The 57,671-nt window shown below is 63.2% G+C and carries 49 protein-coding genes (2 of these 49 running past the window's edge); 33 read left to right on the top strand and 16 right to left on the bottom strand.

The features are described 5' to 3' along the window. From ftsW to dnaE, 13 genes are all read left to right on the top strand, one after another. On the top strand, positions 1 to 1,188 hold the 3' portion of the coding sequence (gene ftsW / locus ACIPY3_RS13025; RefSeq protein ID WP_400334651.1) for a putative lipid II flippase FtsW. The gene continues 123 nt to the left of window position 1, outside the view; only the last 1,188 of its 1,311 coding nucleotides appear in the window; its start codon lies beyond the left edge, outside the window; the stop codon is at positions 1,186 to 1,188. Then, positions 1,185 to 2,303 carry an undecaprenyldiphospho-muramoylpentapeptide beta-N-acetylglucosaminyltransferase gene (gene murG / locus ACIPY3_RS13020; RefSeq protein ID WP_400334649.1) on the top strand — a complete coding sequence of 373 codons (1,119 nt, stop codon included), beginning with the start codon at positions 1,185 to 1,187 and terminating at the stop codon, positions 2,301 to 2,303. Before ftsW ends, murG begins: the two co-directional genes overlap by 4 nt. Continuing rightward, a complete protein-coding gene (gene murC, locus ACIPY3_RS13015; protein ID WP_400334646.1) occupies positions 2,300 to 3,670 on the top strand; it encodes a UDP-N-acetylmuramate--L-alanine ligase in 1,371 nt (456 codons plus the stop codon). Before murG ends, murC begins: the two co-directional genes overlap by 4 nt. Further along, complete coding sequence (locus ACIPY3_RS13010) at positions 3,663 to 4,634, top strand: FtsQ-type POTRA domain-containing protein (RefSeq protein WP_400334644.1); 972 nt, start codon at positions 3,663 to 3,665, stop codon at positions 4,632 to 4,634. Before murC ends, ACIPY3_RS13010 begins: the two co-directional genes overlap by 8 nt. A 216-nt stretch (positions 4,635 to 4,850) precedes the next feature. After that, entirely contained in the window at positions 4,851 to 6,071 is a 1,221-nt protein-coding gene (ftsZ, locus tag ACIPY3_RS13005; RefSeq protein ID WP_400271631.1) for a cell division protein FtsZ, read from the top strand. A 20-nt stretch (positions 6,072 to 6,091) separates the two neighbouring features. Then, positions 6,092 to 6,805: a polyphenol oxidase family protein gene (locus tag ACIPY3_RS13000; RefSeq protein WP_400334642.1), complete on the top strand. Its 714-nt coding sequence runs from the start codon at positions 6,092 to 6,094 to the stop codon at positions 6,803 to 6,805. After that, positions 6,792 to 7,547 carry a YggS family pyridoxal phosphate-dependent enzyme gene (locus ACIPY3_RS12995; RefSeq protein WP_400334640.1) on the top strand — a complete coding sequence of 252 codons (756 nt, stop codon included), beginning with the start codon at positions 6,792 to 6,794 and terminating at the stop codon, positions 7,545 to 7,547. Before ACIPY3_RS13000 ends, ACIPY3_RS12995 begins: the two co-directional genes overlap by 14 nt. Positions 7,548 to 7,633: 86 nt before the next feature. After that, positions 7,634 to 8,167: a cell division protein SepF gene (locus ACIPY3_RS12990; RefSeq protein WP_397322879.1), complete on the top strand. Its 534-nt coding sequence runs from the start codon at positions 7,634 to 7,636 to the stop codon at positions 8,165 to 8,167. A 109-nt stretch (positions 8,168 to 8,276) separates the two neighbouring features. After that, positions 8,277 to 8,564 carry a YggT family protein gene (locus ACIPY3_RS12985; RefSeq protein ID WP_397322878.1) on the top strand — a complete coding sequence of 96 codons (288 nt, stop codon included), beginning with the start codon at positions 8,277 to 8,279 and terminating at the stop codon, positions 8,562 to 8,564. Positions 8,565 to 8,718: 154 nt separating this feature from the next. Beyond that, complete coding sequence (locus tag ACIPY3_RS12980; protein WP_400334638.1) at positions 8,719 to 9,429, top strand: DivIVA domain-containing protein; 711 nt, start codon at positions 8,719 to 8,721, stop codon at positions 9,427 to 9,429. 97 nt (positions 9,430 to 9,526) lie between these two features. Continuing rightward, a complete protein-coding gene (gene lspA, locus ACIPY3_RS12975) occupies positions 9,527 to 10,117 on the top strand; it encodes a signal peptidase II (protein WP_400334636.1) in 591 nt (196 codons plus the stop codon). Then, entirely contained in the window at positions 10,110 to 11,036 is a 927-nt protein-coding gene (locus tag ACIPY3_RS12970) for an RluA family pseudouridine synthase (protein WP_400271637.1), read from the top strand. The genes lspA and ACIPY3_RS12970 overlap by 8 nt, the downstream gene beginning before the upstream one ends. A gap of 70 nt (positions 11,037 to 11,106) precedes the next feature. Next, positions 11,107 to 14,664, top strand: a complete 3,558-nt coding sequence (gene dnaE, locus ACIPY3_RS12965) for a DNA polymerase III subunit alpha (RefSeq protein ID WP_400334634.1) — start codon at positions 11,107 to 11,109, stop codon at positions 14,662 to 14,664. A 13-nt stretch (positions 14,665 to 14,677) separates the two neighbouring features. On the opposite strand, the gene ACIPY3_RS12960 is transcribed toward dnaE, so the two are convergent. Then, positions 14,678 to 15,217, bottom strand: a complete 540-nt coding sequence (locus ACIPY3_RS12960; RefSeq protein ID WP_400334632.1) for a flavin reductase family protein — start codon at positions 15,215 to 15,217, stop codon at positions 14,678 to 14,680. Positions 15,218 to 15,296: 79 nt separating this feature from the next. Between ACIPY3_RS12960 and ACIPY3_RS12955 the strand changes: the two genes are divergently transcribed. The 3 genes from ACIPY3_RS12955 to nrdR all read left to right on the top strand — a co-directional run bounded on the left by ACIPY3_RS12955 (position 15,297) and on the right by nrdR (position 17,870). Beyond that, complete coding sequence (locus ACIPY3_RS12955; RefSeq protein ID WP_400334630.1) at positions 15,297 to 15,830, top strand: hypothetical protein; 534 nt, start codon at positions 15,297 to 15,299, stop codon at positions 15,828 to 15,830. A 4-nt stretch (positions 15,831 to 15,834) separates the two neighbouring features. Next, the gene (hisD, locus tag ACIPY3_RS12950; protein WP_400334628.1) at positions 15,835 to 17,199 is read left to right on the top strand and encodes a histidinol dehydrogenase; all 1,365 of its coding nucleotides are present in this window, start codon (positions 15,835 to 15,837) and stop codon (positions 17,197 to 17,199) included. A 167-nt stretch (positions 17,200 to 17,366) separates the two neighbouring features. Continuing rightward, complete coding sequence (gene nrdR, locus ACIPY3_RS12945; RefSeq protein WP_400334626.1) at positions 17,367 to 17,870, top strand: transcriptional regulator NrdR; 504 nt, start codon at positions 17,367 to 17,369, stop codon at positions 17,868 to 17,870. A 93-nt stretch (positions 17,871 to 17,963) separates the two neighbouring features. Here the strand turns inward: nrdR and ppgK are convergent, their stop codons facing one another. Both ppgK and map read right to left on the bottom strand, forming a co-directional pair. Beyond that, positions 17,964 to 18,782, bottom strand: coding sequence for a polyphosphate--glucose phosphotransferase (gene ppgK, locus ACIPY3_RS12940; RefSeq protein WP_400334624.1), 819 nt, complete (start codon positions 18,780 to 18,782; stop codon positions 17,964 to 17,966). Between the two features lie 56 nt (positions 18,783 to 18,838). Continuing rightward, complete coding sequence (gene map / locus ACIPY3_RS12935; RefSeq protein WP_400334623.1) at positions 18,839 to 19,717, bottom strand: type I methionyl aminopeptidase; 879 nt, start codon at positions 19,715 to 19,717, stop codon at positions 18,839 to 18,841. Positions 19,718 to 19,825: 108 nt separating this feature from the next. Here map and ACIPY3_RS12930 point away from each other — a divergent pair, with 108 nt between their 5' ends. Next, the gene (locus ACIPY3_RS12930; RefSeq protein WP_387438536.1) at positions 19,826 to 19,990 is read left to right on the top strand and encodes an SPOR domain-containing protein; all 165 of its coding nucleotides are present in this window, start codon (positions 19,826 to 19,828) and stop codon (positions 19,988 to 19,990) included. On the opposite strand, the gene panB is transcribed toward ACIPY3_RS12930, so the two are convergent. Beyond that, positions 19,987 to 20,892 carry a 3-methyl-2-oxobutanoate hydroxymethyltransferase gene (panB, locus tag ACIPY3_RS12925; protein WP_400334622.1) on the bottom strand — a complete coding sequence of 302 codons (906 nt, stop codon included), beginning with the start codon at positions 20,890 to 20,892 and terminating at the stop codon, positions 19,987 to 19,989. The genes ACIPY3_RS12930 and panB overlap by 4 nt on opposite strands. 188 nt (positions 20,893 to 21,080) lie before the next feature. On the opposite strand from panB, the gene glnA (ACIPY3_RS12920) reads away from it, so the two are divergent. Together glnA (ACIPY3_RS12920) and ACIPY3_RS12915 are read left to right on the top strand one after the other, a co-directional pair. After that, on the top strand, positions 21,081 to 22,421 hold the full coding sequence (gene glnA / locus ACIPY3_RS12920) for a type I glutamate--ammonia ligase (protein WP_397322864.1): 1,341 nt from the start codon (positions 21,081 to 21,083) through the stop codon (positions 22,419 to 22,421). Positions 22,422 to 22,429: 8 nt separating this feature from the next. Next, on the top strand, positions 22,430 to 25,441 hold the full coding sequence (locus ACIPY3_RS12915; RefSeq protein ID WP_400334620.1) for a bifunctional [glutamine synthetase] adenylyltransferase/[glutamine synthetase]-adenylyl-L-tyrosine phosphorylase: 3,012 nt from the start codon (positions 22,430 to 22,432) through the stop codon (positions 25,439 to 25,441). On the opposite strand, the gene ACIPY3_RS12910 is transcribed toward ACIPY3_RS12915, so the two are convergent. Then, positions 25,429 to 26,913: an arylsulfatase gene (locus ACIPY3_RS12910; protein ID WP_400334618.1), complete on the bottom strand. Its 1,485-nt coding sequence runs from the start codon at positions 26,911 to 26,913 to the stop codon at positions 25,429 to 25,431. The genes ACIPY3_RS12915 and ACIPY3_RS12910 overlap by 13 nt on opposite strands. A 91-nt stretch (positions 26,914 to 27,004) precedes the next feature. On the opposite strand from ACIPY3_RS12910, the gene ACIPY3_RS12905 reads away from it, so the two are divergent. Genes ACIPY3_RS12905 through ACIPY3_RS12895 form a run of 3 tightly spaced genes read left to right on the top strand, consistent with a single transcriptional unit; the run spans position 27,005 to position 28,093 of the window. After that, complete coding sequence (locus tag ACIPY3_RS12905; RefSeq protein ID WP_400334616.1) at positions 27,005 to 27,544, top strand: GNAT family N-acetyltransferase; 540 nt, start codon at positions 27,005 to 27,007, stop codon at positions 27,542 to 27,544. 52 nt (positions 27,545 to 27,596) lie between these two features. After that, positions 27,597 to 27,812, top strand: a complete 216-nt coding sequence (locus ACIPY3_RS12900) for an AsnC family protein (RefSeq protein ID WP_397322859.1) — start codon at positions 27,597 to 27,599, stop codon at positions 27,810 to 27,812. 53 nt (positions 27,813 to 27,865) lie between these two features. Continuing rightward, positions 27,866 to 28,093, top strand: a complete 228-nt coding sequence (locus tag ACIPY3_RS12895; RefSeq protein WP_400334614.1) for a hypothetical protein — start codon at positions 27,866 to 27,868, stop codon at positions 28,091 to 28,093. A 361-nt stretch (positions 28,094 to 28,454) separates the two neighbouring features. On the opposite strand, the gene glnA (ACIPY3_RS12890) is transcribed toward ACIPY3_RS12895, so the two are convergent. Further along, complete coding sequence (gene glnA / locus ACIPY3_RS12890) at positions 28,455 to 29,879, bottom strand: type I glutamate--ammonia ligase (RefSeq protein ID WP_397322857.1); 1,425 nt, start codon at positions 29,877 to 29,879, stop codon at positions 28,455 to 28,457. Between the two features lie 311 nt (positions 29,880 to 30,190). Here glnA (ACIPY3_RS12890) and ACIPY3_RS12885 point away from each other — a divergent pair, with 311 nt between their 5' ends. After that, a complete protein-coding gene (locus ACIPY3_RS12885; RefSeq protein WP_400334612.1) occupies positions 30,191 to 30,628 on the top strand; it encodes an RDD family protein in 438 nt (145 codons plus the stop codon). 74 nt (positions 30,629 to 30,702) lie between these two features. Here the strand turns inward: ACIPY3_RS12885 and ACIPY3_RS12880 are convergent, their stop codons facing one another. Continuing rightward, positions 30,703 to 31,464 (bottom strand): DUF4191 domain-containing protein, encoded by a 762-nt coding sequence (locus ACIPY3_RS12880; RefSeq protein WP_400334610.1) that lies wholly within the window; start codon positions 31,462 to 31,464, stop codon positions 30,703 to 30,705. Between the two features lie 196 nt (positions 31,465 to 31,660). Between ACIPY3_RS12880 and ACIPY3_RS12875 the strand changes: the two genes are divergently transcribed. Both ACIPY3_RS12875 and ACIPY3_RS12870 read left to right on the top strand, forming a co-directional pair. Continuing rightward, entirely contained in the window at positions 31,661 to 33,685 is a 2,025-nt protein-coding gene (locus ACIPY3_RS12875) for a CDP-glycerol glycerophosphotransferase family protein (protein ID WP_400334608.1), read from the top strand. Next, a complete protein-coding gene (locus tag ACIPY3_RS12870; protein WP_400334607.1) occupies positions 33,682 to 35,583 on the top strand; it encodes a hypothetical protein in 1,902 nt (633 codons plus the stop codon). Before ACIPY3_RS12875 ends, ACIPY3_RS12870 begins: the two co-directional genes overlap by 4 nt. Before the next feature lie 94 nt (positions 35,584 to 35,677). Here ACIPY3_RS12870 and lipA read toward each other — a convergent pair whose 3' ends face one another. After that, on the bottom strand, positions 35,678 to 36,685 hold the full coding sequence (gene lipA, locus ACIPY3_RS12865; protein WP_400334605.1) for a lipoyl synthase: 1,008 nt from the start codon (positions 36,683 to 36,685) through the stop codon (positions 35,678 to 35,680). Continuing rightward, positions 36,682 to 37,350 (bottom strand): lipoyl(octanoyl) transferase LipB, encoded by a 669-nt coding sequence (gene lipB / locus ACIPY3_RS12860; RefSeq protein WP_400334603.1) that lies wholly within the window; start codon positions 37,348 to 37,350, stop codon positions 36,682 to 36,684. The genes lipA and lipB overlap by 4 nt, the downstream gene beginning before the upstream one ends. Before the next feature lie 148 nt (positions 37,351 to 37,498). On the opposite strand from lipB, the gene ACIPY3_RS12855 reads away from it, so the two are divergent. Continuing rightward, complete coding sequence (locus ACIPY3_RS12855) at positions 37,499 to 39,250, top strand: serine/threonine-protein kinase (protein WP_400334601.1); 1,752 nt, start codon at positions 37,499 to 37,501, stop codon at positions 39,248 to 39,250. A gap of 17 nt (positions 39,251 to 39,267) precedes the next feature. Here the strand turns inward: ACIPY3_RS12855 and ACIPY3_RS12850 are convergent, their stop codons facing one another. Then, positions 39,268 to 40,167: a TIGR01777 family oxidoreductase gene (locus ACIPY3_RS12850; RefSeq protein WP_400334599.1), complete on the bottom strand. Its 900-nt coding sequence runs from the start codon at positions 40,165 to 40,167 to the stop codon at positions 39,268 to 39,270. 85 nt (positions 40,168 to 40,252) lie between these two features. On the opposite strand from ACIPY3_RS12850, the gene ACIPY3_RS12845 reads away from it, so the two are divergent. Next, positions 40,253 to 43,744 (top strand): S41 family peptidase, encoded by a 3,492-nt coding sequence (locus ACIPY3_RS12845; RefSeq protein ID WP_400334597.1) that lies wholly within the window; start codon positions 40,253 to 40,255, stop codon positions 43,742 to 43,744. Between the two features lie 102 nt (positions 43,745 to 43,846). Here the strand turns inward: ACIPY3_RS12845 and ACIPY3_RS12840 are convergent, their stop codons facing one another. After that, the gene (locus ACIPY3_RS12840) at positions 43,847 to 44,275 is read right to left on the bottom strand and encodes an OsmC family protein (protein ID WP_400334595.1); all 429 of its coding nucleotides are present in this window, start codon (positions 44,273 to 44,275) and stop codon (positions 43,847 to 43,849) included. A 133-nt stretch (positions 44,276 to 44,408) separates the two neighbouring features. Between ACIPY3_RS12840 and ACIPY3_RS12835 the strand changes: the two genes are divergently transcribed. Continuing rightward, on the top strand, positions 44,409 to 44,789 hold the full coding sequence (locus ACIPY3_RS12835; protein ID WP_400334593.1) for a VOC family protein: 381 nt from the start codon (positions 44,409 to 44,411) through the stop codon (positions 44,787 to 44,789). Positions 44,790 to 44,859: 70 nt separating this feature from the next. Here the strand turns inward: ACIPY3_RS12835 and ACIPY3_RS12830 are convergent, their stop codons facing one another. The 4 genes from ACIPY3_RS12830 to ACIPY3_RS12815 all read right to left on the bottom strand — a co-directional run bounded on the left by ACIPY3_RS12830 (position 44,860) and on the right by ACIPY3_RS12815 (position 50,432). Continuing rightward, positions 44,860 to 45,213: a hypothetical protein gene (locus ACIPY3_RS12830; protein WP_397322838.1), complete on the bottom strand. Its 354-nt coding sequence runs from the start codon at positions 45,211 to 45,213 to the stop codon at positions 44,860 to 44,862. A gap of 129 nt (positions 45,214 to 45,342) precedes the next feature. Continuing rightward, the gene (gene sucB, locus ACIPY3_RS12825) at positions 45,343 to 47,115 is read right to left on the bottom strand and encodes a 2-oxoglutarate dehydrogenase, E2 component, dihydrolipoamide succinyltransferase (protein ID WP_400334591.1); all 1,773 of its coding nucleotides are present in this window, start codon (positions 47,113 to 47,115) and stop codon (positions 45,343 to 45,345) included. 114 nt (positions 47,116 to 47,229) lie between these two features. After that, positions 47,230 to 48,612, bottom strand: coding sequence for a dihydrolipoyl dehydrogenase (lpdA, locus tag ACIPY3_RS12820; RefSeq protein ID WP_400334589.1), 1,383 nt, complete (start codon positions 48,610 to 48,612; stop codon positions 47,230 to 47,232). 296 nt (positions 48,613 to 48,908) lie between these two features. Continuing rightward, the gene (locus tag ACIPY3_RS12815) at positions 48,909 to 50,432 is read right to left on the bottom strand and encodes a leucyl aminopeptidase (RefSeq protein ID WP_400334588.1); all 1,524 of its coding nucleotides are present in this window, start codon (positions 50,430 to 50,432) and stop codon (positions 48,909 to 48,911) included. A gap of 335 nt (positions 50,433 to 50,767) precedes the next feature. On the opposite strand from ACIPY3_RS12815, the gene ACIPY3_RS12810 reads away from it, so the two are divergent. From ACIPY3_RS12810 to ACIPY3_RS12795, 4 genes are all read left to right on the top strand, one after another. Continuing rightward, positions 50,768 to 51,706, top strand: a complete 939-nt coding sequence (locus tag ACIPY3_RS12810; protein ID WP_397322834.1) for a proteasome assembly chaperone family protein — start codon at positions 50,768 to 50,770, stop codon at positions 51,704 to 51,706. Positions 51,707 to 51,741: 35 nt separating this feature from the next. Beyond that, positions 51,742 to 53,100, top strand: coding sequence for a nitrate/nitrite transporter (locus ACIPY3_RS12805; RefSeq protein ID WP_400334586.1), 1,359 nt, complete (start codon positions 51,742 to 51,744; stop codon positions 53,098 to 53,100). 92 nt (positions 53,101 to 53,192) lie between these two features. After that, entirely contained in the window at positions 53,193 to 54,542 is a 1,350-nt protein-coding gene (locus tag ACIPY3_RS12800) for a DUF4192 domain-containing protein (RefSeq protein ID WP_400334584.1), read from the top strand. 246 nt (positions 54,543 to 54,788) lie between these two features. Then, complete coding sequence (locus ACIPY3_RS12795) at positions 54,789 to 56,108, top strand: RNA polymerase sigma factor (RefSeq protein WP_400334582.1); 1,320 nt, start codon at positions 54,789 to 54,791, stop codon at positions 56,106 to 56,108. A 287-nt stretch (positions 56,109 to 56,395) separates the two neighbouring features. On the opposite strand, the gene ACIPY3_RS12790 is transcribed toward ACIPY3_RS12795, so the two are convergent. Then, positions 56,396 to 56,617: a hypothetical protein gene (locus ACIPY3_RS12790; protein WP_021473125.1), complete on the bottom strand. Its 222-nt coding sequence runs from the start codon at positions 56,615 to 56,617 to the stop codon at positions 56,396 to 56,398. Positions 56,618 to 56,873: 256 nt separating this feature from the next. On the opposite strand from ACIPY3_RS12790, the gene ACIPY3_RS12785 reads away from it, so the two are divergent. Then, positions 56,874 to 57,671, top strand: partial view of a type IIA DNA topoisomerase subunit B gene (locus ACIPY3_RS12785; protein WP_400334580.1) — the 5' end (the start) only. 1,311 nt of this gene lie beyond the right edge of the window; the window shows 798 of its 2,109 coding nt (coding positions 1–798); its start codon is at positions 56,874 to 56,876; its stop codon lies beyond the right edge, outside the window.

Genomic DNA, 57,671 nt, shown 5'->3' with positions numbered 1-57,671 from the left:
CTGGAAGGCAAGAGCAAGGCCCCCAACAGTTCCACGTATTACCTCATCCTCGGCTGCGCCATGGCGTTGACGGCAATTGGCGTGATGATGGTGTTGTCGGCCTCCAGCGTCGAAGCCATCTCGGAAGGCAAGTCGCCGTATGCCGACGCCCTGAAGCAGGCGATGTTCGGCGTAGTGGGGCTCGTTGCCATGTACGTCATTTCGCGGACCAACGTGAGCTGGATGAAGAAGCTGTCCTGGTGGGGACTCGGCGCTGTCGTGATCCTGCTGATAGCTGTGCAGGTGTTTGGACGCAGCGCCCTGGGTAACCAGAACTGGCTGGACATCGGTGGCATCAGCATCCAGCCCTCGGAAATTTCCAAACTGGTGCTCTGCGTGTGGATCGCGGCGGTTCTGGCGCGCAAGGAAAAGTACCTGGACCGCTGGCTGCACGTCATCATCCCGGTTGTTCCGGGGGCCGGTTTGGTTCTGGGCTTGATCCTCATCGGCAATGACCTTGGCACGGCGATAGTGGTCATGGCCATCATCGCGGCTGGACTCTACTTCGGCGGCGTTCCTGGCAGGATGCTGGCGATTGCGGGCGCCGTCGGTGCCCTCGGCGCCACTGCGATGACCGTGATCAGCCCCAACCGCATGTGCCGCGTGACCGCTTGGCTGGGAGTCGCGGGTGACTCCTGTACGGCGGACTCGGACTTCAGCTACCAATCCACCAACGGCATGTACGGACTGGCGCAAGGCAGTTGGACAGGGCTGGGCCTGGGCCAGAGCCGGCAAAAGTACAACTGGCTCCCCGAAGCACACAACGACTTTATTTTTGCCATCATCGGCGAAGAATTGGGGTTGGTGGGCACCATTGTGGTGCTGGTCCTTTTCGCTGTCCTGGGCATCGCGATCTTCCGCGTGGTGGTCCGCCAGACGGACCCGTTCCAGCGCACGCTCGCGGGCGGCATCATGGTGTGGCTGCTCGGCCAGGCCAGCATGAACATGGCGGTGGTCACGCAGCTGCTTCCGGTGATCGGAGTCCCGCTGCCGTTCATCTCCGCGGGTGGCTCCGCGCTGGTCATGTCCCTGTGTGGCGTGGGCGTAGTGTTGTCCTTGGCCCGGGGCCAGTTGCCGCCGCAGCAGAGGCCCCGCCTCCTGCCACGACGAACACCCAAATCCGCACGAAAGCGTACCCGTACTTCATGACTCCTGACTCGCCCCGGCCAAGCAGGCCGCTGTCCGTCGTTCTCGCCGGTGGCGGTACAGCCGGACACATCAGTCCGCTCCTTGCCATCGCGGACGCCATCAAGGCCAAGCGTGAGGACGCGGCCATCCTGGCGGTAGGGACGCCGTCGGGCATGGAAACCAGGCTGATCCCGGCGGCGGGCTACGAGTTGGCCACCATTGACCGGGTGCCGTTTCCCCGGCGCCCCTCCCTTGACTTGCTGAAGCTGCCCGGGCGGTTGTCCGGTGCCGTCGGGCAGGCCGGCCGAATCCTCGACGACGCGAAGGCGGACGTGCTTGTGGGAGTCGGCGGTTATGTGTGCACACCCATGTACTTGGCCGCCCGCAAACGCGGCATCCCGATCGTGATCCACGAGGCCAACATGAAGGCCGGGCTCGCCAACCGGGTCGGTGCCCGTTTCAGCGACCATGTGGCCGTGGCGTTCGCCGGAACCAAACTGCGGGGCGCCCGCCACGTGGGCATGCCCATGCGCCGGGCCATTTCAGGATTGGACCGTGCCTCGGCGGCCCCTGCCGCCAAGGCATTGCTCGGTTTGGATGCCGACCGGCCCGCACTCATCGTTACTGGTGGATCGTCGGGCGCGGCCAGTATCAACCGTTCAGTGGCGGCCGCCTTGCCCGCACTCGCCGCGGCGGGAATCCAGACGCTGCATATCACCGGAACAGGGAAGGCCATCCACAACGCCGACGGCGGCCTGCTCGCCGCCGAGGGATACCGGCAAGTCGAGTACGTGGATGGCATGGAGCATGTCTACGCCGCCGCTGACGTGCTCCTGGCACGTGCCGGAGCCGCGACCGTCAGCGAAGTGGCCGCGGTGGGAGTACCCGCTGTCTTTGTTCCCTTGCCGATCGGCAATGGGGAGCAGGCCTTGAACGCTGCGGCTTTGGTGGAAGCAGGCGGTGCGCTCCTCGTCGAGGACAAAGCACTGACTCCCGACTGGTTGGAGACCCGGCTGGTGCCTCTCTTGTCCGACCGGCAGCGCCTGGAAACCATGGCCCGGACCACGGAGCACCTTGGTATTAGAAACGCCGATCAGCGCATGGCTGATCTTGTCCTGGAAGCGGTAACCGCATGACCCACTCTGTCCACGCACTCGAGTCCCTTGGCCGTGTCCACTTCATCGGGATAGGCGGGGTAGGCATGTCTGCCGTGGCCCGGATCATGGTGGCCAGTGGCGTGCCCGTGAGCGGCAGCGATGCCAAGGACCTCCCGGTCATGCATGACCTTGCGGCAGCGGGTGCACGCATCAACGTCGGCTACGACGCCGGCCACCTGGGAGATGCCCAGACAGTCGTAGCCGGCTCCGCGATCCGCGACGACAACGCGGAGCTCGCCGCTGCCCGGCAGGCAGGCCTTCCCGTCCTCCACCGTTCGGAAGCGCTGGCTGCCACCATGGCGGGCCACAAAGTGGTCACCGTCGCAGGAACCCACGGTAAATCGACAACCACCTCCATGGTTGCCGTGCTGCTGAAGGAAGCTGGTTTCGATCCCACGTTTGCCATCGGCGCGAACGTGCCGTCCCTCGGGGTCAACGCCGCCCGTGGTACTTCGGACATCTTCGTGGCCGAGGCCGATGAATCGGATGGTTCCTTCCTGAACTACCGCCCTCTCATCGCCGTCGTGACCAACGTCGAGGCAGACCATCTGGACCACTACGGGACGGCGGAGGCCGTCTTTGCGTCCTTTGACGCCTTTGCCGCGCTTTTGCCGCCGGAAGGCCTCCTGCTGGCATGCGCCGACGATGCCGGCGCCAGAGCACTTGCTGAACGTACCGCCGCCAGCGGAACCGCCCGGGTGCTCACCTACGGAACCACGAACGACGCCGGTATCCGCCTTGAAGACGACGGAACCGGAAACGTTTCGATCGCCGTCGACGGTGCCAGCCACGCAGTGCACCTGCAGGTGCCTGGCCGGCACAATGCCCTGAATGCGGCCGCAGCCTTTGGTGTTGCGCTCGAACTGGGCGTGGACCCGGTCGCAGCTGCCGCAGCCTTGGGACACTTCACGGGTGCCTCGCGGCGCTTCGAATTCAAAGGAGAGGGCAGGGGAGTGCGGGTCTACGATGACTATGCACACCACCCCACCGAGGTCCGCGCGGCCCTGTCGGCTGCAAAGTCGGTAGCCGGTGACAACAAAGTGCACGTCCTCTTCCAACCGCATTTGTTCTCCAGGACCCGGGAATTCGCCGCCGAGTTTGCCGGAGCTCTGGACCTGGCGGACACCGCCCTGGTGCTGGACATCTACCCTGCCCGCGAAGATCCGATTCCCGGTGTGACGAGCGCGCTCATCGCGGACAAGCTCTCGCGCGGCCGCCTGGTGTCGGCGGCCGATGCCGTCTCTGCCCTCGTTTCGGGCGCGAGGGACGGGGACGTTGTCCTCACCGTAGGGGCGGGGGACGTTACCGCCTACGGACCCGCGATCGTGGAGGCACTGGATGGCTAGTACCCGCAGGCCAACCTTCAAACCCGGGAGCGACGCCCAGCGCGCTGCGCCGGGATCCCCGGCCATCGGCAAGCAGGACCCGGTCGTGATCAGTGCCGAGCGCGCCGTGGAGCCCGCGGTGAATATCTCCACCGCAAAAGACACGTTGGCCCCGAAGATTTCGCCGAAGGGCAAGGCCGTTCGGAGCGGCAAGCGCGGAGGCAAAGCGGCAAGCCCGGCATCCGGCGAGATGACCGACCCCGGCAACGTCATTGCCTTTCCGGAACCGAAGCGACGGCGGGTCAGGCGCCACGTCCTCTGGACCCTCCTGGGGGTCCTGGCCGTTGTTGCCCTGGTGGTTGGCGGCGCTGTCTTTTCGCCGGCCTTGGCGGTCCGGACCATCACGGTGGACGGGACCAAGCTCCTGACGCCGGATGCGGTCCGGACTGCACTGGCCAAGGTCCAGGGCAAACCGCTTCCCCAGGTGACGGAACAGGAAGTGGGTGAACTGCTCAAGCCGTTGGTGCAGGTGCGCTCGGCCACCATCGAGGCCCGGCCTCCGTCCGAACTCCTGGTGCATGTGGAGGAGCGTGTACCGGTGGCGTTGTTGAAACAAGGGGACTCTTTCGTCATGGTCGACGTGGATGGCGTGCAGCTCGGAGCCACGCAGGACCAGTCCGCCGTCGCGTTGCCCCTGATTGACGCGGGTGCCGGAGCCGGCAACACCGCACTCTTTAAGTCGATCGCTGCCGTCCTGAACACCTTGCCGGCGGATGTGTTGGCCAAAATGTCCACGGCATCGGCTGCTTCGCCGGACGCGGTGGAGCTAAAATTGGTGGACGGAAAGACGGTAGTGTGGGGCAATGCCGAGGACAGGGAACTGAAGGCGAAGGCGCTTGAGGCATTGTTGAAGATGCCGCCCGATCCCAAGGTGGCCGTGAGCGTCTACGACGTCAGCGTGCCGCGGCATCCGTTCACAAAATAGCTGTTTCACAAGGTAACCCGACTGGCGGAGATGGGCCTTATTTCTGCTCAATCAAGCGACACGCGCAAGCGGTCATTGCATGAGTGAAGCAGAGCAAATACCGTCGCTGTAGAGTTACTTGACATAACTATAACCTTCAACTAGAGGGTTAAGGTCCAAGGATTCACGTTGGACTCGATCAGTTTCGCAATAGGACACAAGCAAGGGGCACGAAACGTGGCAGCACCGCAGAATTACTTGGCCGTCATCAAGGTCGTCGGCATCGGCGGCGGTGGCGTGAATGCAGTCAACCGGATGATCGAAGTGGGCCTTCGCGGGGTCGAGTTCATCGCCATCAACACTGACGCGCAGGCGCTGCTCATGAGCGATGCCGACGTCAAGCTTGACGTTGGACGCGAACTCACCCGTGGCCTCGGCGCAGGTGCCAACCCGGAGGTTGGCAAGCAGGCCGCCGAGGATCACGCCGACGAGATCGAGGAGGTCCTTCGCGGCGCAGACATGGTCTTCGTCACGGCGGGCGAAGGCGGTGGGACCGGCACTGGCGGCGCCCCCGTGGTTGCCCGCATCGCCCGCTCGCTTGGCGCCCTGACCATCGGCGTGGTAACCCGTCCGTTCACCTTCGAAGGCCGGCGCCGCGCAGGTTCCGCCGAGGCCGGCATCGATGCGTTGCGCGATGAAGTCGACACCCTGATCGTCATCCCCAACGACCGGCTCCTCTCCATCAGCGACCGTAACGTCTCCGTCCTGGACGCTTTCCGCTCGGCTGACCAGGTGCTCCTTTCGGGTGTACAGGGCATCACTGACCTCATCACGACTCCCGGCCTGATCAACCTTGACTTCGCCGACGTGAAGTCCGTGATGCAGGGTGCGGGATCGGCCCTCATGGGCATTGGCTCCGCCCGCGGCGAAGACCGGGCAGTCAAGGCAGCGGAGCTTGCCATCGCCTCGCCGCTCCTGGAGGCCTCCATCGACGGTGCCCACGGTGTCCTGCTGTCCATCCAGGGCGGCTCGGACCTTGGTCTGTTCGAAATCAACGAGGCCGCCCGGTTGGTCCAGGAAGTGGCCCACCCGGAAGCCAACATCATCTTCGGTGCCGTGATCGACGACGCCCTGGGCGACGAAGCCCGGGTTACGGTCATTGCTGCAGGCTTTGACGACGTGAAGGCGACGTCGCCGTCCATGGACCAGTCGCGGCCCGCGCAAAACCCGGTTCAGGCCGACCGTCCGGCTGCACCTTCGGCGGCCCCGGCCAGCGCGGCAGCACCGCAGCACGCCACGGCCGGAGTCGGCGCTGCGAGCCTCAGCAACTGGGGACAGCAGCGTCCCGCGGCCTTGCCTGCCGACTCGGGCTTCGACGTGGACCTTCCGGCCGTCGTCGAACCGGATCTGTCCGGCAACCGTTCGGACGACCTCGACGTTCCCGACTTCCTTAAGTAAGCATCGGGAGTCAACGCCAGGTGTTTTGGTGGCGCAATGAAGTACGTCCCGGTGTCTCCGTCGCCTTCACGGACATGGGTGCCGGGAACCTGGCGCTCCATGTAGGGGATGACCCGGGAGACGTGGAAGAGCGTCGGATCCGCCTGGAGGCAGCAGCCAATCCGGGCGGACCGCGCTTCCAGTACATGAACCAGGTGCACGGGAACCACGTCGCCGTGGTTTCCGGCTATGGTCCCGGCCCCACGGCCGATGCCATGGTATCGGTAGCCGGAACTGGGCCGGCACAGCCTTTGGCGGTCATGGTTGCCGACTGCGTACCGGTCGTCCTCCTGGGTGAGTCGGACTCGCATGATCCTGTGCTTGCTGTTGCCCACGCGGGTCGACCCGGGGTTGCCGCGGCCGTTGTGCCTGCCACTGTCGAGCACATGCGCCGCAACGGTGCACGCGCCATCGAAGCCTGGTTGGGGCCGTCGATTTGTGGAAAATGCTACGAAGTCCCGGAGGACCTCCGCGCCGACGTTGGCCGTCTTGCACCGGCAAGTTGGTCGGAGACGTCCTGGGGGACCCCTGCCCTGGACCTTCCTGCTGCTGTCCGGGCGCAATTGGCGGACCTTGGAGTGGTGGTCAGGTACTCGGGCGGGTGCACTTTGGAGAACGAGGCCCTTTTCTCATACCGGCGGGATTCCCGAACCGGTCGATTCGCAGGTTTGGTGTGGACGCATGACAAGCTTTGAACCCGCCGCCGCTGTTCCACCTTCAGCGTCTGACGACCGCAGCTTGGTCCTCGCCCGGCGCTTGGAGTCGGTGGCGCAACGGATTGATGCAGCCACCGCCGCAGCCGGACGCACAGACCGGCCCCGGTTGATTGTGGTCACCAAGTTCCATCCGGCGGCGGATGTCCGCAGGCTGGCGGCGCTTGGCGTCCGGGATGTTGGCGAGAACCGGGACCAGGAAGCTTCTGCCAAGGCCGCGGAGTTGACCGATCTGGACCTTGACTGGCACTTCATTGGCCAACTCCAAAGCAACAAGGCCAAGTCGGTGGCCAAGTACGCAAGCTCCGTCCAGTCCATTGACCGGATCCAGTTGGTGTCCGCCCTCGAAAAAGCGATTGCCAGGGAGCGGGAGGCTACCGGTCGGGCTGACCTTGAGTGCTTTATCCAAGTCAGCCTTGAGGACGACGCCGGAGCCCACCGTGGTGGCGCGCGGCCAAGCGACGTGGAGGCCATCGCGGAAGCCATTGGCCGGTCCGCGGGGCTGAGGCTCGCCGGCCTGATGGCTGTCGCACCCCTGGGGGCGGAACCCGAATCGGCCTTCGAAAGGTTGGCGGCGGTCTCGGCCCAGCTGAGGGTCCAGCATCCGGACGCGGCGGCGATCTCGGCGGGGATGAGCCAGGATCTGGAATCCGCCATCAAATTCGGAGCGACACACCTGAGAATAGGCTCCGATATTCTCGGTTCACGTCCAGCCGTGGGGTAGCGTCAAAGTATTGGAATGACGGGCCGGGGTTCCAACTACGTCAGGTCATGGCGGCCCGCCTACTGCAGAAACGATAGGAGTGCACCATGGCTGGCGCTCTGCGCAAGACAATGATCTATCTTGGGCTCGCCGACGGCGATGAACACTACGAATCTGAGCAGGCCGTCGCGCACCACGAAGAAGAACGCCCCCAGCCGCAGGAACGGGAAGAGCGCCGAGCTCCTGCCCCGGTCCGGGAAGTTGTCCGTGAAATGCCCACAGTTGACGCCGAAGAGGAATACCGCGCACCCGTGACACCCATCAAGCGTGCGGCCTCCAGCCGCGAAGATGCCTCCGGCTTGAGGCAGATCACCACCGTCCATCCCCGTTCCTACAATGACGCCAAGCTCATTGGTGAGAGCTTCAGGGACGGCATCCCCGTCATCATGAACGTCACTGACATGGGGGAGGCGGACGCCAAACGGCTGGTCGACTTCTCCGCTGGCCTGGTGTTTGGCCTGCATGGCAGCATCGAGCGGGTCACCAACAAGGTGTTCCTCCTCTCGCCGTCGTATGTGGAAGTCATCGGTGATGACAAGAAGGCCAGCGAATCGCAGGCGAGCTTCTTCAACCAGAGCTGAGAACGATCTTTATTTTTAGATGCCAGGCGGGTCATCCCGCCTGGCATCTGTGTTGCAATAGTAGGGACCGATCGGCATTCCGGAACAAGTGGGAGATCTGAGCTAACTCGTGGGCATTGTTTTCGGCCTTATCTATATTGTGTTGTTGCTGTTTTTCATTGCTCTGATCATCAGGTTGATCTTTGAATGGGTGCAGATGTTCGCCCGTCAGTGGCGGCCCCGTGGTGTGGCTTTGGTAACAGCGCACGTGGTGTATTCAGTGACGGATCCGCCACTGAAGCGCTTGAGGAGGCTCATCCCTCCCTTGCAACTGGGCGGAATCTCGCTGGACCTGGGGTTCCTGATCCTGATAATTGCCGTTAGCATCGCCATGGCGGTGACCAACGGCCTCGCTTAGCAGGGAGCGGAGCCGTATGTCCTAATGGACGAGGCCCGCAAATTCGCCAAATCAACACGATGGTGTTGAATTGGAGGAACAAGATGATATTTAGGTACCGTAGTTTTGAACGGCCGGAAGGCCTACTGACTAACTAGACCAACGAGGTGACCAGATGGCTTTGACGCCAGAAGACGTTGTCAACAAGCGCTTTCAGCCGACTAAGTTCCGCGAAGGCTACGACCAGGACGAGGTGGATGACTTCCTCGACGAGATCGTGGTTGAACTGCGTCGCCTGAACCAGGAGAACGACGAGCTCCGCAAGAAGCTCGGCGAAGCTGGTTCGGCCATGCCTGCGGCAACTGCAGCGGCCCCGGTCGTCGAGAAGGTTCCGGCTCCGGCCAAGGCGGACAAGGAAGCAGAAGCCAAGGCTGAAGCGGAAGCCAAGGCTGCCGAAGCCGCCAAGAAGAAGGAAGCAGAGCAGGCTGCCGCCGCCGCTGCGGCCGCTGAAGCTGCCAAGGCCCCGGCTCCCGCCGCCAACACCCACACGGCCTCGGCCGAGTCTGCTGCAGGCCTGCTGGCCATGGCACAGCAGATGCACGACAAGCACGTGGCGGACGGTGCCCAGCAGAAGGACAAGATCATTGCCGAGGCCCAGATCGAGGCCTCCAGCTTGGTCAACGATGCACAGGAGAAGTCCCGCAAGATCCTCGGTGCCCTCGAGCAGCAGCGTTCTGTCCTTGAACGCAAGGTTGAGCAGCTCCGTGGCTTCGAGCGCGACTACCGCTCCCGCCTGAAGGCTTACATCGAGGGCCAGTTGCGCGACCTCGACGCCCGTGGTTCCGTTGCCGCCCCTGAGGTTGGCGAAGCAACCGCTGACGTTTAGCAAGTATTCTGAAAGCCGGTGGCTGAGGACTCCTCGGCCACCGGCTTTTGCTGTTAAGGCCTTGGCAGCTCCCGCATGGATCACGAATGAAAGCCTTATGACCGACGACATCACTGACGGCGCATCCCGGCCGGCTCCTCCTGTCCAGCGCAAGTGGCGCCCCGCCATGCTCTGGCTCTTTGCGGGCTTTGCCGTGTTTGCCTACACCTTCGACCAGCTCACCAAGCTCTGGGTCACCAGCACCATGACCGAAGGCGAGCGGATTCCCGTGCTTCCGCCCCTCCTGCACTGGTACTACATCAGGAACTCGGGAGCCGCCTTCTCCATTGGCGAGAACGTCACCTGGATCTTCACGATCGTCATGGCCGCGGTGTCCGTGGCCATCCTGTTCCAGCTTCGCAAGCTGGGCTCGGCGTGGTGGGCGCTGTCCCTCGGACTGCTCCTTGGCGGCGCGTTGGGGAACCTCACCGACCGGCTCTTCCGTGAACCGTCGTTCGCCATGGGCCACGTGGTGGACTTCATCCAGCTGCCGAATTTTGCGATCTTCAATATTGCCGACTCCGCGGTGGTCTCCGGAGTGGTGATTATCTGCCTCCTGACCCTGCGGGGCATCGGCATGGATGGCAAGCGGCACGTTGCCGAGCCAAAGCCCGCCAAGGGTGGGACGGGGGAAGCTGCCGGTGAGTGACTCGGTGGTTGTACCGGAAGAACTGGCGGGCGCCAGGGCGGACGCCGGCTTGGCAAGGTTGTTGGATATTTCCCGGTCCGCCGCCGCCCTCCTGATTGCCGAGGGGCATGTCACCAGCGGCGGAACGGCGCTGGGCAAGTCCGCCAAGCTGGTTGCCGGTGCCGTGCTGGATGTAGTGGTTCCGGAGCGTCGGGATCCCCTGGAAGTGGTGGAGGAAGTTGTGGAAGGCCTGAAGATCCTGCTGGATGACGAGGATTTCGTCGTCATCGACAAGCCGGTGGGGGTTGCTGCGCACCCCTCACCCGGGTGGGTGGGCCCCACAGTGGTAGGGGGATTGGCCGGCGCCGGCTATCGGATTTCCACGTCGGGGGCACCGGAACGGGCGGGCATCGTTCACAGGCTCGACGTCGGTACTTCCGGCGTCATGGTCGTCGCCAAGACAGAGCACGCCTACACGCTGCTGAAGCGTGCCTTCAAGGAACGGACCGTGGACAAGGTCTATCACGCCGTGGTCCAGGGTCTTCCGGATCCGCTTGAAGGGACCATCGATGCTCCGATCGGCCGGCACCCGGGGCACGATTGGCGTTTTGCCGTGGTGGAGGATGGACGGCCCTCCGTGACCCATTACGAGGTGCTTGAAGCGTTCGGCAAAGCCACGCTGGTGGAAGTCCACCTGGAAACGGGCCGGACCCACCAGATCCGCGTGCACTTTTCCGCTCTCCGGCATCCTTGCGCGGGCGACCTCACCTACGGAGCAGATCCGCGGCTGGCTGCCACCCTTGGCCTGACCAGGCAATGGCTGCACGCGCGTCAATTGGGTTTCACGCATCCCCGCACGGGGGAATGGACAGTGGTTACCAGCGACTATCCGGCGGACCTGCAGTACGCCCTGGATCTTCTGGCCAGCGGCGCTGCCTGAGCATGCGGCTGCCCGCCCGGTCCGGTGCTACCTCCGGGTGTTGTCCGTGCTTGGACGGTAGACTGTCCGGGTGACTTCCAGCAATGATTCGTTCGTCCACCTGCATACCCATACCGAATACTCCATGCTGGATGGAGCAGCCCGGCTGGGCGAGCTGTTCGATGAAACGGAACGGTTGGGCATGCCTGCCCTGGCGACGACGGACCACGGTTACCTCTTCGGGGCCTTCGATTTTTGGCGCAAAGCCACGGACAAGGGCATTAAGCCGATCATCGGCGTTGAAGCCTATGTGACACCGGGAACTGCGCGCGGGGACAAGGAACGCGTCCGTTGGGGCGAGGAGAGCCAGCGCAAGGACGATGTCTCCGGTGGTGGCTCCTATACGCACATGACCCTGCTGAGCTACAACAACGTGGGCATGCGGAACTTGTTCCGGGCCTCCTCCATCGCCTCGCTGGATTCCGTGTTCGGCAAGTGGCCGCGGCTGGATCGCGAACTCCTGAACACCTATTCCGAAGGACTCATTGCCACGACGGGTTGCCCGTCAGGTGAAGTCCAGACCCGGCTGCGCCTGGGCCAGTACCGTGAAGCGGTTGAGGCCGCCGCAGAGTTCCGTGACATTTTCGGGGCCGAGAACTACTTTTGCGAGCTGATGGATCATGGCCTGGACATCGAACGGCGGGTCACCGGTGACCTCCTCCGCCTGGCCAAGGACCTGAACCTCCCGCTGGTTGCCACCAACGACCTTCACTACACGCACGAGCATGATGCCAAGGCCCACGAGGCACTGCTCGCCATCCAGTCAGGTTCCACACTCCTTGAGCCCACTTATGACAACGGCGGCTCCAGGTTCGCTTTTTCCGGGAGCGGCTACTACCTGAAGTCGCCGCAGGAAATGCGCGAGCTCTTCCGCGACCACCCCGATGCGTGCGACAACACCCTCCTGATCGCCGAGCGGTGCGAGGTGTCCTTCAACACGGACGCCAACTTCATGCCGCGGTTCCCCTGCCCGCCGGGCGAAGACGAGACGTCCTGGCTGGTGAAGGAAGTGGACAAGGGGCTTGCATACCGGTACCCGCAAGGTATTCCGGACAACGTCCGCAAGCAGGCCGACTACGAGCTCGAAGTCATCACGTCCATGGGCTTCCCGGGTTACTTCCTGGTGGTTGCCGACTTCATCAACTGGGCCAAGAACAACGGAATCCGCGTGGGTCCCGGCCGTGGTTCGGGTGCCGGTTCCATGGTGGCCTACGCCATGCGCATCACGGACCTGGACCCGCTGCGGCACGGCCTGATCTTCGAACGGTTCCTCAACCCTGACCGTGTGTCCATGCCCGACTTCGACGTCGACTTCGACGATCGGCGCCGTTCGGAAGTCATCGATTATGTGACCAGGAAGTATGGCGACGAGCGTGTGGCCATGATCGTCACCTACGGCACCATCAAGACCAAGCAGGCGTTGAAGGACTCATCGCGCGTGCTCGGATACCCCTTCAGCATGGGTGAGCAGTTGACCAAGGCGCTTCCGCCTGCCGTCATGGCCAAGGACATCCCGCTGGCCGACATCCAGAACCCTGAGGCCAAGCGGTACGGTGAAGCGGGCGATTTCCGCCAGCTCGTTGCCACCGATCCCGAGGCCGCCAAGGTCTTCGAAACGGCCTTGGGCATTGAAGGGCTGAAGCGTCAGTGGGGCGTTCACGCAGCGGGCGTCATCATGTCCTCGGACCCGATCATCGACGTGATCCCCATCATGCGCCGTTTCCAGGACGGCCAGGTCATTACCCAGTTCGACTATCCGACGTCCGAAGGCCTTGGCCTCATCAAGATGGACTTCCTGGGTCTTCGAAACCTGACGATCATTTCGGATGCCCTCGAGAACATCAAGATGAACCGGGACATCGACCTGGACCTCGAAAACCTCGAACTCGACGACGCGGCGTCCTACGAGCTCCTGGCACGCGGCGATACCTTGGGCGTGTTCCAGCTCGACGGCGGTCCCATGCGGTCGCTGCTCAAGCTGATGAAGCCTGACAACTTCGAAGACATCTCCGCCGTGCTCGCGCTGTATCGGCCTGGTCCCATGGGCGCCAACGCCCACACGGACTATGCGTTGCGCAAGAACGGCATCCAGGATGTCATCCCGATCCACCCGGAACTGGCAGAGCCGCTGCAGGACATCCTTGGTGGCACCTTCGGCCTGATTGTCTACCAGGAGCAGGTCATGGCCGTGGCCCAGAAGCTGGCAGGCTACTCCCTGGGCCAAGCAGACATCCTGCGCCGTGCCATGGGCAAGAAGAAGAAGTCCGAACTGGACAAGCAGTTCGCCGGCTTCTCGCAAGGCATGCAGGACAACGGCTATTCGCAGGAGGCCGTCAAGACTCTTTGGGACATCCTCCTTCCCTTCTCGGACTATGCCTTCAACAAGGCCCACTCGGCCGCGTACGGTGTCATCTCCTACTGGACGGCGTACCTGAAGGCCCATTACGCGCCCGAGTACATGGCCGCCCTGTTGACGTCCGTGGGCGACGACAAGGACAAGTCGGCCATCTACCTCAACGAATGCCGCCGAATGGGCATCACCGTGCTGCCGCCGGACGTCAACGAGTCGTCGCTGAACTTCACCCCGGTGGGCCAGGACATCCGCTTCGGAATGGGCGCCATCCGCAACGTGGGCGTGAACGTCGTGGACGCCATGGTTTCGGCCCGGGCCACGGAGGGTGCGTACACCTCGTTCAAGGACTTCCTGATGAAGGTCCCCGCGATTGTGTGCAACAAGCGGACCATTGAATCCCTGATCAAAGCCGGGGCGTTCGACTCCCTTGGACACCACCGTCGCGCCCTGGCCATGATCCATGAAGAGGCCATCGACTCAGTCATCACGCTCAAACGCAACGAAGCGATCGGCCAATTCGACCTTTTTGCCGGGTTCGAGGACCAGGAGCCTGAAGCTTCGCTCAGCACGGAGATTCCGGATCTTCCCGAATGGGAGAAGAAGGACAAGCTCTCCTTCGAACGCGACATGCTGGGACTTTACGTTTCGGACCACCCGTTGCAGGGCCTGGAAGGCGTTCTGAGCCAGCATGCGGAAATGTCCATTACGTCGATCATCGCCGAGGACGGACCGCACGACGGTGCCATTGTCACCATCGCGGGCATGATCACCTCACTCAGCCGGCGCATTGCAAAAGCCAGTGGCAATGCGTATGCCCGGGCGGAAATCGAGGACCTTGGCGGCTCGATGGAAGTGATGTTCTTCGGGCAGGTCTACGGACCCATAGCTTCGGTGCTGGCCGAAGACTTGATCGTGGTGGTCAAGGGAAGGCTGCAGCGCCGTGACGACGGCGCGGTCACACTGAACTGCATGGAACTCTCCGTGCCGGACCTGAGCGAGAGCGTCAACGGACCCGTGGTCATCACCATTCCAACGTTCAAGGCTACGGAAACCGTGGTGACGGACCTGCGTGACGTCCTCAGGACCCACAGGGGAAACTCGGAAGTCAGGCTCAAGCTCATGGGTGACACCAAGGTGGAAGTCATGGGACTCCCGGTTCACTTGCGGGTCAACCCCAGTCCATCCCTTTTTGGGGACCTGAAGGTCCTCCTGGGGCCCGCCTGCTTGGACAACTAGGCATGCCCGGGGGCTAGATTTCGTAGTCCAGGGGGGCTGGCTTGCTGTAGCTGCCGCTGTGGTAGAGCAGGGGAGTGCCGTCGTCGCCCACCTGGCCGTCCACCACCTCCACAACCACCACGGCGTTGTTCTCGAAGGAGAGCCGCATCTGGATCTTTCCAACAAGCCATCCCGTGACGTCCTTGAGGATGGGGACTTCGTGGGGGCCCGGTTCCCAGTGGTCGCCTTCGAACCGGTCCCGGGTGCGGGCGAAGCGGTCGGCCAGGGCCTGGTTTTCCAGGCCCAGCATATGGACGCCGATGTAATTGGCGTTTGCCACCGCCGGCCATGAGCTGGAGCTTCGGGCCATGTTGAACGTGAAGCGCGGCGGTTCGGCAGACAACGACGCCACGGAAGTGGCCGTGAAGCCGAACGGCTTTCCGTTGAGATTTGCCGTAATAATGGCCACTCCGGCGGCGTGGCGGCGGAACATTTCCCTGAAGGTCTGTTCGAAACCGGGTGTTGCACTTCCCACGGTGGTCTGGTCTCCTGCGCTGGGTGCTTGGGCTGGCATCTTCCATCAGGGTATTCCCCGGAGGGGCCGCAGTGGCCTTTTTCATGAGCCAGCATGAACCTTTGTTAATGTGAGTTGCATGACCGAGCCCGCAGTCCATGTTCCTGCTGACACAGAAGCAGTTCCCCTTCGCCGCCCAATGCAGCCCAAGGAGCTGCTGTGGCTTGCCGTTCCCGGCCTTTCGGGCCTTGTCCTGGGGCTCCTGTGGTGTGTACTGGCCCCTGGTGGCTTGAACATCTTGTCCGGCAATCCTGCGTTGGCCAATCCCTCGAATCCCGATTCCTGGCTGCCGAGAGACCTCGTCCTTGCCGCCCTGATGCTTATCGCGGGCTGCGTTGTGGGACTGGTGCTGGACGGCAAACTTCAAGGAAACGGGGCCGGCCGACGTCTGGCCTTTGCCTTGGTGGGTGGTGTGATCGGCGCGTGCCTGTCGTGGTTGGCAGGACTTCTCGCGGCCATGCTCTGGGGCATGGCGCCGGATCCGTCCCTTGGCCCCGAGTATGGCTTCACCCTCCGTTCGTATGCGGTCCTCCTGTTGTGGCCCGGAGCTACCGCCTTCATGACGTTCGTCCTGGCCTTGTTCGGGGTTCTTTCCGGGAAGCCCGTAAAATAGGCAGGTGACCACTCCTTCGGATACTGCTTCCCCCGCCACTGATTCCCTGAACTTCCGCACCATCGACTTCCGCGGCCGCCGGCTCTCGCTTGCGGAGTTGCGGGCCGCCGTTCCGCGGGCGCAGCATCAGACGTTGGCCGACGCGGAGCGCAAGGTCCTGGACATCATCACGGATGTGCGCCGGCGCGGCTTCGCCGCACTGGGCGATCTCGCACGGAATTTCGACGGCGTTGAGCAGTCGCACCCGCGGGTTCCGGCAGAGGCCATTGCCCGTGCCCTGGCGGAGCTCGATCCCGCTGTCCGCGCTGCCTTGGAAGAGTCCATCAACCGTGCCCGGCAGTTTGCCGAGCGCCAGCGGCCCGCCAACGTGGATGTGAGCCTCGGTGATGGCGCCGTGGTCAGCCAGAACTGGATTCCGGTGGGCAGGGTGGGGCTTTACGTGCCGGGCGGGTTGGCCCCGCTGGCCTCGTCCGTGATCATGAACGTTGTCCCGGCGGTTGCTGCAGGCGTGCAGTCGATTGCCTTGGCATCGCCGCCCCAGAAGGACTTCGGCGGCCTCCCGCACCCCACCATCCTGGCTGCTGCATCCCTGCTCGGCATTGAGGAGGTGTATGCAATCGGTGGAGCCCAGGCAATCGTTTCATTTGCGTACGGCATCCCGGGCGACGGCGCGGAACAACCGATTGAGCCCGTCGACGTTGTGACCGGTCCGGGAAACATTTTCGTTGCCACTGCCAAGCGCCTGGTCAAGGGCGTGGTAGGCATCGATTCCGAGGCCGGCACCACGGAAATTGCGATCCTGGCCGATTCCAGTGCCCAAGCGCCGCTCGTGGCTGCGGACCTCCTGAGCCAGGCCGAGCACGACCCCAAAGCAGCGTCCGTCTTGGTGACTGACTCCCCGGAGCTGGCCGACGCCGTCGTGCTTGAACTGGGCCGCCACGCTGCAGCTACCAAGCACAGCGCCCGTGTATTCGAGGCTCTTTCGGGGCCGCAGTCCGGTGTGGTGTTGGTTGATGACCTGGAACAGGGAATCGCCGTGTGCAACGCCTACGCGGCGGAACACCTGGAAATCATGACGGCGGATGCGTCCGCTGTTGCGGGGCGCATCCGCAATGCCGGCGCCATTTTCGTGGGCGACTACAGCCCTGTAAGCCTGGGGGACTACTGCGCAGGCTCCAACCACGTGCTGCCTACCAGCGGAACCGCAGCTTTTTCCTCGGGGCTCAATGTGACGACCTTCCTGCGGGCTGTGCAGGTCATCAACTACGACCGGTCGGCTCTGGAACAGGTCAGCAACCACATCGTCAGCTTGTCCGGCGCGGAGGATCTCCCGGGGCACGGTGACGCGGTGAAGATCCGCTTCGCCTAAGGCCGCAACCACTACATATGCGGGTGGCCACCACTACATGTAGTAATTACACGCTTGTCATTAGGGCATGACCGTACGTAAACTGGTGCCGGAAGTGAAACTTCCGGCACCTTTTGCGTTCCCGCGCGGCAGGTGCCAGTCAACGGAAACCATCAGGGAGGCCCAACGTGTATTGTCCGTTCTGCCGGAATCCTGATTCCCGTGTGGTGGACAGCCGCATGGCTGACGATGGCTCATCAATCCGCCGCAGGCGCCAATGTCCGGAATGCGGCCGGCGCTTCACCACAGTGGAAACCACCAGCTTGTCCGTGATCAAACGTTCGGGAGTCGGTGAACCGTTCAGCCGCATCAAGGTGATCAGCGGTGTCCGGAAGGCCTGCCAAGGGCGCCCTGTCACGGAGGACGACCTCGCCATGCTGGCGCAGGAGGTCGAAGAAAACATCCGCTCGTCGGGTGCGGCTGAGATCGATGCCCACGAGGTAGGCCTGGCCATTCTGGGACCGCTGCGCAAGCTGGATGAAGTGGCCTACCTCAGGTTCGCCAGCGTGTACCAGGCCTTCGAATCACTGGAAGACTTCGAATCGGCCATCTCTTTGCTTCGCCATGAAGCAGAGGCCCACGCGAAGTCCTCCGCCAAAGGCACGAAAGGCTCCGAGAAGAGCCAACTCTGACTCCGGTGGTGGCAGCGGAGGGGAAGCCGCAGCCACCACCGGCACTCTTCCCGGACCATGACCGGTCCGGCCTGGCGTCGGAACGCCGGCCTGCTATTTGGCCAGCTTGTGGTGGAGGGCCACCTCAAGGGCCGCGCCGACGATCCCGGCGTCATTCTTCAACTTTGCCGTGACAATCTTCGTGCGCAGTTCCAAATGCGGGAAGTACTCGTCGGATCGCTTGGAGATGCCACCGCCGATGATGAAGAGCTCGGGCGAGAACAGGAATTCGACGTGCTGCAGGTATCGGTTGAGGAGCACCCCGTATTCATCCCAGCTCAGGCCGTCCCGTTCGCGGGCCACGGCCGAGGCCTTCGTTTCGGCGTCGAAGCCATCCACTTCCAGGTGCCCAAGTTCGGCATTCGGAACCAATGTGCCGTTGAAGATGAAGGCTGAGCCGATGCCCGTGCCGAGGGTGATGACCAGGACCGTACCGTCAACGCCTTCGCCTGCGCCGTAGCGTGCCTCGGCGAGGCCGGCGGCGTCGGCGTCGTTGATGACCTCGACGGGACGGCCAAGCCGTTCCGTGAACTTCTTGTCAATGTCGGCGTCCAGCCAGGATTTGTCGACGTTGGCGGCCGAGTGGACCACACCGTGCTGGATGATGCCGGGAAAAGTGACGCCGATGGGAGAGTCTGCCGCGGGTGCATCGGGACGGTTGGAGAGTTCCTCCACGATTTCGGCCACCACCTCGGCGACTGCCTCGGGTGTGGCCGGCTGCGGCGTCGGAACGCGGAAGCGGTCACCGATCAACTTGCCCTTCTTGAGGTCGACAATGCCGCCCTTGATACCGGTGCCGCCGATGTCGATTCCGATCAGCGGGCGGTTCTTGTGGGTCTTCTCATCCTTTGTGGACAATTCAATTCCGTTCATGGCAGGAGGGTTGGACGTGGCGCAGCCACCGGAGCGGCGTGCCCCTTCCGGGAAGTTCAGGGAAGGGTAAGGATTTCCGCGCCGGCCTCGGTGACCAGCAGGGTGTGTTCGAATTGGGCCGTGCGTTTGTGGTCCCTGGTGACGACGGTCCAGTCGTCGGCCCACATGTCCCATTCGATGGTGCCGAGTGTCAGCATGGGCTCGATGGTGAACACCATGCCGGTCTCGATCACCGTCTTGTACGCCGGAGCGGCATCGTAGTGCGGAATGATGAGGCCCGTGTGGAAGGCCTCTCCGACGCCGTGACCGGTGAAGTCCCGAACCACGCCGTAGCCGAATCGCTTGGCATACGATTCGATGGCGCGGCCGATGACATTGATTTCGCGGCCCGGGGCCACGGCCTTGATGGCCCGGTTGAGCGACTCCTGCGTACGCTCAACCAGCAAACGGGACTCTTCGTCCACGTCGCCAACCAGGAAAGTGTAATTCGTGTCGCCATGCACGCCGTTGATGAAGGCCGTGATGTCGATGTTGAGGATGTCGCCGTCCTGCACCACCGTGGAATCGGGGATGCCGTGGCAGATCACTTCATTCAGCGAGGAGCACAGGGATTTGGGAAAGCCCCGGTAGCCCAGGGTCGAGGGGTAGGCGTTGTGGTCCAGGAGGAACTCGTGGCCGATCTTGTCCAGTTGGTCCGTGGTCACTCCCGGCTGGATGTGCGTGCCCACCTCGACGATCGCCTGGGCGGCGATTTTGGCAGCGATCCGGATCTTCTCGATGGTCTCCGCCGACTTGACTTCCGAGCCGGTGAACTTGGCCGGGGCCTTCTTGCCGACGTACTCGGGGCGGGCGATTGACCCTGGTACCGGCAGTTCGGGACTGATGGTTCCCGGAGCGAGCGTGCCGATGGGTGCGGTGGAGACTGGAGAAGGCATAGATTGATCATATAAGGCGGGCACGAGACGCAAGTAACAATGCGTGCCGGTTCCAAGAGGACCCGCCAACGTTACGCGACGGAGAGTCCACTGACGCTAGGAGGAGACGTGACGGAGTACTGGTACAACGTCAAGACGCACCAGATCGAGGAGGACGCCATGTCCGACTGGACCCAGCTGATTGGTCCCTACAAAACCCGCGAAGAAGCCGAGCACGCCTTGGAAAAGGTGAAGCAGCGCAACGAAGCCTGGGATGCCCAGGACGACGACTAGAACGAGTGCTCAGGTCCTGGGAACCGGCCTGACCGTACATCGGCGCCGTAGGCAGCGGCGGCTTGGCCCAGGGTGCTGCGGAGATCGGCATACTGCTTGACGAACTTTGCCATCTTGCCCCCACGGAGTCCGGCCATGTCCTGCCACACCAGCACCTGGCCCGTGGTGTCCTTGCCGGCGCCGATGCCAACGGTGGGAACCCTCAGGGCGGCGTCAACGGCAGCAGCTGTCCCGGCAGGAACCATCTCCATGAGAACGCTGAAGGCTCCTGCGTCCTGCAGGGCCACGGCGTCATCGATCAACCGTTGGGCATCGTCGCCACGTCCCTGGACACGGTAGCCGCCCAGGGAATGTTCGCTCTGCGGGGTGAATCCGATGTGGGCCATGACAGGAATGCCGGCCTGCACCATGGCGCGGACCGTTTCGGCATAGTAGGCGGTCCCTTCGATCTTGACGGCGTGCGCCAGCCCTTCCTTCAGGAAGCGCACCCCGGTCGCTACGGCCTGTCCGGGGGACACCTCGTAACTGCCGAAAGGCAAATCGGCCACCACCAGGGCGCGCTTGGCGGAACGGCTCACGGCGCGGCACAAGGGCAGCAATTCGTCCACCGTGACGGGAAGGCTCGTCTCATTGCCGAAGACATTGTTGGAGGCTGAATCGCCTACCAGTAGTACTTCGATGCCGGCCTGGTCGAAAATCTCCGCCGTGTATTGCTCATAAGCGGTCAGCATGGCGAAGCGGCCGCCGTTGTCCTTGGCCTGCTGCAGGTGGTGGATCCGTACCTTGGAAACGGGCTTCCTGGCGTCCGTGGAGGGTGCTTGGGCGGCTGCGGCGGGACCCGACCCGTAAGGGGCGGGAACTTCGGCGGGGGTGCTGGACTCAGGAAGGTTGCTTGGGGCCATGGATAGAGCCTAAGCCGTGCCGGCGGGGGCTGCCAGCAATGTGCCAAGCGTCACCATTTGTAAACGCTGTGTTACGCGGTGTCCCTGCGGCGGCATTCGCCACGAATGCTTAGTAGAGTGAAGGCTGAGCTGCCGCGCCTTCCGAACGGAACCGTGCGGCGTGGATACCGACCGGAAAAGAGGCCCCAATGGACCGCCAGCAAGAGTTCGTTCTGCGGACGATCGAAGAGCGTGACGTGCGCTTCGTACGCTTGTGGTTCACCGACGTCGTGGGTTCGCTGAAATCCGTGGCCCTGGCGCCGGCAGAGGTTGAGGGTGCATTCGAGGAAGGACTCGGCTTCGATGGCTCCGCCATTGAGGGCCTGGCCCGTGTCTTTGAATCTGACATGCTGGCCCAACCCGACCCCTCGACGTTCCAGATCCTGCCGTGGCGCGGCGAGACCGAACAGACCTCCAGGATGTTCTGCGATGTGCTGACCCCGGATGGGGAGCCCTCCGCTGCCGATCCCCGCAACGTCCTCAAGCGCACCCTTGCCAAGGCCGCAGACATGGGTTTTACCTGCTACACGCACCCGGAGATCGAGTTCTACCTTCTCAAGTCCAAGGATCTTGGCCCGGACGGGGCCCCGGTGCCCGTGGATGAGGGCGGCTACTTCGACCACGTTCCGGGCGGAGTTGCGCAGGATTTCCGGCGCACTGCCGTCACCATGCTCGAATCAGTAGGCATATCGGTGGAGTTCAGCCACCACGAAGGCGGCCCCGGCCAGAACGAAATCGACCTTCGGTACGCCGATGCGCTGCAGACAGCGGACAACATCATGACTTTCCGCACTGTCATCAAGGAAGTGGCCCTGCAGCAGGGCACCTATGCCACGTTCATGCCCAAGCCGTTCACGGACCACCCCGGCTCCGGAATGCACACTCACTTCTCCTTGTTTGAGGGCGACACCAACGCTTTCTTTGAGGCCGGAGCCGAGTTCCAGCTGTCCAAGACCGCCCGCCAGTTCATTGCCGGCATCCTTCGGCACGCGCCTGAGTTCACGGCAGTCACCAACCAGTTCGTGAACTCGTACAAGCGGCTGTGGGGCGGCGGTGAAGCGCCGAGCTACCTGAGCTGGGGCCACAACAACCGTTCCGCCCTGGTCCGCGTCCCGCTCTACAAGCCGGGCAAGGGGCAGTCGGCGCGCATCGAGTACCGCGGCATCGACTCTGCCACCAACCCCTACCTCGCTTACGCGGTGCTCCTGGGTGCCGGTCTGAAGGGTATCGAGGAAGGCTACGAGCTCCCGGCGGCCGCCGAAGACGATGTCTGGTCGTTGACGACGGCCGAGCGGAAGGCCATGGGTCACGCTCCGCTGCCTGCCAGCCTGCACGACGCCATCCGCGCCATGGAAGAGTCGGAACTCGTGGCGCAGATCCTGGGAGAGCAGGTCTTTGAACACTTCCTGCGCAACAAGCGCGCCGAGTGGCAGGACTACCGTCTGCAGGTCACGCCTTACGAGCTGCAGCGCAACCTCGGCATCCTCTAGGCGGCGCTGTGAGCCTTGCACGCCGGCTCATCTCGGCTGGATTCAGCGACCTGGAGAAGGGGGAGCGGTTCCTCGCTGCCCCGGAACTTGAGGGCTTGGAACAGGAAGCCTTGTTCAGCGGCCTGTCCCTGGCCGCCAGTCCGGATACTGCTTTGCAGTCGCTGGTGAGGCTCATCGAGAAGAACCCCGGACTGAAAACGCTGGCTGCAGCGGACCCGGACACCAGCGAGCCGCTGTATCGGCTGCTCGGCGCGTCGGAGGCGTTGGGGGAGTTCCTCATGCGCCGGCCCGAGCACCTGGACGTGTTCAACACCAAGGTCAGTCCGGAACCCCTCTCCGCATCGAGTGACGAGCTGCGTTCCCTCTTGCTGCGGTCCGTCAAAGCTGATCCCGGCTCGCTGCGTCCCATTGCCGGCCTGACCGGCCTACCCGCCTATACGGCCTTGCGCGCTGCGTACCGGCGGGGATTGACCGAACTGGCCATCAAGGACCTGTGCGCGGCCTCGCCGCAGGACTTCATGCCGGCCGTCGGGGCCGAACTGGCTGACCTGGCCGGTGCAGCCATCGAGGCGGCCCTGGCCGTCTCCCGGGCCGAAGCGACAGGACAGTTCGACGCCGAGGAGGTTGCCGGCGTCGGGCTGGCCGTCATCGGCATGGGCAAATGCGGCGCCCGCGAACTGAACTACATTTCCGACGTCGACGTCATCTACGTGATGGAGGCGGCGGATCTTGACGACGCCCGCGCAGCAACGATAGGCACCGCCTTGGCCTCCGGTATTTCCAGGGCGATCTCCTCGTTTGCACCCGAACCCGGGCTGTGGGAGGTGGACGCGAACCTGCGTCCGGAAGGCAAGTCAGGGCCTCTGGTACGAACCCTCGCCTCGCACCTGAGCTATTACGCGAGATGGGCCGAAAGCTGGGAATTCCAGGCGCTCCTGAAGGCACGGACCATCGCGGGAGACCGGGACCTGGGCCAACGCTATGAGGAAGCCGTGCAGCCTCTTGTCTGGGCTTCCGCCGGCCGCGAAGGATTTGTGGAATCCGTCCAGGCCATGCGGCGGCGCGTGACCGACCACATTCCTGCTGCCGAGGAACAACGCCAGATCAAGTTGGGGCGGGGTGGGCTGCGGGACGTCGAATTCACCGTCCAACTCCTGCAACTCGTCCACGGAAAGTCCGACGAGTCCCTCCGCTGCCGCGACACCACTTCGGCGATCGCCGCTTTGTCCGCAGGTGGCTACATTGGGCGGGTGGACGCTGCAGCCTTCGATAACGCGTACCGGTACCTCCGTGTCCTTGAACACCGGATCCAGTTGTTCCAGCTCCGCCGCACCCACCTCATGCCCGTGGCCGAGGACGCCCAGCGTTTCCTGGCCAAAGCCGTCCTGGGGCCGTTCGCCCTCGAACGGCCGCATCCGGACCAGCTGATAGGCGCTTGGCAGAAGACCAAACGTGCAGTTCGGGACCTGCACGAACGCATTTTCTATCGCCCCCTGTTGAACACGGCGGCGAAACTCAGCAGCGAAGATGCCAAGCTCAGCCCGGAAGCCGCGCAGGGCAGGCTTGCCGCCCTGGGCTACCTCGACCCGCAGGGCGCCATGCGCCACATCGAGGCCCTGACAGCCGGAGTAAGCCGTCGGGCGGCCCTGCAGCGCCAACTTCTTCCCATCCTTCTCGGCTGGCTGGCCGAGGGCGTGGATCCGGACGCCGGGTTGCTGGCCTTCCGTCGGGTCAGTGAGGCGTTGGGGACCACCCACTGGTACCTGGGACTGCTCCGGGATTCACAGGCTGCAGCCGAACGCCTGTGCCAGGTCTTGGCGAATTCCCGACTGATTGCGGATTTGTTGGAGGTCTCGCCCGAGTCAGTGGCATGGCTGGGCAGTGACAAGGACTTGGCCCCCATCCCCTTCGACGCCCAGTGGCAGGAAATCCAGTCCAAGCTCTCGCGGCATCCGGATCCTGGAGGCGCCATGCGCCTCATCCGGCTGATCCGCCGGCGTGAAATCCTTCGAACGGCCATCGCAGACAGCGCAGGACTGTTGGACCAGGATGCTGTGGGCCTGGCCCTGGCCGAAGCGGACCGCGCAGCCGTCCTGGGTGCCCTGCACGTAGCGGAAGCAGCAGTGACCGATGCCGGACCGCTGAAGACCGACGTCCTGGTGGTGGCCATGGGCCGGCAGGGCGGGCGTGAGATCGGCTATGGGTCCGATGCGGACGTCATGTATGTGCATCGGGCACGTCCCGGGTTTACGGACGCCGAAGCGCAGGAACAGGCAACGACGATCGTTGCCAGGATCTCAAGCCTCCTGACCCAGCCACTCAAGCCGGCCATCATGGCCGAGAGGGTCCTGCAAGTGGATGCCGACCTTCGGCCGGAGGGCAAGAACGGGGCAATGGTCAGGTCCCTGGACTCCTATGCCGAGTATTACCGACGGTGGTCATTGATTTGGGAAGCGCAGGCCCTTCTGCGCGCCCGGCCCATGGCCGGATCGGACGAGCTCGCCCGGGACTTCGTCCGGCTTATCGATCCCATCAGGTACCCTGACGAATTGTCCGAGCAGGATGTACGTGAGATCCGACGCATCAAGGCAAGGGTGGAATCCGAGCGACTCCCTCGAGGGGCCGATCCTGCCCGCCACGTGAAACTTGGCCGGGGTGGACTGAGCGACGTCGAGTGGCTGGTGCAGCTGATCCAGCTCCAACACGCTGGAAAGCACCCGGAATTGCGGAGCACCTCAACGTTGGAGGCACTTGCCGCAGCCGAACGGCTGGCCCTCATAGGAAAGGGCGACGCCGGTTTGTTGCGTCAGGCGTGGAAGCTTGCCAGCCGTATCCGGTCGGCGAACGTGATTGTGACGGGTCGGGCTTCGGACCTCTTGCCGTCGTCGCGCCGCGACCTGGAAGCGGTGGCTCGCTGGTGTGGATATGCACCGGGAACCGCGGGCAAGTTCGAGGAAGACTACCTGCGCTTGAGCCGACGTGCCCGGAGCGTGTTTGAAAAGAAGTTCTACGGGACCTGAGCCGCAGCTATTGCCTCGCGGGTGTGCCGCAAAATGGAGACCACGGGTGCGCCCGGGACCAGCCTGTCGCCAACCACGAAGCCTTCTTCGCGGTGGCGCAAGGCTTCCACCAGGCGATGCCGCCAGAGTTCCACGTCGCCTTGGTGGGCAGGATCCCCGGCGAGGTTCCAGCGTTCCTGGGGATCGGCGTCGAGATTGAACAACTCTTCGGTGCCTTTGCCCGAGCCCCAAATGTATTTGTAGTGGCCGTCGGTGAGCCAGTGCAGGTTCTGGCTCCAGTAGACATGTTCGCCATGGAGCCAGTCGCGGACCGGGCCGGTGCCATTACCACGGACAAGCGCTGCCAAGGACTTGCCGTCCACGCTGTCAGGAATGGGCAGCCCGGCCAGTTCCAGAAGAGTGGGCATGAGGTCGCGGAGTTCCACCACATGGTCTACCACAGCGCCGCGCGTGGACCCTCCGGCACTGGGTGCATCCGCAATGATGAACGGGACCCGGGCGGAGCCCTCGTAGGGCACGGCCTTCCTGAACATGTGGTGGTCGCCCATCATCTCACCGTGGTCGCTGGTGAAAGCGATGATGGTGTCATCCAGCAGCCCGAAGTCGGCCAACGATTCCTTGATCCGGTTGACCTGGAGGTCGATCTGCGCCATGAGCCCGAAGTAGCCAGCCCGGGCCCGATGGACCACGCGGTCCGGGATGTGTCCATAGCTTGCCTGGTAGTTTCCATCTGCCCGGAAGTCGTCCCAATGATGTTCCCAATCGCCTTCCACGGTTTCGTAGGGCGGGATGTTGAGGTACTGCTCGAAGGCCCACGACGGCGGGTCGTAGGGCGGGTGGGGCCGGTGGAAGGACAAGTACAGGAAGAAGGGCTTCACCGGATCCCGCCGCTGCATCCATTCGATGGCCTGCGTTCCAATCCAATGGCTGGGGTGCAGGTGTTCGGCCTTGTCCCATGTCCTGGCCACGATGGAGTTGCAGTTGACGCCGTGGTCGAAGTAGTCGGCGTCGGCCGGCACTCCCGGTTGCCTCCGTAACCAGGGCACATAGTCGTCAAACAGGGAAAAGTGCTGCCGATGTTCCTTCCGGGCGTGGTGCAGGTAGCCGTCGTGCAGGACGACGTCGTCGAATCCCACTCTGGAGCGCTCAGGCCAAACATGCATCTTGCCGATGGCCTGCGTGTGGTAGCCGGCCTTCCGGAACTCGCCTTGGACGGTGACCGGATGTGCGGCGTGGAAGGGCACTCCGTCGTCGTAGCCCACGCGTCCGTGCCGCTCCTGTGATTGCCCCGTGAAGAGCGCGGCGCGCGCCGGGACGCAGGAGGGAGTGGCCGAGTATCCTTTGGAGAACCGCACACCGTTCCTGGCAAGTTCATCAAGGTGGGGTGTCTCAAGGTGTGGGTGCCCGTCGGCAGACAAGCAGTCTCCCCGCCATTCGTCCACACAGATGAGGATGACGTTCGGCTGGCTCATCTACGGGGTTTCCTAACTCTAGGGGAGCGGCTGGACCCACCCTAGCCGGGAATCCGAACCTGTGCGCGATTATGACGCAAAGACTGGAGTTATGAGCTATAAAGATCAAAGGGGTACGAGCGTTGCGTGGCTGATTCCGCTGAAGGCAATCGATGCCGACGCCAGGGCCATTCACTTGGGCGACGTTGCGGAGCTCAGCCTGCAACCCGGTCAGCGGGAGTTCGTTGGCGACCCTCTCCGAATGATGCTCGCCGGCCTGGAGGACGCGTCGCAGTTCCCGTTTTCCATTGAGGCCAATGGTGCGGTTGTGGGCGTCTTGACGCTTCAATGTGGTGCTGCGCGGCTCGCCGGCTGGGAAGACGACGATTCGGCGTGGTTGCTGAGGGGGTTCGCGATCGATGCGGCAAGCCAGGGGCAGGGGATTGGCCGGTCGGCTGCTGCGGCGGCTGTGGAGGAAGCGCGAAAACTGACAGCCTGGCTGGATGGCGGCCAGGGCGGCGTCGTTCTTTCTGTCAACGAACGTAACCCTGCCGGCAAGGCTGCGTACGCCAGGGCCGGCTTCGTGGACAGGGGACGCTACCTCGGCGGGAGTTCAGGGCCCCAGCGCACCATGTTCAGGGCATTCGCCTGAGGACGCTCGTCAACCATGGTTGACAACGTCTGACGTCAACTATGGTTGACGGATGGAGGTGGAACGCATGAAAACCCTTGTTGGGCAGATGGACGGAATGGGGCCCGCCGAGGCACTGTACGCCGTTGCCGAATTGCAGAAGGAAGTCGGAAGGACAGAATCATCCTTGGTGCGGGCGGCCCGGCAAGCCGGCCTGTCCTGGGAAGCCATTGCTTTGTGCTTGGGAGTGTCCAAGCAAGCGGTGCATAAGAAATACGGTAAGCAGTAGCCCCGCCGCTGAACCTCTGTTCGCGGGGTCGCGTTTAGCCTAAGATTCATCCCGTGACGGTGAGGCTGGACGAGGAGGGTGCGTCCTTTTCGGATGCTGCCTGCTTCCGCTGCGCGCAGGCGGGCCCACATTGGGCTTCCCGCCATGCGGCCCCCGGGCAGTACGCCTGCAGGCGCTGTTTTGCCACTTTCCTGGACGAGGATGCCGTGCCGGGCGACGCCGGTCTTCCGGGGATGGGCGTGGCGGCTGCCCACAGCATGGGCTTGCTGGAAAACAAGTAGTCTGCAGGAAACCAAGTAGTCGTTCCGGGGCGGAAGCGAAAAGACGAGTACACGCTACTCGTGTTCCCCGTGGGCCCGCTCGGCACTATTGAGGCTATGACAGCCTATGTAGTTGAAACAGCAGCACTGATCCACCGCTGCCAATGCTGCGGTGAGGAAACCGAGAGGGTCTTTTGCGACGAGTGCGCGGCCCCCGACGAGCCCGGAAAGTCACCCCGCACCAAACACTAAGCAATCGGCCCGGGCCGTATGCGTTAACGGCGAAGGGCCGCCAACAGGAGTGTTTCCTGTTGGCGGCCCTCGGCGGTTGGAGGCCGGTCAACCTCCGGCGGGGCAAAGCATGCTCTGTCCCCGGAGTTGACTAGACGCCGTAGTAGAGCTCGAACTCGTAAGGGTTCGGGCGCAGGGACAGCGGACGGATCTCGTTCTCGTACTTGTACTCGATCCAGGTGTCGATCAGGTCCTGGGTGAAGACACCGCCGGCCTGCAGGAATTCGTTGTCCTCACGCAGGGCCTCGAGGGCTTCTTCCAGCGTGCCCGGAGCCTTGGGGATGTCCTTGGCTTCCTCGGCGGGGAGCTCGTAGAGGTCCTTGTCGATCGGGGCCGGGGGTTCAATGCGGTTGCGGATGCCGTCGATACCGGCCATCAGCTGGGCAGCGAACGCCAGGTACGGGTTGGACGAGGGGTCCGGAGCGCGGAACTCGATGCGCTTGGCCTTCGGGTTGGAACCCGTGATCGGGATGCGGATACCGGCGGAACGGTTGCCCTGCGAGTACACCATGTTGACCGGAGCTTCGAAGCCCTTGACCAAACGGCGGTAGGAGTTGACGGTCGGGTTGGTGAACGCCAGGACTGCGGAGGAGTGCTTCAGCAGGCCACCGATGTACCAGCGGGCGGTGTCGGAAAGACCGGCGTAGCCCTTCTCGTCGTAGAACAGCGGCTCTCCGTTGCTCCACAGGGACTGGTGGCAGTGCATGCCCGAACCGTTGTCGCCGAAGACGGGCTTCGGCATGAAGGTCACGGACTTGCCCCAAGCGTCAGCAGTGTTCTTGATGACGTACTTGAACTTCTGCAGGTCATCGGCAGCCGCGGTCAGGGTGGTGAACTTGTAGTTGATCTCGGCCTGGCCGGCGGAACCAACTTCGTGGTGGGAGCGCTCAACCTCAAGGCCGGCCTTGTCCAATTCGACACACATGGCGTCGCGGAGGTCAGCCTGCTTGTCGGTGGGGGAGACAGGGAAGTAGCCGCCCTTGACCGGAGTCTTGTAACCGAGGTTGCCGCCCTCTTCCTTGCGGCCGGTGTTCCAGTGCGCTTCTTCGGAATCGATCTTGTAGAAGCTGCCCTGCGGGGAGGACTCGTACTGGATGTTGTCGAAGACGAAGAACTCGGCCTCGGGAGCGAAGAACGCAGTGTCTGCGATTCCGGTCGAAGCCAGGTAAGCCTCTGCCTTCTCGGCTACACCGCGGGGATCGCGGTGGTAGGGGTCGCCCGTGCGCGGGTTGACGATGGAGAAGTTCAGGGCCAGGGTCTTCTCGATGCGGAAGGTGTCGACGAAGGCCGAGGTAACATCCGGGATGAGCTGCATGTCGGATTCGGCGATGCCCTGGAAGCCGCGGATGGAAGAACCGTCGAAGAGCTGACCGTTCACGAAGAAGTCGAGGTCAACGCTCTTGGCCGGCACGTTGAAGTGCTGCTGGACGCCCGGGAGGTCAGTGAAGCGGATATCGACGAATTTGACGTCTTCTTCTTTGATGAACTTGAGGACTTCGTCCGCAGTCTTGAACATCTATGCTCCTTATGCATATCAAGTAACAGGCCCGGAAGGCCGTGTGGTCCAGCCCAAGCCGAAGACCTGGAGACACAAAAATTTCCCCTTGCCGCGGTGGCTGGCAACTCCTATCACCTTAGGGAGACGGGATTTCCCGGGGGTGTCAGCATTGTTTCCGGCAGGTTACAGAATCATCTGTTGTGTAAACGGTAGTCGGCTTGCGGGTGTCCGGTCCATGCGCGTCCGGTGGACGAACACCGGGGCAGGCTCGGCCGGTACCTGGTCCCCCCGGGTCGGATGGGCGCACCGCCAGCAGTTAAGCTTGAAAGGTGGTTGATCGTAAAGACATTGGCTCCTGGTTGAGCGGTCCGGACACCTCCGGCATTTCCAAATACCCCGGCGAGCGGCTGGGGCTCCCTGAATCGGGGCCTGGCTCCATGGCGCGTGCAGGACGCCGCATCCTGGGCATCGTCATCGACTGGACCATTGCCTTGGTCATCAGCAACTTTGCCTTCGGCGGCAACCAGTGGGCAACCCTGGCAGTCTTCGCCGTGGAGCAGATCCTCCTCATTGGAACCCTCGGTTACAGCATCGGACACAGAATCGCGGGCATCCACGTGGTGCGCCTCTCCGGTGGGCAGCCGGGGCCGTTGGCGGCCGTCGTGAGGACGTTGCTTGTGTGCCTGGTGATCCCCGCGGTGATCTTCGATCCGGACCAGCGGGGCCTCCATGACAAGGCCATGAACACGATCCTCATCCGCATGTAGCTTCGTCCTTCCGTGCTGACAAGAATGCGCCCCGGGCCTCTTTCGAGGACCGGGGCGCATGTTTCGTTCTGCGGTCAGCGTCCGCGGGCCGCCTTGCGGTCCGGGCGCGCCTTGTAGGGATCGATGCCCTTCGGGATCGGGAGACGGTTGCCCAAGGAGTTGATGCGCTTGGAGACAGCATTGACCTCAACCTTGGTCAGTTCATTCTTCATCTTGCCCATGGTCTTGGCGAGCTGGTTCAGCGGAACCTGGCCTTCTCCGCGGCCGGACTCGAGGACATGGATGGTGACGTTGGGCAGGATCCTGCCCAGGCGCTTGCGCTCTGCGTCAGCCAAGGTCTTGACCCGGTGGCTGGGACCCTCCGTGACCAGGACGACTCCCGGGCGGCCTATGGCCATGAAAACTGCATCCTGGGTGCGTGGGTTCACGGCCACCGGCTGGTCCTGGGTGACCCAACCGCGGCGGAGCGTGCCCAAGGCAGCGCCGGAAGCTCCAGGCTGGTTTTCAATCTGTGCAAAGGCGGCCCTTTCAGCACGACGCGAAAGGATGAAGACGGCGGCGAGCAGGCCCAAGGGGATACCGATGATCAGGCCGGTAATCCAGTTTTCCAGAAGGAAGCCAACAACGAAGGCGACAGCGACCACGGCAAGGAACGCCAGCAGCATGATCAGCACAACCTGCGGATCGTTGCGCCGGGTCATTTTGAAGACCTCGGCGATCTGCTTCAGCTGGCTGGGCTTCTTGGCTTTGGCTTCCTTGGGCTTGCGCTGGAAGAGCCCACGCTTGGGTGAGTCGGCCGAAGGGGTCGATTTGTTGGAATCAGGGGAGTTCGCCATAGTGCCTTAATTCTACGTGATGTACGCCCCGGGGCCGGACCCACGATGACGGGTGATCTCCGCAACGGTTTTTTTCTTTCCCGTCACGATTCACATGGGTCCGGCACAGCATACGTGGGAGGCAATTGCCCGTGAATTGAGGAAGGAACGGGTCACCCATCACACCACGCTGATTTTCAACCCGTCTAAGGAAAAGATGTCCGAGCTGCCATCATTGCTGACCATCGTTCTTGAGGAACCCGGAACACTGGACCGGGAGTCTGCGATGTATCGAAGACTTGTGGCGGCACGTCTGCGTTTCGACGCGGAGTTCTCCATCCTGCAAGCCACCGAACCGTTGACCACGCGGTCCATCGGCCGGCTGTGCGCCGACATCACCAGCAAATACGTGGTGTTCATGCGGACATCGCACCAGGTGTCGGCAAACTATGCGGCCACCATCATCGGTTACCTGAGGACCCGTACGGTGTACTTGGCGGAACCTGTCATGTATACGGGCAGGATCGCCGGGAACATTGCGGGAACGGCGATCGACGACGCCTACCACTACGCGCGGGATACCGACATCTTTGGCTCGGTGTTCAACACCAGACGACTCGCAGACGCGCTGGAGGCGATCGGGGACGTGGACCGGGCAGGACTTTACACGAGTTACCGGCTGTATTGGTCGATCGAAAAGGTGAAACCGCTGCCCGCCGGCTATTCGGTGGCCACGGAAACCAAAGCCGCAATCGGACTTCAGTTGTCCCCGGAAGCCAAACGCCTGGTGCCTGTTATTCCCACATCATCCAAACAGCTCCGGTTGTACCTCCTACGCTTCATGGCGCTTTTCCTGCGTGGAATGCGGGCCCAAAAGGCCACCGCCGTGAGCCTCGAACACCTGCGGGAACTCGTGACGGCGCACAACATGACGGAGATGCTCGCCATGGTGGAACCTTTGCAGCCCTTCGAAGCTGCATGGATCCGCTGGCTGGCCGATCCCTGTGCCACCACGCACCTCTTCAAACAGCTCAGTGACAAGGACAGCTATCTCGTGTTCCTGCAGGACCAGCCCGTGGAGGATCCTGCCCGACTCCTGTATGAGCTGCTGTTCGGCGACGACGTCCTGGCCATCGCCAAGACCTACCTGCCGCGTACCTTGCGGCCGGGTCATGCCCGTCCGGGCAGTTACAACTTCTACCAACGTCCCATCAGCCCCCACTCCAGCATTCTCTTCTTCGACAGGCCGTTACAGGCGGACGACAACGCTGAACATCTCTACGACTACTTCCGGATCAATCACCCAGAATTCACGGAGTCCTATTTCGCCATCAACCCAAAATCCCCCGATTGGGAGCGGCTTGAGAAGAAGGGCTTCAAGCTCATCCCCATTTTCAGCACGGAGTTCTATGAGAAGTTCCTGATCTCCGATCTTGTGGTGTCTTCCCAGATCTACAACATCCGGTACCGCGGAAAGTCATTTGCCAACTCCCGGTTTGTGTACTTGCAACATGGCATCCAACTCAACGACATGTCCGATTGGGTGCTGTCCAAGTACTTTGACGTCTTCATTGCCACCGGACAGCTGGAGGCAGACTACATGGCTGGACTGGCGCCTGTTGAGACCCTCAATTCAGGCCTGCCCAGACTTGAGTCGCTGGCCCGTGAACCCCGGAATTCAGCCCACCTCCTGTTCATGCCTACGTGGCGGTTCAACCTGAACCAGGTGTCCACGGAGCAGTTCCTTCAATCACGCTACTTCCAGGCCATAGACCAAGTGCTGACCGATCCTGCGCTGCTGACCTTCCTCGATGCCACCGACCGCAGGCTCGAAGTGAAGCTCCACCCGAATGTCGAGAAACGGACGGCACACTTCCGGTTCTCCGAGCGGGTGGTGTTGTCGGAACTCAGCTACCGGGAAGCCATCAGCTCCGCTGAAATGGTGTTTACGGACTACAGCTCGGCAGTCCTTGATGCTTCATTCGTACACATCCCCATCGCGTACTACCACTGGGACCACGCCGAGTTCTTCCGCGAGCAGCCTTACGAGGGGCGGCTGGACTATGAAGAAGAAGGCTTGGGGCCGGTCTTTCATCAGCACGTGGATCTCATTGACTACCTCGTCAATGAACGGTTTGCCTCTGAGGAACCCTTGTACCGCGCGCGTCGCGACCGTTTCTTCAAGGGCGTTGACGCGGACCGGATCAACCGGAAGATCGTCGAAAGGATGCTGGCACTGTGACGTCGAAGTTCGGGGAGTTAAAGCGCAAAGCTACGGATCTGGGAAGAGCCGTTGCCTATTCGTCGACGGGCCGGGAAGTGGCGAGGTCGCTGATGGAATCGGCCCCTGAGTCGGCCGTCCGCAGGCTCATCAAGGCGAGGGGACTGGAAGCCCGGGTACGCAAAGTGGCCGCCGAGCACCTGCCGCAGGGGATCTTCTTCGCCAAGCTCACCCTCCCGGACTGGGAGGATCACCAAGGCGAACCGTTCCAGCTGCTGCAGGATGGTGAGGTGGTCTACGGCAATCTGATTGAGCCGCCGGCCCGCGGTTTCCCCCTCGAATACCGGAACATCATGGTCGGAACTGACGACTCCTCCCGGTTCAGGCTCGCCTCGGGGGGTCCCTTCGAATTGGGAATCGGCAGAGGACCCTTCACTACGCCGCAGCAAATCAAGTACGACGAGCAATATGGAGTAGAGCAACATGGCGATGCATACTACTCCGTCCGGGGAAACACCACTGATCCGAAGAGGATGCTCCTCACCTTCCCGGGCTTCGGCCCTTCCACGACGCGAATCTCCTATGCGGTGAGCTACCTCAAGGGGATCACGGACGCTGACCTGGAAGACACCCTGATGGTCTGCTTCCAGGACCGCTATTTGGCGGCCGGGTCCTACATGATGGTGGACAACGCAGGCCGGCCGCTAGGTGGCCGGATCAATGCCGCCATAGAAAAACTGCGCAGCCAATTCAACATAGACCCCGCCCGCATGCTGTTCTTTGGTGCATCCAAAGGCGCCTCGATAGCGATCCAGTACGCCAGGAACTTTCCTGCCGCCCGCTTGGTGCTGGCCGTTCCACAGATGAACCTGCCGTATTACTTCAGCAAGCCGTTCTTCAAGGACAACCTGTACAGGAACCGGGCCTTCCGCGAGGCTGAGCAGCCGGAGGACCTCCTTCGCCAGTACTTTGCGGAGGGCCGGACCATTGACTACTTCTATACGAACTCGGACGAACTCAGCAACCATTCACTGATTGAGCTCGTTCAGGACGTCCCCAATCTCACCAAGTACCGGATCGACGGCAAACACTCCGCGGTGGCAGGCACTGCCTTGCCGGCCATGCTTGGCATCATCAGGGAATTCCTGACGGCCCCGACCCAGGAGAAGTTCGTCTGCGAAGAGCTGCGGTGGTTCGACACGACCGACACCAGGCAACTCCAAGTACGGGTGGACGCCCGGGCTTCAGAGATATCACAGGCGAACTGGTTCGTGGGCGGGTGGGCCGGCAGGACGCGATTCATGCAGTTGATGACCGACCATTCCTACAAATTCGTCAAGTACACCTCCGGCGAGCAGGCGATGTTCCATCGCTACGACCCCGTGGAGCACCTCGACTCGCTCCATGCGATTGCGTCGAACGGCACGTCGTGGACGGCAACCCTGCCGGAGCAATCTGACGAACCGGGAAACACCGCCCGGCGGTTCCGCTCCAGACGCCGGGGCGAGGCATTTCAGGCGATCCCGCTTGATGTGGAGGCCAATGCGTCATCGGAATATGTGATTCTTGATGGGGACTGCCATGCACGGTTCCGGTACCGCTGTTCCCGCGCAAGCGCCGCTGGCCAGTCGATGGAGGTGCACTTCGTGCAGGACGCCGCTGCAGATGTCGTGAACGATTTCCCTCATGATCCAACCCAGCGCCCCGCCTATGTGGCAGTGGTCCAACCGGTGGACGGCTGGGAGTTGGCTCACCTCATGGCCCTGCGGCTGGTCGTGGCTGCCAACGTGCCCCGCCTGGTAGTGGTGGTGCACGGTCCAGAGGCCGACGAGGGGCTGTCCGCGCTTGGTGCCGTGGAATGGGACCAGGTAGAGGTGGTGGCGTGGTCCTCTGAGGAGGCTCCGGTACCGGTCCGTTGACGAGAAACAGCCTATACACGAAAAGCAGGCTGCACTGGCACTCAGTGGTGCCAGCGCAGCCTGCTTCGTGGCTTAAGGGAACAGCCCGTGGTCGTTAGCGTTGTGCGGCGAGGAGGGTGGAGGCTTCCTGGCGGGTGGTGCCGGAGGATTCGATGTGGGCGAGGGCTTCGGGGATGTCCCAGCCCTTTTTGCGCATCGCGGTGGCCCAGAGCCGGCCGGCCCGGTAGGAGGAGCGGACCAGGGGCCCGGACATGACCCCGAGGAAGCCGATCTCTTCGGCCTCGTGCTGGAGGTCCACGAATTCCTGGGGCTTGACCCACCGGTCCACGGGCAGGTGCCGCTCGGACGGGCGCAGGTACTGGGTGATCGTGATCAGGTCACACCCGGCAGCGTGCAGGTCCCGGAGCGCTTCGGAGATCTCTTCCCGGGTCTCGCCCATGCCCAGGATCAGGTTGGACTTGGTCACCATGCCCAGGTCCCTGCCCTGGGTGATGACATCCAGGGACCGCTCGTACCGGAACGCGGGACGGATCCGCTTGAAGATGCGCGGCACGGTCTCGACGTTGTGCGCGAACACCTCGGGCTTTGAATCGCAGATCGCTTGGATGTGTTCGGGTTTGCCGGAAAAATCCGGGATCAGCAACTCCACCCCGGTGCCGGGGTTCAGTTCATGGATCTTGCGGACCGTTTCGGCGTACAGCCACACGCCCTCGTCTTCGAGGTCGTCACGGGCCACCCCGGTCACGGTGGCGTACCGCAGCTGCATGGCCTGCACGGACCGGGCCACCTTGGTGGGTTCGAACCGGTCCAGCGGGGAGGGCTTGCCGGTATCGATCTGGCAGAAATCACAGCGCCGCGTGCACTCGGACCCGCCGATCAGGAACGTCGCTTCCTTGTCTTCCCAGCACTCGAAAATGTTCGGGCACCCGGCCTCCTCACACACCGTGTGCAGGCCTTCCTTCTTCACCAGGTTCTTCAACCCCACGAACTCCGGCCCCATCTGGACCTTCGCCTTGATCCACTCAGGCTTACGCTCAACAGGGACTGCAGAATTACGCTGCTCGATACGCAGCATCTTGCGGCCTTCAGGTGCCAGGGTCACTGGAGTGCTCCTTCTGGGGTGGAAACGAGTGCTTCTTCGTGCTTGCGGAACTCTTCCACAAAGCGGTCAACGATGTCTTCCGGGGTGATGGTCCGGCCAGTCTCCAGCGACATGGTGGTAACGCTGGCATCGGTGATGCCGCAGGCGATGATCTGCGCGTAGGGCGCCAGGTCGTTGCTGCAGTTGATGGCCACACCGTGCATGGTGACGCCATCGAGGACGCGGATGCCGATTGCGGCAATCTTGCGGTCCGGGCCCTTGTCATCTGCCAGCACCCAGACGCCCGCACGGCCTTTGACGGTGACGGCTTTGATCCCGTAGTCCAGCATCACGGCGATCATGGTGGCCTCGAGCCGCTCCACGTAATCCCGGATTCCCGAACGGTTCTTGAGCTTGAGGATAGGGTAGGCAATCAGTTGTCCGGGGCCATGCCACGTCAGTTTGCCACCGCGGTCAACGGGTACCACGGGGGTTCCGTCGAAGGGGCGTTCGTGGTCTTCCGTGAGCTTGCCTGCCGTATAAACGGCTGCATGCTCGAGAAGCAGGACGGTGCTGTTCTTCTCGCCGGCAACAACCTTGTTGTGGATCTCGCGTTGAAGGTCCCAGCCCTGCATGTAATCAACGAAATCCGGGGCAAGACCCAGTTGTGAAAACTCAAGAGTCATGCGTTCAAGCTTAGACCCAGCAGGACGTTGCCCATGCTTTTGTGGTGAACCTCTCAGTCGCATCCGGGAGGCTGCTCCGATATCACTGCAGAAGGCGGGCCTGTGGATAACTTCTGCAGCGAAAGCCGACTTCGGGTAGACCTTTGACATGGACACTCTGGACTCCGGCGCCCTATTGCCTCCCGTCATGTCAGGCTACACACCCGAACGGATCCTTGGGCAGGGCGGATCGGCGTCCGTCTGGCTGGCCACCAGGGATGCAGACGGCGCCCGGTTTGCCATCAAGATTGTCAAGAATTCAGAGGTTCCTGATGATTTGATGCATCCGCATGGCGCCGCCCACGCCATCCTTCGTGAGGCAAACATACTCACACTCGCCAGGCACGAGCACCTGCTTCCCTTTCACGACGTGGTGCCTGCCGAGATGGAGGGCCGGAACTGCTGGGGTCTGGTGATGGAATATGCCGCCGGGGGTTCACTCGCGAACCTTGTCCGGGGGCGTCGTTGTTTGACTGTTGGCGAAGCTGTCACTGTGCTGACACCCTTGGCCCAGGCGTTGGCGTTCCTGCATGGCCAGGGGATCGTGCACGGCGACATCTCCCCGGGAAATGTCCTGTTCACGGCCCATGGGAAGCCCTTGGTTGCCGACCTTGGGATGGCCGGGCTGCTGGGCGAGCTGCAGGAAGCCAAAGACGCGGGCACACCGGGTTTCATCAACGGCGATTCGGTGCCCTCCGCAAGCGGTGGCGGGCGGAATGCGGAAGAGGCTGCGGACCTTGACTTTGCTGGTGATGTCTTCGCGCTGGCGGCGTTGGGGTGGTATTGCCTCACGGGCGCTGCCCCGGAGCCCGCAAAGAGCCGTCCGCCGCTTTCCCTTCTGGTTCCCGACGTACCCAAAGGACTGGTGGGTGCCCTGGAAGCCGGCCTGGCCCCGGACCCACATACCCGGCCGAACGCAAAGGAGTTCGGTTCGGCCATTTACCGCAGTGCTGCGCCGGAACCCGTGGACCTGGTCGGTTCGGTGCACGAATCCGTCATACCGGAGCTCCTGACGAGGCGTCCAGACGATGCCCTCTCGACCAAACGACGCACCCTTCGGCGGTTCTTCAAGGCTCCGTGCACGTCGTGGGCTGAACGCACTCCCACAAGCAGCACCACCCGTCGCACGAAGGCCGGGTTGACGTTCAGCAGAATGATGCCGCTCCCGTCCGACCGTCCCGCAACGCCGTACCGGACGGCGAGGGGACCGGGCGCGAGCCGGGCCGACCGGTCGCCGTCGAACGCGGAATCGTCCCGACCCAACCACCGTCGGTCCGGAAAACGGCGCGGAACGAGGGCCACCGCGCTGGTTTTGGGTGGTTGCCTGGTGGGCCTGCTGGCGTGGATCGCCTGGACCGGCACTGGATACCCGTCACAGCCGGGGGAGCCCTCCGGGTCCGCGGTGCCACAGCCGGATGATCGCCGCGGGAGCCGGACAGATATCCTCCCAGCCATGGCCCAGGCACTTGGCTCCAGCGATCCGGCAGTGGCCGTTCCAGCCCTTTCCGCGGTCCGTGACCAGGCCTTGGCTGAGGGGCGCCGGGAGTTGCTTGGGCTGGTGAATGCACCAGGGTCACCCGCCGAACAAGCTGATCTGGTCCTTGCACAGCAGTTGGAACCACAGGGGATCCGTTTCGTCGGCCTGAGGACAGTCCTGACCGGCGCGGCCGTGGATACTTTGCAGGCAGACCATGCCGTCGTCTCGTTGGCAGCGGTTTTGTCCGGTTACGAGGAACAGGATGCGCAGGGAAAAGTCATCCGCTGGCAGCCGCCAGGGCAGCCGCAGCAACTGCGCCTGGTCCTTTCCAAGGTGGACGGCCAATGGCGGATTTCGGAGATTTTGGCGCCGGAGCCGGGATGAGCCCCAGGAACGTGCACTCAACGTTTGGCTTCGGCCACCAGCCAGGGCATGGCCTCACTCAGGCTGGGATGCTTCCACTGAAATCCCGCTCCGGCCAGCCTGCCGGGATCCATGGCCTGATTTGCCAGGATCAGTTCATCAGCCAGGCCGCCCAGAACCATTCGGAGTGCCGGTCCGGGCACCCGAAGAAGCGCCGGGCGGTGAAAGGCCCCTGCGAGGCGGGAAACGATGGTGTTGACGTCCGCCAACCCCGGTGCGCACACATTGACCGGTCCCTCGAGTTCGGCAGTGATGAGGAAAGCAAGGGCAGCAGCTTCATCTGCCAGGGTGATCCAAGGCCAGTACTGGCGTCCGTTTCCGAAGGGCCCACCCAGTCCTGCCCTAAGCAGGGGCAGCAAAGGCCCCAAAGCTCCGCCGGAAGGACTGAGGATGACTCCCGTGCGGGGTGTGACCACCCTGACGGAATCGGGAGCCTTCCGGGCTTCTGCCTCCCATTGCACGCACAATGGTGCCAGGACGCCGGTGCCGGGAGCCGAGTCTTCCGTGAGTACTTGGTCCCTGGAAGCGCCGTAGTAGCCGGACGCCGATTGGCTGATGAAGGCCCGGGGAGGGCGGCCCACCCGACCCATGGCCGCTGCAAGGGTCCGTGTCGGCAGGATCCGGGAGTCATGGAGCGCCTTGATCCGGGCGCGGGTCCACGGCCGGTCCCCGATGCCTGCCCCCGAAAGGTTGACGACCGCATCCGCTCCGTCCAACACCGATTCATCGAGGATTCCAGCCGACGGATCCCACGAATGCTCCTCGGGGGCGCGCGGTGGACGGCGCACCAGCTTGACCACGTCGTGGCCGCTCGCCAGGAGCAGCGTAGTGAGGGCGGTTCCAATCATTCCGGAGGCTCCGGACATCACGATTCGCATGACCCATCTCACCATGCGGCGCCGCGGCCCGGAAACACCGTCCAAAGGGCAAAGGCCAGCTCAACCATCTGGCTATGATCGAACAATGACCTCCTCCAGCTACCTCCGTTTCCCGCATGTCCACGGTGACCTTGTTACTTTCGTGGCTGAAGACGATATCTGGATCGCCCCCGTGGCGGGCGGCCGCGCCTGGCGGGTTTCGTCCCAGCAGTTGCCAGCCAGGAATCCCCGCTTCACGCCGGACGGCAAGCGGCTCGTGTGGACTGCCGTCGTGGGTACCTCACCCGAAGTGGTGACAGCGGAGACCGACGGCGGTGGTTACAAGCAACTGAGCTACTTTGGCCACAGCACAACGAAGGTCCGGGGTTTCACCCCGGCAGGAAACATCGTGGTCACCAGCGCTTTCCAGCAGTCCGAAAGCCGGCACACGCATGCCTACAGCCTGCCGCTGGACGGTGGAGCCGCCGTCGCCTTGCCATTCGGGCCGGTGGAAGCAGTGGCGTTCGGCCCTGAAATCGGCGACGAGAAGCCGGTGGTGCTGGCCAGTGTGCTGTCCCGGGAACCGGCATGGTGGAAGAGGTACAGGGGCGGCACGGCCGGAAAGTTGTGGATCGACGCAGACGGCAACGGCGAGTATGAACGGCTGCTTCCGTCGGTTGAGGGCAACCTGACGGATCCGTTGTGGATCCAGGGACGCATTGCCTTCCTCTCGGACCACGAGGGTTACGGAAACCTCTATTCGGTCCTGCCGGATGGTTCGGGTCTTCGGAGGCATACTGACCACGAGGACTTCTACGTGCGGCACGCGAGCACGGATGGTGAGCGGGTCATCTTTGAGTCCGCCGGCGAACTGTGGCTCCTGCCGTCACTGGATCCGGACGCCGTTGCCCGCAAGCTCGACATCACCCTGGGTTCAGCCTCGCCCGCACGTCGTCCGGCACCTTTGAAGGTTGCCGCGCACCTCGGCGACGTCTTCCCGAACGAAGCGGGAACTGCCAGCGCCGTGGAGTCGCACGGTACTGTCCACTGGATCCGCCACAAGGATGGCCCGTCCCGCGTGGTGGAAGCTGCTCCAGGGGTACGGGCCCGGTTGCCGAGGCCGTTGACCGACGGGAGGATTGCCTACGTGGCTGACCACGGTGGCGTGGAGGCCGTGTACATCAAGCGAATTGCCGCCCGGATGGTGCCCGCCGTCCCGGCGCAAACTCCCCAGTCCACGGAAGCGCCTGCTGGGCCAACCGGAGAAGCGGATCCCCTGCCCAAACCGGTTTCCGCCTCGAACATCGTGGGCCACGGGCACCAGCCGCCAGCCGCCGTTGCGCAGGCTCCCGTTGAGGCCCATGCGGGCGAGCCTTCGCCTGACACGGCCGCCGGGGTTGAAGAGCCAGTGCCGGCACACAGGACTCCGGAGTCCGAAACCGTCCGCGTGGATTTCCCCGCGCCTACGCGTGCCAGTGCCCTGGAAGCCAGCCCCGATGGCCGCTGGCTGGCCATTGGAACCTCTTTTGGCGACGTCTTTGTGGCAGACACCGTTTCCGGCGCGCTGAAGTCCCTCGTGAGCCTTGGGGAAGGCAGCGTGGAGCAGTTCACCTGGTCCGTGGATTCGCAGTGGCTCGCCTGGTCCGAGCCCGTCACGTCCTTCGGTTCCCGGAGCAAGCTGCGGTTGGCCAGGCCCGCCAAAGATGAGGCCCACGTCATCGACGCCACCGACGGCCGTTTCTGCGACGAATCACCGCGGTTCACCCCGGACGGAAAATTCCTCGCGTTCCTCTCCAACAGAAGCTTCGACCCCGTCTACGACGGCCACTCCTTCGACCTGTCGTTCCCGAGCCCCATCAAGCCCTACCTGGTTGCCCTCGCTGCCGACACTCCATCGCCCTTCGGGCCCTCCGTTGACACCTTGGGTGAGGACACGGCTACTGCCGAGAAGTCCGATGACGGCGGCACTCCCGTCACGCGCGTGGATGCGGAGAACCTGGCCCAGCGCGTCATCGCGGTCCCCGTGCCGCAGGGAAACTACTCCGAGCTCACGGCGGCAGACGGGGCGCTCCTCTGGCTCGATACTGAGCTGTCCGGTGTGACCGGCGAAGGCAAAGGAACGCTGCAGGACAAAAAGGTTGCTCCGTCCCTGGTCCGTTACGACCTGGCCAAGCGCTCGCAGAGCACCCTGGTCAAGGCCGTTGACCGCTACCGCTTGTCCGCGGACCTCAAACGCGTTGTGTACGTCTTGGAGCAGCAGGTCACCTCGGTACCTTCAGATGCCAAGGTCGATGAGGAATCCGGGGAACTGGTCAAGGTGGAACTGAACCGGATCAGGGTGGTCCTTGACCCCGTTGCGGCGTGGGGACAGGCCTTCGAGGAAGCGTGGCGGTTGCAGCGTGACTTCTTCTGGGCCTCCGATATGGCAGGGCAGGACTGGCAGTCGGTCTACAACCGTTACCGGCCCATCGTGGACCGCCTGGGATCACATGACGATCTGGTGGATCTGTTGTGGGAAATCCATGGCGAACTGGGTACGTCGCACGCCTACGTGCGGCCGGCCCCGGACAACGAGCCCGGAAGGAACGGCCAAGGCCGCTTGGGAGCCGAGTTCCAGCTGGGCGACGAGGGCTGGGAAATCTCTGCCATCCTCGCCGGCGAATCTTCCGATCCGCTCGCCACATCCCCGTTGACGCGTCCCGGAGCGGACGCGAAGGTGGGCGACGTCCTGTTGGCGATTGACGGCGTCGAACTTTCCGCTGCGCTGACTCCAGCCATGCAGTTGGTGGGCGCGGCGGGCCGAACCGTGGAATTGACCTTGCTCAACGGCGACGGGCACGGAGAAGCCGCTGGAGTTCAGCGCAGGGTGGCCGTGGTGCCCATCCGTGACGAGGAACGGCTGCGCTACCAGGACTGGGTCCGCGGAAACCGCCGCACTGTCCGCGAAGCGTCCGGAGGGACGTTCGGATACCTCCATATTCCGGACATGATGGCCAACGGCTGGGCTCAACTCCACCGGGACCTGGACACGGAAACGGCCTTGGACGGGTTGATCGTGGATGTCCGGCGCAACCGCGGTGGCCACACGTCCCAACTGGTGGCGGAGCTCATTGGCAGAAAAGTCACCGGGTGGAGCATGCCCCGCGGCGAGAAGCCCAGGACGTACCCGCACCACGCCCCGCGTGGCCCCGTGGTGATCCTTGCCGATGAGTTCGCAGGATCGGATGGAGACATCATCACGCAGGTCTCCAAGCTCAGGGGAATCGGCCCGGTCATCGGGACCAGGACCTGGGGCGGCGTGGTGGGCATCGACAACCGCTTCGCCCTGGCAGATGGCACCGGGGTGACGCAACCCCGCTATGCCACGTGGTTCGGCGGCGGCATCGGTTGGGACGTCGAGAACCGTGGCGTGGATCCGGACATCGAAGTGCTGTTCCCGCCCCACGCCTACGCCGCCGGCACGGATCCCCAGCTGGAGTACGGCATCGGGGCGCTCAAGGAAATGATCCAGGAGCTCCCAACGGACCGCCCCCCGCTCCGGGAAGGTTACCGCAGCGTCCGTCCAGGCCCCTTGCCTTCACGGCCGCAGGCTACCTGAAGGCCCGTCTGCAGGCAGTCGTCACAGTAGCGGCGTAGAAAGGCCCCGCACCAGTACTGGAAACCAGTGGTGGTGCGGGGCCTTTCAGGTAATGCGCAGTGACTACGCCTGAAGCGTTGCATCCAGGGTGATGTCGATGCTGGCGAGGGCGCCCGACACAGGGCAACCGGTCTTGGCTTCTTCGGAGATCCGGCGGAAGTCCTCCTCCGAGATGCCCGGGATTCTTGCGGTGAGAGTCAGGTGGCTGCCCGTGATGCCGGTGCCGGGAACAAAGGTGACATCAGCCTTGGTGTTGACTTCCTCCGGGGTGAAGCCGGCCCCTGCCAGGGCGTGGCTGAAGGCCATGGAGAAGCATGCGGAGTGGGCTGCAGCGATCAGTTCCTCGGGGCTGGTCTTGCCGCCGGACTGCTCGGTACGGGCCTTCCACGTGACATCGAACGTGCCGAGGCCCGAGCTGTCCAGCGTCGTGTTGCCGGAACCCTCGATCAGGTTGCCGTTCCAAACCGTGTGTGCGGTGCGTACTGCTGCCATTTCCACTCCTTGGGGTAGTTGTGTATCGGCGGCCGGCGCCGGCCGGCTGCCACCGTGTCAATCCTAGGGACTCGCTGACGGCCACGCGCGGCCATTCCGCTGTTAGTGGATTGTGACACCTAGACTGGGCGGCATGGACAACCAGGAACACCCCGCAGACGCTCGCCGGGGACCGCGAATTGCCTCGCTCACCATCAACAGCAATGATCCCGACGGCCTCGCCGGATTCTGGTCGGAACTGCTGGGCTTGCCGGTGTCCGTCCAGCATGAGGGTTTCATCTGGTTGGAACCCGCCGGTCCCGGCGTGCCACAGTTGGCCTTCCAGCAGGTGGACCACCCCACGGAAGGGAGGCGGCGCCTTCACCTGGACCTGCATGACGACGACGCTGCGGCCTTGCGTGCGAAGGCGGAGAGGCTCGGGGCGGTCTTTGTCGAGGGGCATGACATTGGTGACTTCCATTGGGACGTCATGCTGGACCCCGAAGGCAACGAGTTCTGCATCGCACAGGACTGAACCTTCGCCCCACGAAAAACCGCCCTGCGTCAGACGCAGGGCGGTTTTCCAATGGAGTGCGGGAGTGGATTCAGTTCCAAAGCGTGGCGATGGCAATGTTGACCAACGCCAAACCGCCCACACCGTGTGCAAGGCCAGTGGAAACGGCTTCGCCCTTCTTGACTTTGCGGGATCCGATCACGGCAAGGACGGCCACGGCCACACCGATGGCGAACTTGATGCCGAGCTTGAAGTAGTTGGGGTCTGCGTCGGGCATCAGGGGAAGAACACCCATCATGGCGATGCCCGTGAGCAGCTGCAGGAAGGCGCCGTCACGCTGGCGCGGGTGCACCGTGGGTTCCTTGATGGTGGCGATCCAGTAGCCCACAATCATGGCTGCGCCGACGATGTGCAAGAACACCAGGATGCTGAAGAGAATACTCATGGACACAGCTTATCCAGTTGTTTCTACGTGTCGTAGCAAAGGCGCGCACACAAGACGAAAGGCGGGGAAGGATTCCGGCATTTTCCGGAATCCTTCCCCGCCTTTATCAGCAGAGGCTGCTTGAAGAACCTAGAGACCCAGGTCCGCTTCGAAGGCGCCCTCTTCAAGGCGGGCCTTGAGCGTCTGCAGGAAGCGTCCGGCGTCCGCGCCGTCCACCAAACGGTGGTCGTACGTCAGCGACAGGTACATCATGGAGCGGATCGCGATGGAATCGTCGCCGTTTTCGTCTGCAACAACCACGGCGCGCTTGACGATCGCGCCGGTGCCCAGGATGCCCACCTGCGGCTGGTTGATGATCGGGGTGTCGAACAGGGCGCCGACGGATCCAATGTTGGTGATGCTGAACGTACCGCCGGAGAGCTCGTCCGGGCCGATCTTGCCGTCGCGTGTGCGGCCAGCCACGTCGGCGATCTTGCCGGCAAGGCCGGCAAGGTTGAGGTTGCCGGCGTCGGAGATGACCGGAACCAACAGTCCCTTGTCGGTGTCCACGGCAATCGCCAGGTGTTCGGCGTTGTGGTAGGTGATTTCCTGCTTGGACTCGTCGTAGGCAGCGTTCAGCTTGGGGTGCTGCTTGAGTGCCTCGGCAACAGCCTTGGCGATGAACGGCAGGAAGGTCAGCTTGACGCCGTTCTGGGCCTGGAAATTGTTCTTGGCCTTGAGGCGGAGCTTGGCGATCTTGGTCATGTCCACTTCGTGCACCTGCGTGAGCTGCGTGGAGACCTCAAGGGATTCGCGCATGCGGCGGGCGATGACCTGACGGATACGGGGCGCCTTTTCCGTGGTTCCACGGAGCGAGGAAGCAACTACGGGTGCGGCTGCCTTGGCGGCAGGAGCAGCTGCCGGAGCCGGAGCTGCGGCAGCCTTCTTGGCCTCGGCCGCAGCAAGGACATCCTGCTTGCGGATGCGGCCGCCAACACCGGTGCCCGATACAGCGGAGATGTCCACTCCGTGCTGGTTGGCGAGTTTGCGGACCAAGGGAGTGACGTAGCCGGACTCGGAGGAACCGGTGGTCTCCGCGGGAGCCGCCGCCGGGGCAGCGGGCGCCGGTGCTGCGGCGGGAGCGGGTGCTGCGGCGGGTGCGGGTGCTGCGGCGGGTGCGGGTGCTGCGGCGGGTGCGGGTGCTGCGGCGGGTGCGGGTGCTGCGGCGGGAGCGGGTGCTGCGGCGGGAGCGGGTGCTTCCGCTGCGGGTGCGGCCGGTGCCGGTGCTGCAGCCGGAGCAGCTGCGCCGGATCCGATCACGGCAAGGACAGAGCCAACTTCGGCGGTCTCGTCTTCGCTGACCCGGATTTCCTGCAGGGTTCCGGCCACCGGAGAGGGGATCTCGGTGTCAACCTTGTCCGTGGAGACCTCGAGCAGCGGCTCATCTACCTCGACGGTGTCGCCGATCGCCTTGAGCCAACGCGTCACGGTACCCTCGGTAACGCTCTCGCCAAGCGCGGGCAGGGTTACTTCGTGGCCTTCGCCGCCCGAAGCGGCCGGAGCTTCTGCAGCGGGGGCTGCAGGAGCCTCAGCAGCGGGGGCTTCCTGTGCCGGTGCAGCCTGCTCGGCGGGAGCCTCGGCAGCCGGAGCAGGTGCTTCTTCGTCGGCCGGAGCGGCGGAGCCGGAACCATCGCCGATGCGAACCAGGGGAGCGCCAACTTCAGCGGTCTCGTCTTCGGCGACGAGGATTTCTTCGATGACGCCTGCGATCGGAGAAGGGATTTCGGTGTCTACTTTGTCGGTGGAAACCTCGAGCAACGGCTCGTCGATCTCTACCCGGTCACCAACCTGCTTGAGCCAGCGGGTGACGGTTCCTTCGGTGACACTCTCACCGAGGGCGGGCAAGTTAACGGATTCAGACATGTCGTCCCCGTTCTCCTTATTGATCTTTTTGTGCGGATGAATGCTGCTGGTCCGGGCGGGTGCACGCTGCAGATTCTGCCGCGTGCACCCGGCCCGTTTGTCTTGGGTAAAGACTTAGCCGTGGAGCGGCTTGCCCGCGAGGGCGAGGTGGGCTTCGCCCAGGGCTTCGTTCTGCGTGGGGTGGGCGTGGACCAACTGGGCCACGTCTTCCGGGTAGGCTTCCCAGTTCACGATCAGCTGGGCTTCGCCGATCTGCTCACCAATGCGCGAGCCGATCATGTGGATGCCAACCACCGGGCCATCCTTCTGGCGGACGAGCTTGACGATGCCGCCCGTGCCCAGGATGGAGCTCTTGCCGTTGCCAGCCAGGTTGTACTCCTGGGTCTGCACCTGGTCGTCGCCGAACTTTTCCTTGGCGAGCTTCTCGGTGTAGCCCACGGTTGCGATTTCAGGCTCGCAGTAGGTGACCTTGGGGATGTTGATGTCCTCGACGATCGCGGGGTTCAGGCCTGCGATTTCCTCGGCAACGAAGATGCCTTGCTGGTAGCCACGGTGGGCAAGCTGCACGCCGGGGACGATGTCGCCGACGGCGTAGATGTTGCCGACGCCGGTGTGGAGGCGCTCGTTGGTGATGACGAAGCCGCGGTCGATGGTGATGCCTGCTTCTTCGTAGCCCAAGTTGGCGGTGACGGGGCCACGGCCAACGGCGACAAGAAGGAGGTCGGCTTCGAACGTCTGTCCGTCGACCAAGGTGACCTTGACGCCGTTCTCGTCCTGCTCAACGCCCTGGAAGAAGATGCCGGTGCTGAACTTGATGCCGCGCTTCTTGAAGGCACGCTCGAGGTTCTTGACGATCGAGGCGTCTTCGTTGGGAACCAAGGAAGGGAGGCCTTCGATGATGGTGACATCCACGCCGAAGGACTTCCACACGGAAGCGAATTCGACGCCGATCACGCCGCCGCCGAGCACGATCGCGCTCTTGGGGATGTAGTCCATGGTGAGGGCCTGGTCCGAGGTGATGACCTTGCCGCCGATTTCCAGTCCGGGAAGCGAGCGCGAGTAGGAGCCCGTGGCCAGGACGATGTTCTTGCCGGTGTAGGCCGTTCCGTTCACCACGACGGTGTTGTTGCCCTGGAGCTTGCCTTCACCTTCGATCACGGTGATGCCCTTGGACTTGATGAGTCCCTGGAGTCCCTTGAACTTACCGGCAATGATGCCGTCCTTGTAGGCGTTCACAGCGGACATGTCGATGCTGTCCAGGGTTACGTTCACGCCGTACTTGGCGGAATCGCGTGCATGGTCGGCCAGTTCGGCCGAGTGCAGGAGTGCCTTGGTGGGGATACAGCCGTTGTGGAGGCAGGTTCCGCCGAGCTTTGCCTTTTCCACAAGGCCAACGGTGAACCCCAGCTGTACGGCCCGCAAAGCCGTGGCGTAGCCGCCGCTGCCGCCACCGAGTACCAGGATGTCGAATTCTTGCGCAGTTGCCTGATCGGCCACTAAAACGCTCCCTCGCGTGAATGATGACACGGGACTGCGTGTCATCGGGTCTTTGGAACTTGTTCTGCCGTGATTATGCCAGCACCTAAGTTCTCTTGCATTTGTGACTATCGAGTTCACCTTAGCGAACCACCTACCCATGCTCCACCCTCTGCGGGCGTTTGTGGAGCGCTTGTGTCGAGACTCACGTTCACTTGTGACACAGCCCTACACGCCGCATAATTCCGGGGCGGGGCGGGCCTTCCGGACGTGGTCCGGGAAGGCCCGCCAGTGCCTCGGCGGAGTGGCAGGAACGTCTAGGCGGAAGCCGTCAGAAGGTCTTCCGCGTAGGCCACCAGGGTACGGACCGTGCAGCCGGTTCCCTGCTTGGGCGTGTAGCCGTAGGGGCTGCCGTTGTTGAAGGACGGTCCGGCGATGTCCACGTGGGCCCAGGGGATTTGTTCACCGTTGCCGTTCTTTCCGACGAACTCGCGGAGGAAGACGGCTGCGGTCATCATGCCGCCGTTGCGTTCGCCGATGTTCGCGATGTCCGCAACCTGCGAATCCAGGCTGGGACGCAGCTCCTCGGGAAGGGGCATGGGCCACACCAGTTCGCCGGCACGGTCTGCTGCGGACTTGAGGGCGGAGGTCACTGAGTCCGAGCCCATCACGCCCGCGGTCCGAAGGCCCAAGGCGATCAGTTGGGCGCCCGTCAACGTAGCGACGTCGATGATGGCGTCCGGGGCCTCCAGGCTGGCGGCGACGATGCCGTCGGCCATGACCAGGCGGCCCTCCGCGTCTGTGTTGAGGACCTCGACGGTCTTGCCACCGTAGACAGTGAGGACATCGGCGGGCCGCTGCGCTGCGCCGGAAGGCATGTTCTCCGCGATGCACAGCCAGGCGGTTGCCTTAATGGGAAGCCCAAGGGAGGCAATGGCCAGGACAGTGTTAAGGACGACGGCGGCACCGGCCATGTCGCTCTTCATGTCGCCCATGCCGAGGGCCGGCTTGATCGAGATGCCACCGGTGTCGAAGGTAATGCCCTTGCCCACCAGCGCGATCTTCTTGGTGGCCTTGGCCGGGGCGTACTCCACCTTGACCAGGCGGGGCTGGCGGGTAGAGCCCTTGCCGACGCCGAGGATACCGCCGAAGCCTTCCTTTTCGAGGCGCTTTTCATCCCACACGGTGACCTTGACAGGCAGCCCTTTGGCGAGGTCCTTGGCGGAGTCGGCGAACGATTCAGGGAAGAGGTGGCTCGGGGGTTGGTTGACGAGGGTGCGCGTAGCGTTGACGGCCCGGGCCAGGACAGTGGCACGGTCCAGGACGGGCTGTGCTTCCTTTGCGGCGACCTCTGTGTAGAGGAGGACTTTGCTGACGGGTGCCTTCAAGCCGTCCTGGCTTGAGCGGTGCTCGGTGTACGAGTACGAACCAAGGGCCGCACCTTCGGCCACGGCTGCGACTTCGGCCACCGTGGATGCCGGGAACGCAAGCGTTACCGTGGACAGTCCGGCGAGTTGGCGGACAGCCGAACCCGCCGCGCGGCGCAGCGCCTCTTCGGTGAGGCGGCCGCCGTCGGACGTCTTTCCTGTTCCGGCGAGGACGAGGATTTCCGAGCCGGTTTCCGGCAGGCCCGGCAGGCGGTGCACCTGGTCGGCGGCGCCCGTGATTCCCAGGACTTTCAGGGATCCGGTGATTGACTCGGCGGCTTTGGCGCTCAGGGGATTGGACAGCAGCACCGGGCCGTCAGCGCCTTGCGCCACGCCCACCACGAGGGCGTCGCTGGGGGACTTTTTCAGATCCTTGGCGATCACGCCGAGGAGGATGTCAGTAGTCTTGACCACGAGGATGTGTCCTCACTTCTCTCTGCATTGCATGGCAGGGCTGCATGTTTGGCGCCCTGCTCCGGTACGCGCCCGGCGTCTTGTTGCGACGGCGGCCTTGGTCTTCGGGACCAGCGTAGCGAAAGGGCGCCGGCCCATTTCGATCGTAGTCTCTCGCGGGCTGCGGAGAGCAATTAAATGAGATTTGCGGCACACCGGGCGGCAGGAATGCCCGCTCGACGTGCTGCGTTGTATCTACAACGGACCTTCAAGACCGGTCCTTGCCCTGCACGGATTCCACGCGAATCCATGCGTTGGCCGGGCCCCGAACTTTGCCACTGTGAAAGGAACACGCCGTGTTTGAACGGATATCCGGCTCCCTCCTGGACCCCGAGGCGCTCTACGCGAGCAACATCGAGATTTTCCACAGCCCCGAATTGCGCGGACTGAACATGGTGATGGGCTTTACCGGTTTCGCCGATGCCGGACATGTGGTCCGGCAGATCAATGCGGAATTGCTTGACCAGCTCGACGCCGAGGTGGTGGCGATGTTCGACGCCGACCAGCTGATCGACTACCGCTCCCGGCGGCCCCATATCACCTTCGTCGAGGACCACCTGCAGGATTACCAGCCGCCACGCCTGGGCCTCTACAAGCTGACCGACGGACTCGGACAGCCCTTCCTCCTGCTGGCAGGGTTCGAACCTGACCTGCAGTGGGAACGCTTCTCCAGGGCCGTTGTGGGCATTGTGGAAAAGCTCGACGTGAACCTCGTGACGTGGATCCACTCGATCCCCATGCCTGTTCCGCATACCCGGCCAGTGGGCGTTACAGTCCATGGCAACCGCCCCGAACTCATCGAGGGCATTTCCAGTTGGAAACCGACGGTGGAAGTACCCGCAGCGATTGGACACATCCTCGAACTGCGGCTCACCGAAGCCGAGCGCAACGTAGCAGGCTATGTCATCCATGTCCCGCACTACTTGTCCGAAGCGGAGTACCCGCAAGCGGCAGTGGCTGGCCTGGAGTACTTGGGAGCGGCAACCTCGCTGATGCTGCCCACCGACCGTCTGCGTGAATCAGGCCGGGAAGTGGGCCGGCAAATTGCCGAACAAATCGAATCGTCCGAGGAAGTGCAGGCTGTGGTTTCGAATTTGGAAGCCCGGTACGACGAGAAATCCGAGGGTATTGTGCGCCGTTCCCTGCTCGCGGACGAGAACGATGAACTTCCCAACGCGGAGGATCTCGGTGCCGCAGTGGAGGCTTACCTCGCCCGTAAGGACGCGCCTCAATAAATCAGCTTTGATCTCATGGCAGGCATAATTAAGGAGTGAATTCTCCCCGCGCCTGGCTCATCTGGACAATCGGCGTGTTCGCCTACCTCGTGGCTGTGGCGCAGCGGACATCGTTCGGCGTCGCCGGGCTGGAAGCCACGGAGCGGTTCCATGCAAGCGCCGCCGCGGTCTCCTTCTTCACGGTCCTGCAATTGTTGGTCTACGCCGGTTTGCAGATTCCGGTGGGCGTCCTGGTGGACCGGTTCGGCTCCCGGGTGATGGTCGCCGGTGGCGCGGTCCTGATGGGCTTGGGGCAACTGCAGTTGGCCTTCGCGGACAGCGTTCCCGGTGGTGTCCTGGGCAGGGTGCTGGTTGGCGCGGGAGACGCCATGACCTTCATTTCAGTGATCCGGCTGGTTCCCTTGTGGTTCGCTCCGGCACGCGTTCCGTTGGTAACGCAGTTGACCGGCATGTGCGGGCAATTGGGCCAGTTGTTCAGCGTGGTGCCGTTTGCGCTGTTATTGCATTCCGCGGGGTGGACCCCTGCGTTCCTCTCGCTGGCGGCATTGTCTGTGCTCGCCGTCGTCCTTGTCCTCGTCTTGTTGAGGGATGCTCCTCCGGGCCACCCGCCGAGGGACACCTCCCAAGGACTCAGGGCCACGGGAGTTTCCTTGTCGCGGGCTTGGAAGCAGCCCGGTACGAGGCTTGGGCTGTGGAGCCACTTCACAGTGCAGTTCAGCGGAAACCTGTTTGCCATGACCTGGGGCTACCCCTTCCTCCTTTCGGCCCAGGGGCTGGACGCAACGACGGTTTCCGCGCTGATGGCGTTGTTTGTGGCCACGGCCATTGTTTCGGGACCCGGCGTGGGGCGGTTCGTCTCCAAGCACCCCATGAGGCGTTCGGCCATGGTCCTTCTGATAACCCTTGCCACTGCGCTCGTGTGGGCGGCGGTCCTCGTGCTGCCCGAGAGGGCGCCGCTCTGGCTGCTGGTAGTCCTCGTGGTGGTGTTGGCCGTCGGAGGTCCGGGCTCGATGATCGGCTTCGACTTTGCCAGGACCTTCAATCCCTCGCACAGAATCGGGACCGCAACGGGAATCGTCAACGTCGGAGGATTTATCGCGGCGCTTGTGGCGATCTACCTCATCGGCCTTGTGCTTGACGTCCTGAATGCCAGTGGCTTTTCCAACGGTGTCTTGTACGGACTGGCCCCGTTCCGGATCGCTCTGAGCATCCAGTTCGTGCTCCTCGCGCTGGGTACAGTGTTGATCCTTTTGACCAGGCGCAAGGTACGCCGCCAGATGGCGGCGCAGGGCATCCATGTGACCCCGCTGGTGGCAACGCTGGCCAAGCAGCGCCGTGAGCGGATTGAGCGGCGGCGTACAGCGCGCCAGGCTTCCCACCCTGGCGACACGTAGCAACCAGCTTCACTGGTCTTCCCCAGGACCCCTTTTCCACATACGCAAATTGGCGGCTGTCCGCTCCACTCCGCGCTGGCCAAGCTTGAGGCATGACCAGCAACGAGACCCTCAACATCTACCGGCCCGAAGACGTTCTGGGCTACATTCCGCATCTGCTTGGCTACTGGCCCCAGGACAGCCTGGTAGCCATCACCATGCAGGAGAAGACTTTCGGAGCTACCCTTCGGGTGGATCTTCCCACGTCGAACTCGCCACGCGTCCGGGCTGCCTTTGCAGAGTACGTAAGGAACCACCTCCTCGCCGACGAACAGGCAGATGGTGTGGTCCTTGCCCTGTATGACAGTGCCGGCTGGGACGACGGCTCGGTGGTGTGCCGCGCGATGCCGGTGTTGGTGGCCTTGCAGCAGGCTCTCGAGACTGTGGGGCTTTGCGTCCGGGAAGCGTGGCTGGTGGGAGACGATTATTGGCGCAGTGCTTTCTGTACAGACGCGGACTGCTGTCCAGTCCCGGGCTTGCCAGTGGAACAGATACGGAACGGCCGGATCAACGCCGAGATGGTTTACCGCGGAAGCAGCGTGGGGTCGTCGCCGCAGAGCCGGGTGGACCCGCCCAGGCTCGCGCTGCCAGGGAAACCACATGGGGGCGTGCTTGAGGCGGAGTTGAAATTCGAGGGTCAGTTCACTGGTGCGTGGCGCAGCCGGCTGTGCCTGGGCGCAGTCATGGATGCCTGGCTTCAGATTTTGGACAGGCCGTGGGCGCGGGGTGAATCTACCCCGGACGGTGCGGGGGAGGTGCAGGGGTTCGAGGGGCCGGCCGCGGACGAATTGGTGGGCTTCCTGCGGGCAAGCCTTGCCGTGCCACCATGGCGGGACGCCATCATGGTCATGGCGGCGGCCGGGGTGCGGTCTGCGAAGGCCGGGGCGGAGGCCTTCAATCTCTTCGACGAAAATGTCTCACCATCGCTGCCCTTTGATCCACTCGAACTTGGGTTGCGGGCCGGCCATGATCCGTCTGATTGGCCCGAAACAGCTTTCGGCACGGGCAGAGGAGGCGGGCTGGCCGGAGAGCCGGAGATGCCACAGCCGTCCCTGGATTCGGGCCATGGCGGGCTCTTCTCCTACGGGGAGGTGCTCCTGGGTGTGCAACCCGGTATTCCCGATTGGCAGCTCCTTGACGCCCTGCAGCGGGTGTTGTCCTTCCTGAGCTTCGACGAAGAAGAGAGCGAGGCCGCCGCGGCTGCACTGACCCTCCAAGGATGGATCGCCTGGTGCAAGGGGAGCGGTTCATTCGCCCATGCCTGCCTTGACCGCGCCCTGGCCGTCAACCCCGGATACAGGCTGGCGGAACTCCTCGACGAGATCCTGGGCCAGGGCACCGTCAGCGGATGGGCCCGGCGTCCTGACTCGGCGTGGGGCACCCATGTTGCCGGCAGAAAATAGGCCGGCGACTGCCCTGCTACGCGTGGGATTCGCAAAATCGTGAGACAATGGATGCCGAGACCCGGTTGGGTCCGCGTTTGAATGCCCGTTGGCCCCCGTATTTGGGGAACATTTCGGAGGCGTCGGCAGTTGTACCTAGAGACCCTGCGGACGGCGATTGCATTTGAAAATAATCGCGGACTTGACAGGGTCATAGTGGTGTTGCCCACATGGTGATTCCACAGACCGCCGCTAGAAAGGTTTTCTGTGACCCCGTCTTCCGTCGAGAAGGAACCCGCCGCCCAGGCCGAACTGTCCGCTGAGGAAAAGAAGGCGGCTTCGGCAAAGAGCGCGGCGACTCGTGCTGCCAGCAAGGCTTCAGAGGGAAACCCTGACAAGCCTGCACCCAAGAAGCGTGGACCCAAGCCCGGTGCCAAGGCCGCGGCTGAGGCTGCCAACAAGTCTTCAGATGCCGAAGACGACTCTGACGATGTGGAAGTCGAGGACGAAGAATTCGATCCCTCGGCAGCTGAGGAAGTGGAAGTCGGCGACGACGAGGCTGAAGAGGGGGGTGCTCCTGCCGGCAAGGACAAGCCTGCCCCCACTGGTTCCGGCTTTGTCTATTCCGATGCCGATGACGACGACGCCCCCGTCCAGCAGGTCATGTCCGCCGGTGCAACCGCAGACCCCGTCAAGGACTACCTGAAGCAGATCGGCAAGGTAGCACTGCTGAACGCCGAGCAGGAAGTCGACCTCGCACTCAGGATCGAAGCCGGCCTCTTTGCTGAAGAGAAGATTGCCGCCGATGACGGATCCATGGACCCCAAGCTCAAGCGCGAGCTGGAGTTTGTTATCCACGACGGCAAGCGTGCCAAGAACCACCTGCTTGAGGCGAACCTTCGTCTCGTCGTGTCCTTGGCCAAGCGGTACACCGGCCGCGGCATGCTCTTCCTGGACTTGATCCAGGAAGGAAACCTGGGCCTTATCCGCGCCGTGGAGAAGTTCGACTACACCAAGGGCTTCAAGTTCTCCACGTACGCCACGTGGTGGATCCGGCAGGCCATCACCCGTGCAATGGCCGACCAGGCGCGGACCATCCGTATCCCGGTCCACATGGTTGAGGTCATCAACAAGCTGGCCCGTGTGCAGCGCCAGATGCTGCAGGACCTCGGACGCGAACCCACGCCGGAAGAACTGGCCCTGGAACTGGACATGACCCCGGAGAAGGTCGTGGAAGTCCAGAAGTACGGTCGCGAGCCGATTTCCCTGCACACGCCGCTGGGTGAAGACGGCGACTCGGAGTTCGGTGACCTGATCGAGGACTCGGAGGCCGTTGTTCCGGCAGACGCCGTGAGCTTCACGCTTCTCCAGGAACAGCTCCACTCCGTACTGGACACGCTCTCCGAGCGTGAAGCCGGTGTGGTGGCCATGCGTTTCGGCTTGACCGATGGCCAGCCGAAGACTTTAGACGAAATCGGCAAGGTCTACGGAGTGACGCGTGAACGTATCCGCCAGATCGAATCCAAGACCATGTCCAAGCTGCGGCACCCCTCCCGCTCGCAGGTCTTGCGGGACTACCTGGACTAAGAACCGCTGGAAGTGAACAGCAGCCCTGCCGGATATCCGGCAGGGCTGCTGCTTTAAGCCCAGGGGCGGCGAGGCGCACCCAACTGATCTGACTGGCACTTCTGGTTGTTCCCAGCGCTGGGAACAACCACAAATGCCAGTTACTTGGGTTCATCCATGCCCGCAACGATCGATCCCGAGGCTGGGGACAGCTCCAGGACAAGCCAGTAAAGCGCCAGGACAAGCCCGTTAACAGGAACAGGGCCTCTCCCTGGTGGGAGAGACCCTGCTGCGGTTGGTTGTCCTGCTTAGTCGACCGGAACGGGTGCCTTCTCGTTGAGGCGTTCGGTCTCATCGTGCCAGTCGGAGGTCAGGGGCCGGAGCGTGGCCTCAACTGCGCGGGCGTGGTGGCCGCAGAAAAGCAGCTCACCGCCGGAGGACTCGAGTACAACGCGGACATATGCCTGAGCCCCGCAACGATCGCATCGGTCAGCTGCGTTAAGCGTGCGGTCTGCAACTGCTGTTGTCATGTCGGCCTCCTTAGTAGTTCTGTACATCCATATAACCAGTATTCGAAGCAGAACCATGGCAAGGATGGATCACTTTCGCTGTCCGCGTATCACATGTGCGTAACGTAACGGGACCGCTGTGTCGATGCCGGGAGTGGCAAACGGTTCCCGGCGGCGCCGGCGGCTACCCTAGTATGGGCAGAGTTTGCCTTGATTTTGGCGGACACAAACGCTGCTGGAAACACCCTGAGATATACCCCGAAGGAGCACACCGCGAGTGGCACCGAGTTCTGAATACAACGCCCGGCATCTTTCTGTCCTTGAGGGCCTGGAAGCTGTCCGCAAGCGCCCGGGCATGTACATCGGTTCCACGGACTCCCGTGGCCTCATGCACTGCCTTTGGGAAATCATCGACAACGCGGTGGATGAGGCGCTTGCAGGATTCGGCCACGACATCAAGGTCATCCTGCACGCGGACAACTCGGTGGAAATCCACGACGACGGCCGTGGCATCCCGGTTGACGTTGAACCCAAGACGGGCCTGACAGGCGTCGAGGTGGTCTTCACCAAGCTGCACGCGGGCGGTAAGTTCGGCGGCGGCTCCTATACTGCATCGGGTGGCCTGCACGGTGTTGGCGCTTCTGTGGTCAACGCTTTGTCAAGCCGATTGGACGTCCAGGTGGACCGCGGCAGCAAGACGTACCAGATGTCCTTCCGCCGGGGCGAGCCGGGGCGTTTTCAGGATTCGGGCGCCAAGACCGGTCCCGAGTCGGCGTTTGAGCCGTTCGTAGAGGGCTCGGTGCTTGACGTCGTCGGCAAGGCCAAGCGGGGAGTCACCGGCACCCGCGTCCGCTACTGGGCGGACCGTCAGATCTTCACGCCTGACGCCCGGTTCTCCTATGAGGACCTGGTTGCCCGCGCCCGCCAAACCTCGTTCCTTGTCCCGGGACTGAAAATCACCGTCCGCGACGAACGCAAACTGCCAGGCACCCCCGGTGAGGCCGGCGTTCATGAGGAAGTCTTCCACCACGATGGCGGAATTTCCGAGTTCGTCGATTTCCTTGCCGCGGACTCG

The sequence above is a fragment of the Paenarthrobacter sp. NPDC089714 genome (assembly GCF_044748905.1).
Taxonomy (GTDB): domain Bacteria; phylum Actinomycetota; class Actinomycetes; order Actinomycetales; family Micrococcaceae; genus Arthrobacter.
The sequence above is the reverse complement of the archived record's forward strand: the minus strand, read 5'-3'. Positions and strand labels throughout refer to the sequence as shown.

Bases quoted from the DNA above. Each gene is read 5' to 3' on its own strand.
- murG (WP_400334649.1), top strand. From the start codon at position 1,185: ATGACTCCTGACTCGCCCCGGCCAAGCAGGCCGCTGTCCGTCGTTCTC.
- murC (WP_400334646.1), top strand. From the start codon at position 2,300: ATGACCCACTCTGTCCACGCACTCGAGTCCCTTGGCCGTGTCCACTTC.
- ACIPY3_RS13010 (WP_400334644.1), top strand. From the start codon at position 3,663: ATGGCTAGTACCCGCAGGCCAACCTTCAAACCCGGGAGCGACGCCCAG.
- ACIPY3_RS12995 (WP_400334640.1), top strand. From the start codon at position 6,792: ATGACAAGCTTTGAACCCGCCGCCGCTGTTCCACCTTCAGCGTCTGAC.
- ACIPY3_RS12990 (WP_397322879.1), top strand. From the start codon at position 7,634: ATGGCTGGCGCTCTGCGCAAGACAATGATCTATCTTGGGCTCGCCGAC.
- ACIPY3_RS12980 (WP_400334638.1), top strand. From the start codon at position 8,719: ATGGCTTTGACGCCAGAAGACGTTGTCAACAAGCGCTTTCAGCCGACT.
- lspA (WP_400334636.1), top strand. From the start codon at position 9,527: ATGACCGACGACATCACTGACGGCGCATCCCGGCCGGCTCCTCCTGTC.
- ACIPY3_RS12960 (WP_400334632.1), bottom strand. From the start codon at position 15,217: ATGCCAGCCCAAGCACCCAGCGCAGGAGACCAGACCACCGTGGGAAGT.
- ACIPY3_RS12955 (WP_400334630.1), top strand. From the start codon at position 15,297: ATGACCGAGCCCGCAGTCCATGTTCCTGCTGACACAGAAGCAGTTCCC.
- ppgK (WP_400334624.1), bottom strand. From the start codon at position 18,782: ATGAACGGAATTGAATTGTCCACAAAGGATGAGAAGACCCACAAGAAC.
- map (WP_400334623.1), bottom strand. From the start codon at position 19,717: ATGCCTTCTCCAGTCTCCACCGCACCCATCGGCACGCTCGCTCCGGGA.
- panB (WP_400334622.1), bottom strand. From the start codon at position 20,892: ATGGCCCCAAGCAACCTTCCTGAGTCCAGCACCCCCGCCGAAGTTCCC.
- glnA (WP_397322864.1), top strand. From the start codon at position 21,081: ATGGACCGCCAGCAAGAGTTCGTTCTGCGGACGATCGAAGAGCGTGAC.
- ACIPY3_RS12910 (WP_400334618.1), bottom strand. From the start codon at position 26,913: ATGAGCCAGCCGAACGTCATCCTCATCTGTGTGGACGAATGGCGGGGA.
- ACIPY3_RS12905 (WP_400334616.1), top strand. From the start codon at position 27,005: ATGAGCTATAAAGATCAAAGGGGTACGAGCGTTGCGTGGCTGATTCCG.
- ACIPY3_RS12900 (WP_397322859.1), top strand. From the start codon at position 27,597: ATGGAGGTGGAACGCATGAAAACCCTTGTTGGGCAGATGGACGGAATG.
- glnA (WP_397322857.1), bottom strand. From the start codon at position 29,879: ATGTTCAAGACTGCGGACGAAGTCCTCAAGTTCATCAAAGAAGAAGAC.
- ACIPY3_RS12880 (WP_400334610.1), bottom strand. From the start codon at position 31,464: ATGGCGAACTCCCCTGATTCCAACAAATCGACCCCTTCGGCCGACTCA.
- ACIPY3_RS12875 (WP_400334608.1), top strand. From the start codon at position 31,661: ATGTCCGAGCTGCCATCATTGCTGACCATCGTTCTTGAGGAACCCGGA.
- lipB (WP_400334603.1), bottom strand. From the start codon at position 37,350: ATGACTCTTGAGTTTTCACAACTGGGTCTTGCCCCGGATTTCGTTGAT.
- ACIPY3_RS12855 (WP_400334601.1), top strand. From the start codon at position 37,499: ATGGACACTCTGGACTCCGGCGCCCTATTGCCTCCCGTCATGTCAGGC.
- ACIPY3_RS12850 (WP_400334599.1), bottom strand. From the start codon at position 40,167: ATGCGAATCGTGATGTCCGGAGCCTCCGGAATGATTGGAACCGCCCTC.
- ACIPY3_RS12845 (WP_400334597.1), top strand. From the start codon at position 40,253: ATGACCTCCTCCAGCTACCTCCGTTTCCCGCATGTCCACGGTGACCTT.
- ACIPY3_RS12840 (WP_400334595.1), bottom strand. From the start codon at position 44,275: ATGGCAGCAGTACGCACCGCACACACGGTTTGGAACGGCAACCTGATC.
- ACIPY3_RS12835 (WP_400334593.1), top strand. From the start codon at position 44,409: ATGGACAACCAGGAACACCCCGCAGACGCTCGCCGGGGACCGCGAATT.
- ACIPY3_RS12830 (WP_397322838.1), bottom strand. From the start codon at position 45,213: ATGAGTATTCTCTTCAGCATCCTGGTGTTCTTGCACATCGTCGGCGCA.
- sucB (WP_400334591.1), bottom strand. From the start codon at position 47,115: ATGTCTGAATCCGTTAACTTGCCCGCCCTCGGTGAGAGTGTCACCGAA.
- ACIPY3_RS12800 (WP_400334584.1), top strand. From the start codon at position 53,193: ATGACCAGCAACGAGACCCTCAACATCTACCGGCCCGAAGACGTTCTG.
- ACIPY3_RS12790 (WP_021473125.1), bottom strand. From the start codon at position 56,617: ATGACAACAGCAGTTGCAGACCGCACGCTTAACGCAGCTGACCGATGC.